The sequence below is a fragment of the Bradyrhizobium vignae genome (assembly GCF_004114425.1).
GTDB lineage: Bacteria > Pseudomonadota > Alphaproteobacteria > Rhizobiales > Xanthobacteraceae > Bradyrhizobium > Bradyrhizobium vignae.
Window position 1 is genome coordinate 1 of record NZ_RDQF01000030.1, and the last position, 54556, is coordinate 54556.

General features: G+C 63.1%; 57 protein-coding genes, 1 tRNA gene and 2 pseudogenes (1 of these 60 cut by a window edge). 33 read left to right on the top strand and 27 right to left on the bottom strand.

Features of this window, described 5'->3' with window-relative positions; translation table 11 throughout:
• Nucleotides 1-710 (bottom strand): AI-2E family transporter (locus tag EAV90_RS23475; protein WP_129144810.1); only part of this gene is annotated, 710 nt, incomplete at its 3' end.
• Between the two features lie 265 nt (nucleotides 711-975).
• Between EAV90_RS23475 and EAV90_RS23480 the strand changes: the two genes are divergently transcribed.
• Both EAV90_RS23480 and EAV90_RS23485 read left to right on the top strand, forming a co-directional pair.
• On the top strand, nucleotides 976-1272 hold the full coding sequence (locus tag EAV90_RS23480; protein ID WP_129144811.1) for a hypothetical protein: 297 nt from the start codon (nucleotides 976-978) through the stop codon (nucleotides 1270-1272).
• A gap of 91 nt (nucleotides 1273-1363) precedes the next feature.
• On the top strand, nucleotides 1364-1831 hold the full coding sequence (locus EAV90_RS23485) for a hypothetical protein (RefSeq protein ID WP_129144812.1): 468 nt from the start codon (nucleotides 1364-1366) through the stop codon (nucleotides 1829-1831).
• A 236-nt stretch (nucleotides 1832-2067) separates the two neighbouring features.
• On the opposite strand, the gene EAV90_RS23490 is transcribed toward EAV90_RS23485, so the two are convergent.
• A complete protein-coding gene (locus tag EAV90_RS23490) occupies nucleotides 2068-2259 on the bottom strand; it encodes a hypothetical protein (RefSeq protein ID WP_129144813.1) in 192 nt (63 codons plus the stop codon).
• 164 nt (nucleotides 2260-2423) lie between these two features.
• Here EAV90_RS23490 and EAV90_RS23495 point away from each other — a divergent pair, with 164 nt between their 5' ends.
• The 3 genes from EAV90_RS23495 (at nucleotide 2424) to EAV90_RS39635 (ending at nucleotide 3660) form a co-directional block, all read left to right on the top strand.
• Nucleotides 2424-2780: a PRC-barrel domain-containing protein gene (locus EAV90_RS23495; RefSeq protein ID WP_129144860.1), complete on the top strand. Its 357-nt coding sequence runs from the start codon at nucleotides 2424-2426 to the stop codon at nucleotides 2778-2780.
• A 28-nt stretch (nucleotides 2781-2808) separates the two neighbouring features.
• Nucleotides 2809-3051 carry a response regulator gene (locus EAV90_RS23500; RefSeq protein WP_283810502.1) on the top strand — a complete coding sequence of 81 codons (243 nt, stop codon included), beginning with the start codon at nucleotides 2809-2811 and terminating at the stop codon, nucleotides 3049-3051.
• 447 nt (nucleotides 3052-3498) lie between these two features.
• Nucleotides 3499-3660, top strand: coding sequence for a hypothetical protein (locus tag EAV90_RS39635; protein WP_164937073.1), 162 nt, complete (start codon nucleotides 3499-3501; stop codon nucleotides 3658-3660).
• 1 nt (nucleotide 3661) lies between these two features.
• On the opposite strand, the gene EAV90_RS40745 is transcribed toward EAV90_RS39635, so the two are convergent.
• The gene (locus EAV90_RS40745; protein WP_129144814.1) at nucleotides 3662-3856 is read right to left on the bottom strand and encodes a hypothetical protein; all 195 of its coding nucleotides are present in this window, start codon (nucleotides 3854-3856) and stop codon (nucleotides 3662-3664) included.
• 277 nt (nucleotides 3857-4133) lie between these two features.
• Nucleotides 4134-4298: a hypothetical protein gene (locus tag EAV90_RS39640; protein WP_164937074.1), complete on the bottom strand. Its 165-nt coding sequence runs from the start codon at nucleotides 4296-4298 to the stop codon at nucleotides 4134-4136.
• On the opposite strand from EAV90_RS39640, the gene EAV90_RS23515 reads away from it, so the two are divergent.
• Nucleotides 4297-4464: a hypothetical protein gene (locus EAV90_RS23515; RefSeq protein WP_164937075.1), complete on the top strand. Its 168-nt coding sequence runs from the start codon at nucleotides 4297-4299 to the stop codon at nucleotides 4462-4464. The two genes, EAV90_RS39640 and EAV90_RS23515, sit on opposite strands and share 2 nt — an antisense overlap.
• Before the next feature lie 461 nt (nucleotides 4465-4925).
• Nucleotides 4926-5093 carry a hypothetical protein gene (locus EAV90_RS39645; RefSeq protein WP_164937076.1) on the top strand — a complete coding sequence of 56 codons (168 nt, stop codon included), beginning with the start codon at nucleotides 4926-4928 and terminating at the stop codon, nucleotides 5091-5093.
• 10 nt (nucleotides 5094-5103) lie between these two features.
• On the opposite strand, the gene EAV90_RS23520 is transcribed toward EAV90_RS39645, so the two are convergent.
• Nucleotides 5104-5352 carry a hypothetical protein gene (locus tag EAV90_RS23520; protein WP_129144816.1) on the bottom strand — a complete coding sequence of 83 codons (249 nt, stop codon included), beginning with the start codon at nucleotides 5350-5352 and terminating at the stop codon, nucleotides 5104-5106.
• Nucleotides 5345-5572, bottom strand: a complete 228-nt coding sequence (locus EAV90_RS23525; RefSeq protein ID WP_129144861.1) for a hypothetical protein — start codon at nucleotides 5570-5572, stop codon at nucleotides 5345-5347. The genes EAV90_RS23520 and EAV90_RS23525 overlap by 8 nt, the downstream gene beginning before the upstream one ends.
• Nucleotides 5573-5662: 90 nt before the next feature.
• On the opposite strand from EAV90_RS23525, the gene EAV90_RS23530 reads away from it, so the two are divergent.
• From EAV90_RS23530 to EAV90_RS23560, 5 genes and pseudogenes are all read left to right on the top strand, one after another.
• Nucleotides 5663-5878, top strand: coding sequence for a hypothetical protein (locus EAV90_RS23530; RefSeq protein WP_129144817.1), 216 nt, complete (start codon nucleotides 5663-5665; stop codon nucleotides 5876-5878).
• A gap of 76 nt (nucleotides 5879-5954) precedes the next feature.
• On the top strand, nucleotides 5955-6881 hold the full coding sequence (ku, locus tag EAV90_RS23535; RefSeq protein ID WP_129144818.1) for a non-homologous end joining protein Ku: 927 nt from the start codon (nucleotides 5955-5957) through the stop codon (nucleotides 6879-6881).
• Nucleotides 6882-7781: 900 nt separating this feature from the next.
• On the top strand, nucleotides 7782-8168 hold the full coding sequence (locus EAV90_RS23545) for a RidA family protein (RefSeq protein WP_208738534.1): 387 nt from the start codon (nucleotides 7782-7784) through the stop codon (nucleotides 8166-8168).
• Nucleotides 8169-8333: 165 nt separating this feature from the next.
• A pseudogene (locus EAV90_RS23550) lies at nucleotides 8334-9329 on the top strand (IS110 family RNA-guided transposase); the annotation flags it as partial.
• A 1214-nt stretch (nucleotides 9330-10543) separates the two neighbouring features.
• Nucleotides 10544-11467, top strand: a complete 924-nt coding sequence (locus tag EAV90_RS23560; protein WP_129144821.1) for an outer membrane protein — start codon at nucleotides 10544-10546, stop codon at nucleotides 11465-11467.
• A gap of 112 nt (nucleotides 11468-11579) precedes the next feature.
• Here the strand turns inward: EAV90_RS23560 and EAV90_RS40750 are convergent.
• From EAV90_RS40750 to EAV90_RS23600, 5 genes and pseudogenes are all read right to left on the bottom strand, one after another.
• Nucleotides 11580-11837: pseudogene (locus tag EAV90_RS40750) on the bottom strand (hypothetical protein); the annotation flags it as partial.
• A gap of 130 nt (nucleotides 11838-11967) precedes the next feature.
• Nucleotides 11968-12237 carry a hypothetical protein gene (locus tag EAV90_RS23570; protein WP_129144863.1) on the bottom strand — a complete coding sequence of 90 codons (270 nt, stop codon included), beginning with the start codon at nucleotides 12235-12237 and terminating at the stop codon, nucleotides 11968-11970.
• Nucleotides 12238-12522: 285 nt separating this feature from the next.
• Nucleotides 12523-13110 carry a hypothetical protein gene (locus tag EAV90_RS23580; RefSeq protein WP_129144822.1) on the bottom strand — a complete coding sequence of 196 codons (588 nt, stop codon included), beginning with the start codon at nucleotides 13108-13110 and terminating at the stop codon, nucleotides 12523-12525.
• 2566 nt (nucleotides 13111-15676) lie between these two features.
• Nucleotides 15677-15865 carry a hypothetical protein gene (locus EAV90_RS23595; RefSeq protein ID WP_129144824.1) on the bottom strand — a complete coding sequence of 63 codons (189 nt, stop codon included), beginning with the start codon at nucleotides 15863-15865 and terminating at the stop codon, nucleotides 15677-15679.
• 35 nt (nucleotides 15866-15900) lie between these two features.
• Complete coding sequence (locus tag EAV90_RS23600) at nucleotides 15901-16452, bottom strand: hypothetical protein (RefSeq protein ID WP_208738536.1); 552 nt, start codon at nucleotides 16450-16452, stop codon at nucleotides 15901-15903.
• Nucleotides 16453-16858: 406 nt separating this feature from the next.
• Between EAV90_RS23600 and EAV90_RS23605 the strand changes: the two genes are divergently transcribed.
• Nucleotides 16859-17362 (top strand): thermonuclease family protein, encoded by a 504-nt coding sequence (locus EAV90_RS23605; RefSeq protein ID WP_129144825.1) that lies wholly within the window; start codon nucleotides 16859-16861, stop codon nucleotides 17360-17362.
• Nucleotides 17363-17373: 11 nt separating this feature from the next.
• The gene (locus EAV90_RS23610) at nucleotides 17374-17991 is read left to right on the top strand and encodes a hypothetical protein (RefSeq protein WP_129144826.1); all 618 of its coding nucleotides are present in this window, start codon (nucleotides 17374-17376) and stop codon (nucleotides 17989-17991) included.
• Between the two features lie 561 nt (nucleotides 17992-18552).
• Here the strand turns inward: EAV90_RS23610 and EAV90_RS23615 are convergent.
• A complete protein-coding gene (locus tag EAV90_RS23615) occupies nucleotides 18553-19938 on the bottom strand; it encodes a tyrosine-type recombinase/integrase (RefSeq protein ID WP_129144827.1) in 1386 nt (461 codons plus the stop codon).
• Between the two features lie 236 nt (nucleotides 19939-20174).
• Nucleotides 20175-20396 (bottom strand): RNA-binding protein, encoded by a 222-nt coding sequence (locus tag EAV90_RS23620; protein ID WP_129144828.1) that lies wholly within the window; start codon nucleotides 20394-20396, stop codon nucleotides 20175-20177.
• A gap of 205 nt (nucleotides 20397-20601) precedes the next feature.
• Here EAV90_RS23620 and EAV90_RS39650 point away from each other — a divergent pair, with 205 nt between their 5' ends.
• Nucleotides 20602-20916 carry a hypothetical protein gene (locus EAV90_RS39650; RefSeq protein WP_164937078.1) on the top strand — a complete coding sequence of 105 codons (315 nt, stop codon included), beginning with the start codon at nucleotides 20602-20604 and terminating at the stop codon, nucleotides 20914-20916.
• 250 nt (nucleotides 20917-21166) lie between these two features.
• Nucleotides 21167-21361 (top strand): hypothetical protein, encoded by a 195-nt coding sequence (locus EAV90_RS23630; RefSeq protein ID WP_129144830.1) that lies wholly within the window; start codon nucleotides 21167-21169, stop codon nucleotides 21359-21361.
• A 10-nt stretch (nucleotides 21362-21371) separates the two neighbouring features.
• On the opposite strand, the gene EAV90_RS23635 is transcribed toward EAV90_RS23630, so the two are convergent.
• Nucleotides 21372-22544 carry an OpgC domain-containing protein gene (locus EAV90_RS23635; protein WP_122403330.1) on the bottom strand — a complete coding sequence of 391 codons (1173 nt, stop codon included), beginning with the start codon at nucleotides 22542-22544 and terminating at the stop codon, nucleotides 21372-21374.
• A gap of 255 nt (nucleotides 22545-22799) precedes the next feature.
• Between EAV90_RS23635 and EAV90_RS23640 the strand changes: the two genes are divergently transcribed.
• The 3 genes from EAV90_RS23640 (at nucleotide 22800) to EAV90_RS23650 (ending at nucleotide 24271) form a co-directional block, all read left to right on the top strand.
• The gene (locus EAV90_RS23640) at nucleotides 22800-23105 is read left to right on the top strand and encodes an ETC complex I subunit (protein ID WP_129144831.1); all 306 of its coding nucleotides are present in this window, start codon (nucleotides 22800-22802) and stop codon (nucleotides 23103-23105) included.
• Between the two features lie 154 nt (nucleotides 23106-23259).
• On the top strand, nucleotides 23260-23754 hold the full coding sequence (locus EAV90_RS23645; protein ID WP_122403328.1) for an Lrp/AsnC family transcriptional regulator: 495 nt from the start codon (nucleotides 23260-23262) through the stop codon (nucleotides 23752-23754).
• A gap of 220 nt (nucleotides 23755-23974) precedes the next feature.
• Entirely contained in the window at nucleotides 23975-24271 is a 297-nt protein-coding gene (locus EAV90_RS23650; protein ID WP_122403327.1) for a DUF3551 domain-containing protein, read from the top strand.
• 88 nt (nucleotides 24272-24359) lie between these two features.
• Here the strand turns inward: EAV90_RS23650 and EAV90_RS23655 are convergent, their stop codons facing one another.
• The gene (locus EAV90_RS23655) at nucleotides 24360-25388 is read right to left on the bottom strand and encodes an AraC family transcriptional regulator (RefSeq protein WP_129144832.1); all 1029 of its coding nucleotides are present in this window, start codon (nucleotides 25386-25388) and stop codon (nucleotides 24360-24362) included.
• Nucleotides 25389-25500: 112 nt separating this feature from the next.
• On the opposite strand from EAV90_RS23655, the gene EAV90_RS23660 reads away from it, so the two are divergent.
• The 4 genes from EAV90_RS23660 to EAV90_RS23675 are packed head-to-tail and all read left to right on the top strand — an operon-like array spanning nucleotide 25501 to nucleotide 31233.
• Complete coding sequence (locus EAV90_RS23660; RefSeq protein WP_164937079.1) at nucleotides 25501-26673, top strand: isovaleryl-CoA dehydrogenase; 1173 nt, start codon at nucleotides 25501-25503, stop codon at nucleotides 26671-26673.
• Nucleotides 26674-26695: 22 nt separating this feature from the next.
• Nucleotides 26696-28300, top strand: a complete 1605-nt coding sequence (locus EAV90_RS23665) for a carboxyl transferase domain-containing protein (protein ID WP_129144833.1) — start codon at nucleotides 26696-26698, stop codon at nucleotides 28298-28300.
• Nucleotides 28301-28304: 4 nt separating this feature from the next.
• A complete protein-coding gene (locus EAV90_RS23670) occupies nucleotides 28305-30320 on the top strand; it encodes an acetyl/propionyl/methylcrotonyl-CoA carboxylase subunit alpha (protein ID WP_164937080.1) in 2016 nt (671 codons plus the stop codon).
• A gap of 1 nt (nucleotide 30321) precedes the next feature.
• Nucleotides 30322-31233 (top strand): hydroxymethylglutaryl-CoA lyase, encoded by a 912-nt coding sequence (locus tag EAV90_RS23675; protein ID WP_129144835.1) that lies wholly within the window; start codon nucleotides 30322-30324, stop codon nucleotides 31231-31233.
• A gap of 143 nt (nucleotides 31234-31376) precedes the next feature.
• On the opposite strand, the gene EAV90_RS23680 is transcribed toward EAV90_RS23675, so the two are convergent.
• The 4 genes from EAV90_RS23680 to EAV90_RS23695 all read right to left on the bottom strand — a co-directional run bounded on the left by EAV90_RS23680 (nucleotide 31377) and on the right by EAV90_RS23695 (nucleotide 35259).
• Entirely contained in the window at nucleotides 31377-32303 is a 927-nt protein-coding gene (locus tag EAV90_RS23680; protein WP_129144836.1) for a dihydrodipicolinate synthase family protein, read from the bottom strand.
• Nucleotides 32304-32378: 75 nt separating this feature from the next.
• Nucleotides 32379-33362 carry a TRAP transporter substrate-binding protein gene (locus tag EAV90_RS23685; protein ID WP_122403321.1) on the bottom strand — a complete coding sequence of 328 codons (984 nt, stop codon included), beginning with the start codon at nucleotides 33360-33362 and terminating at the stop codon, nucleotides 32379-32381.
• Nucleotides 33363-33385: 23 nt separating this feature from the next.
• Nucleotides 33386-34651 (bottom strand): TRAP transporter large permease, encoded by a 1266-nt coding sequence (locus EAV90_RS23690; protein WP_122403320.1) that lies wholly within the window; start codon nucleotides 34649-34651, stop codon nucleotides 33386-33388.
• Nucleotides 34651-35259 (bottom strand): TRAP transporter small permease, encoded by a 609-nt coding sequence (locus EAV90_RS23695; protein WP_122406682.1) that lies wholly within the window; start codon nucleotides 35257-35259, stop codon nucleotides 34651-34653. The genes EAV90_RS23690 and EAV90_RS23695 overlap by 1 nt, the downstream gene beginning before the upstream one ends.
• A 234-nt stretch (nucleotides 35260-35493) precedes the next feature.
• Between EAV90_RS23695 and EAV90_RS23700 the strand changes: the two genes are divergently transcribed.
• Nucleotides 35494-36177 (top strand): GntR family transcriptional regulator, encoded by a 684-nt coding sequence (locus EAV90_RS23700; protein WP_129144837.1) that lies wholly within the window; start codon nucleotides 35494-35496, stop codon nucleotides 36175-36177.
• Between the two features lie 144 nt (nucleotides 36178-36321).
• Here EAV90_RS23700 and EAV90_RS23705 read toward each other — a convergent pair whose 3' ends face one another.
• The 3 genes from EAV90_RS23705 to EAV90_RS23715 are packed head-to-tail and all read right to left on the bottom strand — an operon-like array spanning nucleotide 36322 to nucleotide 39250.
• Nucleotides 36322-37680 carry a TRAP transporter large permease gene (locus EAV90_RS23705; protein ID WP_129144838.1) on the bottom strand — a complete coding sequence of 453 codons (1359 nt, stop codon included), beginning with the start codon at nucleotides 37678-37680 and terminating at the stop codon, nucleotides 36322-36324.
• A complete protein-coding gene (locus tag EAV90_RS23710; protein WP_129144839.1) occupies nucleotides 37677-38231 on the bottom strand; it encodes a TRAP transporter small permease in 555 nt (184 codons plus the stop codon). The genes EAV90_RS23705 and EAV90_RS23710 overlap by 4 nt, the downstream gene beginning before the upstream one ends.
• Complete coding sequence (locus EAV90_RS23715; protein ID WP_129144840.1) at nucleotides 38228-39250, bottom strand: TRAP transporter substrate-binding protein; 1023 nt, start codon at nucleotides 39248-39250, stop codon at nucleotides 38228-38230. The genes EAV90_RS23710 and EAV90_RS23715 overlap by 4 nt, the downstream gene beginning before the upstream one ends.
• Nucleotides 39251-39559: 309 nt before the next feature.
• On the opposite strand from EAV90_RS23715, the gene EAV90_RS23720 reads away from it, so the two are divergent.
• Nucleotides 39560-39805, top strand: coding sequence for a pentapeptide MXKDX repeat protein (locus tag EAV90_RS23720; protein WP_036027965.1), 246 nt, complete (start codon nucleotides 39560-39562; stop codon nucleotides 39803-39805).
• 127 nt (nucleotides 39806-39932) lie between these two features.
• On the opposite strand, the gene EAV90_RS23725 is transcribed toward EAV90_RS23720, so the two are convergent.
• The gene (locus tag EAV90_RS23725; RefSeq protein WP_122403315.1) at nucleotides 39933-40280 is read right to left on the bottom strand and encodes a DUF6481 family protein; all 348 of its coding nucleotides are present in this window, start codon (nucleotides 40278-40280) and stop codon (nucleotides 39933-39935) included.
• A gap of 264 nt (nucleotides 40281-40544) precedes the next feature.
• Here EAV90_RS23725 and EAV90_RS23730 point away from each other — a divergent pair, with 264 nt between their 5' ends.
• From EAV90_RS23730 to EAV90_RS23740, 3 genes are all read left to right on the top strand, one after another.
• Nucleotides 40545-40781, top strand: coding sequence for a hypothetical protein (locus EAV90_RS23730; RefSeq protein ID WP_122403314.1), 237 nt, complete (start codon nucleotides 40545-40547; stop codon nucleotides 40779-40781).
• A gap of 75 nt (nucleotides 40782-40856) precedes the next feature.
• The gene (locus EAV90_RS23735; RefSeq protein ID WP_129144841.1) at nucleotides 40857-41093 is read left to right on the top strand and encodes a hypothetical protein; all 237 of its coding nucleotides are present in this window, start codon (nucleotides 40857-40859) and stop codon (nucleotides 41091-41093) included.
• 172 nt (nucleotides 41094-41265) lie between these two features.
• Nucleotides 41266-42030 carry a hypothetical protein gene (locus EAV90_RS23740; RefSeq protein WP_129144842.1) on the top strand — a complete coding sequence of 255 codons (765 nt, stop codon included), beginning with the start codon at nucleotides 41266-41268 and terminating at the stop codon, nucleotides 42028-42030.
• 299 nt (nucleotides 42031-42329) lie between these two features.
• Here the strand turns inward: EAV90_RS23740 and EAV90_RS39655 are convergent, their stop codons facing one another.
• Nucleotides 42330-42491 carry a hypothetical protein gene (locus EAV90_RS39655; protein WP_164937081.1) on the bottom strand — a complete coding sequence of 54 codons (162 nt, stop codon included), beginning with the start codon at nucleotides 42489-42491 and terminating at the stop codon, nucleotides 42330-42332.
• A gap of 216 nt (nucleotides 42492-42707) precedes the next feature.
• On the opposite strand from EAV90_RS39655, the gene EAV90_RS23745 reads away from it, so the two are divergent.
• The gene (locus EAV90_RS23745) at nucleotides 42708-42851 is read left to right on the top strand and encodes a hypothetical protein (protein WP_244607654.1); all 144 of its coding nucleotides are present in this window, start codon (nucleotides 42708-42710) and stop codon (nucleotides 42849-42851) included.
• A gap of 323 nt (nucleotides 42852-43174) precedes the next feature.
• On the opposite strand, the gene EAV90_RS23750 is transcribed toward EAV90_RS23745, so the two are convergent.
• Nucleotides 43175-43402: a DUF2171 domain-containing protein gene (locus EAV90_RS23750; RefSeq protein ID WP_027574503.1), complete on the bottom strand. Its 228-nt coding sequence runs from the start codon at nucleotides 43400-43402 to the stop codon at nucleotides 43175-43177.
• 112 nt (nucleotides 43403-43514) lie between these two features.
• On the opposite strand from EAV90_RS23750, the gene EAV90_RS23755 reads away from it, so the two are divergent.
• Nucleotides 43515-44801: a PLP-dependent aminotransferase family protein gene (locus EAV90_RS23755; RefSeq protein ID WP_129144843.1), complete on the top strand. Its 1287-nt coding sequence runs from the start codon at nucleotides 43515-43517 to the stop codon at nucleotides 44799-44801.
• Nucleotides 44802-44835: 34 nt separating this feature from the next.
• Here EAV90_RS23755 and EAV90_RS23760 read toward each other — a convergent pair whose 3' ends face one another.
• The gene (locus EAV90_RS23760; protein ID WP_129144844.1) at nucleotides 44836-45078 is read right to left on the bottom strand and encodes a hypothetical protein; all 243 of its coding nucleotides are present in this window, start codon (nucleotides 45076-45078) and stop codon (nucleotides 44836-44838) included.
• Nucleotides 45079-45195: 117 nt separating this feature from the next.
• A tRNA-Arg gene (locus tag EAV90_RS23765) sits at nucleotides 45196-45272 on the bottom strand.
• 404 nt (nucleotides 45273-45676) lie between these two features.
• On the opposite strand from EAV90_RS23765, the gene EAV90_RS23770 reads away from it, so the two are divergent.
• From EAV90_RS23770 to EAV90_RS23780, 3 genes are all read left to right on the top strand, one after another.
• Entirely contained in the window at nucleotides 45677-50881 is a 5205-nt protein-coding gene (locus EAV90_RS23770) for an alpha-2-macroglobulin family protein (RefSeq protein ID WP_129144845.1), read from the top strand.
• 111 nt (nucleotides 50882-50992) lie between these two features.
• A complete protein-coding gene (pbpC, locus tag EAV90_RS23775; protein WP_129144865.1) occupies nucleotides 50993-53104 on the top strand; it encodes a penicillin-binding protein 1C in 2112 nt (703 codons plus the stop codon).
• A gap of 50 nt (nucleotides 53105-53154) precedes the next feature.
• Nucleotides 53155-54556: the 5' portion of an ArnT family glycosyltransferase gene (locus EAV90_RS23780; RefSeq protein WP_129144846.1), read on the top strand. 341 nt of this gene lie beyond the right edge of the window; only the first 1402 of its 1743 coding nucleotides appear in the window; the start codon lies at nucleotides 53155-53157; its stop codon lies off the right edge, out of view.

Below are 54556 nucleotides of genomic sequence, written 5' to 3' on the forward strand. Positions count from 1 at the left end.
ACCCGGGAGGCGGCATCGTTGAGGGCCTGCGTGCTCTTCTGAAGATCACCGGCTCCTGCCAATTTAATGAATCGATCGCGCAGGTCTTCCCGCTCAAGCAGCACAAAGATCACGAAAATGACCACGAGCCCGGAAGTCGCGAGCGGTGCCAGCAACGGACCTATGACAGAGCGAATGAGCTCCAACGGTCTCGGCTGGGGCGGCTCCAGCCGCACCGTGACAGGTTCCCGAGTCCCGGTACCTGCGCCAAGCCCGGACGAGGCGGGCTCGGACTTTTTCTCCTCGCCCGAGATCTCTCTGCCAAGATCCTGCATCGTCGTGGTGACGGTGTCGACGACTCCACCGCCTGGGGCCGAGCTCTGCAACGAGTGGATCTTCTCGGTGATGGTGGTCTGATAATTTGGGAGGTTGGTCGCGAGCTGGACAAGTTGCCGTCCGACGACCAAGGCGATTCCCGCAACCACGATAAAAGCAAGGGAAACGGCGATTAGGACCGCTGCGATGCGAGGTACTTTCCAGCGTCTTAGCCAATTGACCAGGGGTGTGAGAACGAAGCTCAGCAGGATAGCAAGTGCAAAAGGAACGAAGATTTCCCGGCCGAGATAGAGCGCTCCAATGGCCAGGACGATGCCACCGGCAGTCAGCATGGGCGAAGACGCGACGCGCGAGGCCGGTGTGCCTTGCGGCGCCGCCGGAGCCAGCTCAGCCATAGGGGCGAGCCTTTCAATAGGGTTTCGGCCAATCAACCCCAGATCAGCGGGTTTGATCCATCCCGAACATTTCCAGGTTTCTGGGATCTGCCCGCCGACGCGCTCGGCTCGTAGTCCAGACGGTGGTTTGGCGCGTCGCGCTCGGCCTTCTCGGATCAGGGCGAGCGATGTCAGTCGGGCAGCTAGGAACGCACGACGCAACCGCACGTTCGGACTCCAGGTAGTCGCGATCCGCGATTCCGAAACTCACAGTGGAGGACTCAAAATGAGGTCCATTGCGAGCGCTCTCGTGTTCGCCTTGGCGATGTCGGCTTCGGCTGCATTTGCCCAGACGACCAAACCGGATGTCTCATCCGCGCCGAGCGCGCAGAACTCGGGCACTGGCATCGCCGGTCAGCCTGGCAACAAGAATGGCCCGGCGGCAAAACCGGGAGAGACCGTCGGCTCCAGCTCCACGCTCAACCAGCAGAATCCGACCGTCCAGCAGCAGGACACGTCCAACATCAAGGGGCTGCCCGGAAACAAGAGCGGTTCGCCGGCCAAGAAGCCGGATCAGCAGTGACGTTGTCGTTGGCGATCGATAGCCATGATGATCGAAGCCGAGACATGATCGAAGCCGAGACGGGTCTTCATGACTCCTGGGAGGAGACGCGATGCAATGGGTGGTGTCGGCGCTCGTTCTCGGACTTGCCGTCTCGAGCTCCATGGTCTCGGCTCAACGGGTGAGATGGACGACCTATTCCATCCCGCAGACGGGTACCTCGGTGGATTTCCCGGCCTCGATCTTTACCGAAGAAGCCGGCCGGCCGGATGGCTACGGACAGCGATTTCGGACGGCTGACGGCCGAGCCGACCTTACGATACAGGCCGCACCCAACCTCTCGAACGATTCACCCGCTGCATTTCTCGCAAAGAAGCATCCGCCCGCGCGCATTCAGTACAAGCGAACGACTCGTCGGTTCTTTGCGGTGTCCAGCTACAAGGGCGACAAGGTCTGGTACAACCGGTGCAACTTCTCGAGCGGATTGATTCACTGCGTCCTGATCAACTACCCGGCGAGCGAAGAGCGCGAGTGGGACGACATCGTAACGCGCATCAGTCTCTCGCTGAGGGGCAGATAATGCGGGTGTGGGGTGGGCCGGGCGGGCGCCTAGGCGCGTGACTTCGAGAACACGGAAGTCCGGAGAGGCCGCCGCCTTTGGCTATCCTCGCGAGCGGTAGTTCTGAATAGCGGGTCGTGAGACCTTTGGCTATCCGCGAGGGGCCGTAGTTCAACAGCGGGCGACGGTTCCTGCAGTTCAATGGGGTGGCAAGGTTATCGTTCCTCCGATTTGCCCGCGGCTCGCCGATCTGTGGTTCACGCGGTAGCCGCCGCTCGCCCGGCGTCGGTGATGCGATACTCGGTATCTCCGGATGGAAGCGGTTCGGTTTCCACGAGACGCAGCTCCACGAGTCGCGCCACGATTTCATGGTCGAACGTCGGCGGGCTAACCCAGGATTCGCCGAGGAGCTTCCTCAGAAAATCGCGCTCCAGATCGGTCAGCTCCATGCTCTAACTCCGCTCGCCGACTTCGTCCGGCACATTGCGGCGCGTCATCCGATCCGGCCGCTTAATCCCTGCCAAATCAACATTCCGCCGCGGATTGTGCCAGGAACGGAGGCATCGTCGCACTGTTGATTTCCGAGGACAACATCCAGGAGGTCAACACGGCCATGGAAGATCGCGAGACGTTCAATCTGATCGGCAGCGACAAGGTGGAGGGTACGAACGTGTACGGGGCCGACGGGGAAAAGGTCGGCTATATCGAGCGCGTCATGATCGACAAGATCAGCGGCAAGGTGTCGTATGCCGTGCTCAGCTTCGGCGGCCTGCTCGGCATCGGCGATGATCATTATCCGCTGCCCTGGCAGGCGCTGAAATACGACACGGATCTCGGTGGCTACGTCACCGGCATCACCCAGGACCAGCTCCGCGGCGCCCCAAGATACGCCGACGAGAGCAGTTGGAATTGGAGCGACCCCGCGACCACGCGCTCGGTGAATGCCTATTACGGCGTGCCGGTCGCTTGAGGCTTGAAAGTGGATAATACCGTGTGTTCTGGTCGTCGAGGATAAAGCGCTGATCTGCAGCTTCATCGAGGACGCCCTGCTCGACGGCGGTTTCGAGGCCTGCTCGGTCCATTCGGGAGAGGCAGCTATGTCTACGTTTCGCGACGGCCGCGAGGGGTGTAGGGCGCTGCTCACGGACGTCAACCTGGATGACGGCATCAGCGGATGGGAGCTGGCGCGTCAGATCAGGGAAATCACGCCTGACTTTCCCGTGGTCCGCTGTGGTGCCTAGCCGACGGCCGCGAGCCTGCAGCGGACGTCATCCGCACAGGCGGATGTCCGGTTCAGGTGTCCAAGGTGCCACGGTGACGGGGCTGGCCGGTTGCGGCGTCCGTTCGTGCCGCGCGACCTGCCCCGGGTCTCTTGATGCGGCCTGAGATGAAGATCCGCTCCCACTGCGAGAGTCACATCGTCGAACTCGAGGACGGCTCGCGCTGGCAGATCTTTCCGGGCGATCTCGACCTGACGCTCGACTGGAAGCCCGAGACCGAACTGACGGTGGTCGAAGCAGAGGACGAGGTTGCCACGCACGAACTGCTCGGTGGCAGCGGCAGGGTGCGGGTGAGGCCCGCGGGGAGAGCTGGCCAGCGAGGGACATCAAGGACGCTTGAAGGACGGCTGACGAACGCGGCTGCGGAGGAGGCCGCGACCCCCTTGCAGGATGCGGGCTGGAATTGCGATGGAAGACGAGAGGACCCGATTGCTCGCAGAAGCCCGGAGGTGTCGGCGCCTGGCTGCCTCGATCACCGATCCGGAGGTGATCCAGCGGCTCACGGCCCTGGCGGAAGACTACGAACGCCGCGCCAATGCTGCGCCGGACCCGAATGAGGGGAAGGACTGAGTCAGGCCTCTCCCGGGCCCGAGAAGAGTGCCGTCGGTGGCGTCGCGCGAGGTGCAGGCGCCCGTCCGTGCGTCGATCCGCTGCTCCTGAGATCGTACCGTTTTGCCAGGTCGAGCAGGCGCCGCTTGGTGAACGGATCCGCTTTCTCCGCCAGGTCCCGCGCCCGCTGCGCGAAGCCTCTGTAGAACTCTTCCACGACGCCACCCCCGCAACATCACTGAAAACCCGATTTCAGTGCGGAGCGCGCTTCGCGTCAAGTGGTCTGACGCATCCGGAGCGACGAGGGGCGACATGGGCGGCGACACTGGGCGAAGCGTCCGCCGGCAAACGTGCCGTTGCTTTCGGGGGCTCGGAGCGACCGAACTGATGACATTCCGAATTCTCGGGAACAAAGGTCTGTCGTGAGAGTCGTTCGGGTGTGCTGAACATCGCGCTTGTGCACTGCCATGCGTTATGTGGCCTATGCAGTCGATCTATGCGGCGTCGTCCATGCGGTCTATGAGCTGGAGTGCGGCGCCGATGACGACGCACGGTGTCGAGCCGCGAAACTCCTCGGAGCACATCCGCTCATAGAGGTCTGGAGCGGCGCTCGGTGCCTCGGTCGATTGACCGCCGATGCGCCCGGGGAAGAGGATCATGCGTCCGCGCCCGATCAACGGCGTAGCGCCTGACAAAACCGAGGACGACATGGCGCGCGAGCAGCTCGGCCCGCGGGGCGTTCCTGGGGCTCCCGATCCTGCCCGCATGGTACCGCAAGTCGAGAAGAACACGCCCAAGCACATTGACCCCGGTCATACCGCTTGATGCGGCCGTGGCCGCCTTCCGCGATAACTGCTCGGTCCTCGTCGAACCGCGTTGCGCCGCGCGCCTGGCGAATTGTCTTGAGCGAGCGCTCCGTCCGGAACTAAGCTCGGTGCGGCGGGGAAATCGGATGTCGGTATCGCAGCAGGTGCGGAAGTTGTGCCCGGTCTGCGGGATGGCGATGAAGGTTGTCCCGGACCGGACGGGGCGCGGCGGCGACCGATACGTCTGTCCCGCTTGCGACGACGATCCGCTGCACGATCCCGCCGCCCGGAAGTGGGTGGACAGTCCGTTGCATCCGCCGGCGAAGTAGCGCCCGAAGAGCGCCAGTCTCCCGTCCAACGTCCATGCCTGAGGGCGCGTGCAAGCCGCCGTGGGCCCTCCGTTGCCGGGACAGGGCTGGCGAGATCGACGCCAGCCCACCAAATCCTCGACAGGTGCTGCTGGGAACGTGGGGAGGTGCGATGTCGACCGTCGCGAAGTTGCTGGCGCGGAAGGAACGGCTCTTGGCGCAGCTCGAGAGCGATCCTGGGCCGAACGAGCGCGAGGAGATCGAAAGATTGCTGGCGCAGATCGAGACCGCGCTGAGCTTGCTCGCGCCGGAAGACGGCGCGGGCCCGAGCGACGCGTGATCCTCGTCGGTCACAGCGCGCTGAGATCGTCGGGCACCTCGCCGAACTTCCGGATGACCTTGGCGTCGCCGAAGTCTCCGCTCGACGGGTATCCGGTCCGCGAAAACGCGACGACACCCACGTGGCCTGGCTTTCTGGACAGCGCCTCGGCCCGCATCACCGCGGCGTTGGCGCTCAGGCACTCCGTCGCCTCGCCAGCGGCCATGCCGTCGTCGGAGAAAACGAACGGTAGAGCGAAGTTGTAAGTCACATCAGCCATCTGCCCCATCCTTGCGTTCTCGCGCTCCTGGGAGCCGTCCACGGGCGTAGCCGGTCGACACCTTCGACCGAAGCTCGTCGAGCTGGGCCTCGAAGTCGTTCGCCACGATCAGGGCCTTGACTGCTTCCCTGGCGTCGCCCCCGCAGGCCGCGATGGCCTGGTCGGCGGCGAACTCCAGGTCGCCTTCGGCGGGCGCGATAGGTTCGGTAGCGGCGGACATCATTCATGTTCCCTGTGTTCCATGTTTAAGTCAATTAGGTCGCCTCGGCTTTAATGTCGGACCGGCTCGCCCTGGGTGTAGGCTGCGCCGATGGACCAGATGATGGCGCGCCGACACCTTGTGGAAGCGGAGCGCCACGTTGCGCTGAGCGAGGGGCACGTCGCCGGGCAGCTCGCAATCGTGGAAGGGCTGGAACGGGCCGGACATCCGGCCCGGCTGGCCAATAATGTGCTCGACACGTTCCGGATGCTGTTGGCCACGCACATCGACCACCGCGACCTGATCCGCCGTGAAATTGAACGCTAGAAAGGCGCGGGATGTCGGAACCATGGTCTCCCGTTCATCTTGAATCCAGGCCGTCTCGAACCGGAGTTCTGCGTACATGGCCCCCCGAGCCAACTGGAAAGGGTTTCTGAGACTCTCGCTCGTCACGTCCCCAGTGGCGCTCTACCCGGCGACGTCGGAGAGCGAGAAGATCTCATTCAACCAGCTCAACCGGGCCACGGGGCACCGCATCAAGTACCTGAAGGTCGACGCGGACACCGGGGACGAGGTACCCAACGAGGATATCGTCAAGGGTTACGAGCTCGAGAAGGGTCAGTATATCGAGGTGACCAAGGACGAGCTTGAGGAGATTGCGCTCGAATCCACGCGCACTATCGAGATCGATGAGTTCGTCGACAAAGCGGATATTGATCCCCGCTACCTGATCCGGCCGTACTACGTGAGGCCGGACGGGAAGGTGGGCCATGATGCGTTTGCTGTGATCCGGGAGACAATCCGGGAAATGAATAAGGTTGCGATTGGACGCGTGGTGCTCACCAACCGCGAACACATCATTGCGCTTGAGCCGCTAGACAAGGGGCTCGTGGGCACGCTGTTGCGATATCCCTACGAGGTCCGCAGCGAGCAGGAGTATTTCGATGAGATCCAAGACGTGAAGGTCACCAAGGACATGCTCGACCTCGCCCGGCACATCGTCAATCAAAAGGCCGGAGCGTTCGAGCCCGAGCAGTTCGAGGATCACTACGAAGCTGCATTGATCGACCTCATCAACAAGAAACGAGCCGGGAAGCCGATCACGCCGAAGGAGCGTCCAGCAGCGACCAACGTCGTCGACTTGATGGAGGCGCTGCGGCGATCGGTCGGCAAGGAGGCCGCGCCGGCGAAGGCGGCTAAGCCTGCCAAGAAGCCGCGAAAGGCGGCGGCCGACCAAAAGGAGATGCTGATGCCGATCGCCGGAAGGAGGCCGGCGAAAGAGACGGTCAACAAGAAACCGACGGCAGGAACGCGCCGGAAGTCGGCGTAGTTTGAAGCTTTGAGAGGGTAGGAACCAGGAGGAAGGAGGCCGGTTGCTCTGTCATTAACCAGAGGAGAACGTCCATGGACATGAGGGAAGCCTCGGCAATGACGGAAGCCTCGGGACTTATCAACGAGCAGGGCGGTATCGAGCAGACTTCAGCCCAGAGGTCGGACTCCCGGCCGGAAACGAGAGGAAGCGCTCAATCGCCGCATTCACCTTCCTTGGATTCCGCCATGCGCTGGGCGGACCAGCTGCGCGAGGTGACCACCAAGGCGCCGCTGCGATCGCTCTTTGTTGCCTTTCTACTCGGAGCCTGGCTCGCACGCCGGCGATAGGACGCGAGCTTGTGCGCGCTTTGGCGAGGAAGCTTCAGACATTTCAGAACTTGCTGGGCGCTGGAAGGAGAGAGAAATGAAGCTTCAAACGATCGCGGTCATCATCCTGCCGAGCGCCATTTCGCCTCCTATGGCGCAAAGCTCCGGAGGTAGCTCCGGCGGTTCGTCATCCGCTGGCGGCACGAGTGCCACTGGTTCGAGCGGCGCAGGTGGCTCGACACTCTCGAATGGGACCACGCTCAGCGGGACAGGAGGCTCGCCTGGCCCCAACACGTCCAATTCCAAAAACCACGGAACCACGGGTGCGCGCTACCGCTCCTGATCAGGGCGGAGGATCTCGACCGACGTACAATACGCCAGCGGCAAATGCGGCCGCCAGCAGCTTAGAAACATCAACATGGGCATCCTGAAGAAGTAACGACGATCGAGGCACGGCTGGGGTTGGGCAGGCGTATGTCTGCTTGGGCCCATCGCCGAGACTGCTTCGGCTAGGATGGGCCATCGTTCGTGACCAGACTGCGACATCGATGAGAACGCCTACTGTATGCTCTTCAGTCTAATGGAGGCCGGCTTGGTAAGAAAACACATTTCGTCGGGATCGTATCTTGAGCCTGAGATCGGCTTCAGCCGCGCGGTACGAGTCGGTCAATTCGTCGCCGTTTCTGGGACTGCGCCGATCTTAGCGACGGGTGGCACTGCGGCACTAGGCGATGTTCATGCGCAAACGTTCCGCTGTCTTGAAATCATTGACAAGGCTGTCACTGAAGCGGGCGCGACAATGGCGAACATCATTCGGACGCGGATCATGCTAACAAATATCGGCCGTTGGCGCGATGCTGCTCGCGCGCATGGTGAGTTCTTTCGTGACATTCGACCAGCATGCACGTTTGTTCAGGTGTCTGGCTTCATTGATCCCGATTGGCTCGTCGAGGTCGAGGCGGATTGCGTGGTGGAATAGGCAAGGGCTGGCGTAGCTTGGGAAATTCGCTCTTGGTCCAGATCGGCCAATTGAGGAGCTGGGCTCGACTTCTGCTCGTGATGCTGTGGACGGCTCCTCCACCGGCACGAGAGTGCCAAGGAGTGGGTGCCGTTTTGAGGCTCCCACGATTCGGAGGAGCAGCCTATGCAGTCAATTTCGACGATTGGCCTTGATATTGCGAAGTCGGTCTTCCAAGTGCACGGCGTTGATGCAGCCGGCCAGGTGGTCGTACGCCGTCAGTTGAGGCGCCGCCACGTCTTGGCGTTTTCCAGAATTTGCCGCCATGCCTGGTGGGGATCGAAGCCTGCGCATCATCGCACCATTGGTCCCGTGAACTGCAGGCGTTGGGGCATACGGTGCGATTGATGCCTCCGGCCTATGTGAAGCCCTACGTCAACCGGCAGAAGAACGACGCTACGGACGCGGAGGCGATCTGTGAAGCGGTGACGAGGCCCAACATGCGGTTCGTGCCAACCAAGACAGTCGAGCAACAGAGCTGTCTGATGCTTCACCGAGCGCGCCACCTCTTCATCCGCCAGCAGACCGCGATCATCAACTCGATCCGCGCCTATCTTGCCGAGTTTCGGGATTGTCGCACCTGTTGGGCGGCGAGGCGTCGAGCAACTGCTGGAAGTCGTCGCCGATAAAGCCGAAGACCGAGTCCCGGAGGTCGCCCGGATGTGCCTTGCTGCTCTTGGCGGTCAATTGCGCGCGCTGAAGGCCCAGATCCTGGAGTTCGACCGCCGCATCATCGCCTGGCATCGATCAAACACGACGAGCAAGCGGCTGGACGCGATCCCTGGCGTCGGCCCGGCGCTGGCAACAGCGTTGGTCGCAAGCGTTGCCGATGCCAACGCATTCCGATCGGGACGGGACTTCTCGGCCTGGGTTGGTCTCGTGCCAAAGCAGAGCTCGAGCGGGGGCAAAGACAAGCTTGGCAGCATCAGCAAGCAGGGCGATCGCTATTTGCGTAGCCTGTTCACGGCTGGCGCGCTCGCTGTGATCCGCTACGCCAAGATCCATGGCACCGATCATCGGCCATGGCTCACGCGCTTGTTGGCCCGGCGGCCCACCAAGATCGCGGCCATCGCGCTTGCCAACAAGCTCGCCAGGATGGCCTGGGCGATGAGATGGCGAGGAACGAACGCTACCAGGAGCCGGCCGCGCTGGCGGCCTAAACGAGATCGCGTCGAGCATATCCGGCGTGACGTAACGGTTGGGAAGGAAGAACAGCACGTAATGCAGTGCCGGTCGATCCGGCGATCAGGACAACCCACATGGGCCATGGCATCTCGAATGCGTGCTTTCGACCGGGACCTGATCCGCGGAGGGCATTATGGCCAGCGGTCACGTGTACCGCGCGAAAAGGCCGAACACATGGCTGCTCCGACCAATCCTGCAGCGTGAAGATTCTTCTTGCCATTCGCTCGGGCGTCTTGATGTCGGCAATGAGGGGTAAGCCGGACGCGGGCCTGATCGCGCAGAACCAACGCGATTGATCCGCACCGGACCTCGTCAAGATTTCAATGCCCGCGGCGGCGGGTCTCCGATACGACACAGGATATAGTTACATTTCTTGTTTGAACTGCTTAACTCTCTAATCAACTAAAAAAACATTTCGAAAAAATCATAGGAGCCGCAATGTCCTCTCCAGAAGAAGATGATCGGCGCGAGTTTTTAAGATCCTGCGGCAGGTTCGCCTGCGTAACACCTCCGAAGATCACAGCCTTGCTTTCGACCTCACTTACTAGCAGCGCAATTACCACCTCCGAAGGCCGGGGTCGTGTATGCCTAATAACCGGCGAACTTGCTTCGGCAGGACGATCGGATCAATGCATTGCTGAAGCAAAGCGATACCGCGACAAGGCTGCCGAGGCAGAACAACTGGCTGAACTCGCGGTAACGGCGGCCCGTCGCCGAACACTGACCATCATCGCTCGCACTTATCTCCGGACGGCGGCGCAGCTGGAGAGCGTGGCGGAAGCGGAGCGATTCCTGACAGCTTCGTGCTCGCGATAGCCTCGGATGGCACTTCTTGGCGCTGCCATATTGTTTGGCGAAAGGACGGTCAGATCGGCGTAGCTTTCGACGAGTAACGTCGCATCAGCTAGAGACCCTTATCCTTTCGAATGTCGCCTTGTGGCCCGAAAATGCAGGTCAAGGCAGCATCTCTGGTGTCGGCTCATCGTGGTAAATCGGAAGGAAGCTGCCGTGCCGAAAGCGGCGCTCATGACCCTGAGCGGACGTTGCTACGGGGCAACACCGGCCGGAAATCTGGGAGTGCGCCGGCTCTTGGAAAGATTCCGAATTGCAATCGCCGCGAATGGCAATGAGAATCTCTTGGGGGTGGTCAGATGAGTAACCGACTTATTTCCATTATTATTTGCGGGAGCGTTTTAATCGTAGCAAAAAGCGCCCCTGTCTTTGCCGCTGATATGGCCGTCAAAGCTCTTCCGTCAGCGCCGCCGCCTGCTAAGTGGGATTGGTCCGGGTTCTATATCGGTGTGGGCGGCAGCTATAACTGGACCCGTTTCGACCAATCGCTGCAGGGTATATCCGGCCTCATCAGTGTATTTGATGCGGGGGTGCTAACCGCCCAAGGGCAAGAGGGTGGCCCCTTTTTCGACTACAATCGAAACAAATCCGGTTTCGCCCCCGATGTTCAGTTCGGCTATATGCATCCGTTTGCCGGGGGCGACTGGCTAGCTGGGCTCAAGTTCAATTATAAATACGCAAACGTCGACTCGAAGCAGAACGTGAGCATTCCGCAAAATGGGACCGGCACCGTGGTAAGCGGACCGAACGCCGGAACCTCTGGACCTATCACTGGGTTCTTGGCGATCAGCCCAGCCGAAATCAATCTCAAGCATCAGTTTTCGCTTATCGGCACCATCGGCCGGGCATTCGGCAATTTTACGCTATACGCCGGTGGCGGTCCGGCCCTGTTCGGCGTGGAATCCAATTTTATCAATGGGATTCCCTTTGCCACCCAGTCGTTGAGAGGAACGTTCCCCACCAGCCTGCCGATCACCGTATTTAATCAGAATTGGGTGTGGGGCGGCGCGGCGCAAATTGGTACTACCTATTCCTTTGCCGGCGGCTGGTTCTTAGATTTTGCCTACACCTATGCGCGTTCCACGAGCTTCACCATCTCCGACACGGTCGCTGTGTTCAACCAGAATGGGACGTTGTCGACCTCTGGGTCTGCTGTCTTGAACGCCCAAGAGCGGGTCACCAATCAATCCGTGACGCTAACGCTCAATTATCAATTCCACTGATCTGATAACGGCGACCTCAGCTTGGCCCAAAAGCGACTTGCGTACTTGCGGTCTTCGCGTCGGCTCTTGAAAGCAAAGCGGAAGTGCGTCTAGCCAGCCGCGTCAGATCTGCCGGCTGACATTCGGGGCAGGTATCACCGATCTCGTCCAGGATCTCGGCTACCGCCATGGCAGCCGCCTCCGGCGAAACCCCGGCTGGAGGATCTTGCCGAGCGATCTCGAAGGCGCGCTGACGAGCATGTGGATCAGTGCGGTCCCGCATCCATCCGTGCTCTTCGCATTCGTGGATGGCACCGGCCTCCAACAACACAGATCGGGCCCAGCCCTCGACCGTGCGGTAGGCAGGGCGTCGCTCCCGGAACACCAACATCGCGAACTCCACGGTCTCGGAGAAGGAATCACGGTCCAAGGCCGTCGTTCCGGCGCTTAGCACAGAGCAGGGATTAGCAAATGTAGAGGGCAGACCTTGTCCACCGATTCCGGGACAGGTCTGTGGACAGCTATCGTTCGGATTTCAAGAGGTGCCACGGAAGCACGAGCACTACATTAATCTCGCGATCGAGGATCTTCGAGGCGATGATCGAAATGTGCAACGCGAACTCGTCCTCCATCTCAGCTGCGGCATCCTCGTCTCGTGCATAGACGTAGAGGATATCGACGTCCACTTGGTCGAACCGGACAGCTCGGAAGAGCCGATCGAAACGGTCTGCGCCCACGATAAGGGCCATACGAGCAGCTATCGCCTGATCTTGGACGTCAGTGACCATCATAGCGGACGCGCCTCGTAGTGACTCGAAGTCATTTTGCGCGGAGCGCAAGCGGCGAAACTCAGAAGAGCAATCGTCTGACCCGCTGCTCGAGCTCAGGCATCGGGTGTATCGCCTTAGATAACTTTCGATGTCACTCAACGCTGAATTGTACGAGGAAATCGCGCTACTTCAGTCAGCGTTGGCTGGCTTAGCAGACGCGCAAATCACGAGCCCTGCTGCGACGATGATCGAGAGAGCTTGCAGCCGCCGCTCAGAATGCGCGTTTCGCCGGAAGACGTTCATACGCTAAACTCCCGGCGGCCCCTGAGCGACGTCAATGACATGGCGGTCAGGCCCAACGGTGATCACTATTGTGTAGCTCTTTTGAGCTCCGCCCTGATCGGTCGGCGGCGCCAGGTGCAGTTGGCCTCCGTACCATTCGCCGGGCAGAAGTGTATTGTCCTTGATCACCGCTTGCTCGAGCACAGCCATATTGCGCTGGCCCGTTTCTATTGTGGCGGAGATCATCGCTTCGTTCTGCGCAGCAGCGTTGCCCTGAGCGATTGCCGCCGCGGTCGGGCTGTAGAACGTGCCCGTTCGTCCGCTCGGCGTGGTGTAGCTGCCGTATCCGGCGCGGGAGGCGCTGTATGCGTTCGCGCCGGCCGCCACTCCCGTGAGGAGAGCAGCCGCAACCTGCCGGTTCTTTTCCTCCTGCACCAGCATCTCGTAGGTGACGATCTTCATTTCGAAGTCCGAGCCGGCGGCGTGCTGGATTGCCTCCACTTGCCCGACCCGAAACTCGACAGGCTGCCGGCTCATGTTGTTGATGCCCACCACGAATACGGGCCGGCCGTTCGCTTGTAGCTGCCGCGCTGCCGGCCGAACGAGGACCAAGGAGCTCTTCTGTCGAGAGACGAGGGCGGGCTGTCCGTCCCTCATGAGCGCTTGTTGCTGTGGATTGGACGCTTTGAATGAAACCGTCTCGCCTGCCGTCATGCAGCCGGCTAGGGCGGCGCAGGCCGCTACAATCACCAAAGTGCGCATGTTGAAATGCCCCATCGAAAGGAGCTATGCAAGCGCAACTTGCGCGCGAGAGCAAGAGCAGTTGGAGCGCGTTCCGCCGCACCCCACCATCAAAAGGACTAAGAGTCACCGGTCTTTGCGAGTGGGCTCGGCTGCGGCAGCTTCCAACCAAAGGTCGCCATGAGCTGACGCGAGTGGCCTTGCACGGGCCCCTTGATTTCCGAAGCCAGCTGGATGAGCTTGCTGTGGGGAGGGCCTCATGAAGAAGGGCTTTATCGTCGTTTTGGCGGCGGTTGCAGTGGGAGGCTAGCGGTTGGGTACACGAAAGTTCAAAGGCGGGTGATCACCAAAGGATGCGAAATAGGTTTCAAAAAGGAGCCCCTCTGCTTGTATGGGACGGCGCGAGTAGCACCACGTCAGTGCGAGCCGGTGCATTGGAAATAAATTAGGAAGCATTGCGTGGCGCCGGAGTCGTAGCCCAGCTCAATGTTGTCCTCGCCTCTTCGGAAGTAGCGAGTTCACCAGCGCATGCACTCTGCTGCCAATAGCAAACGTCCTTCCCTCGGCGCCAATGTAGAGGGTGCCGCTAAGATCTTTGCCGCACAAGCGGTCCAACGGGGAAGGCTCACCATTATCGCCGAGAGCTACGAGACAGTACACGCCGGGTAAGTTCTGGCAGAGCCGTTTAGCATTAAGCGAATGATGCCTTTTCCATCGGCCTGGAATGTGCTCGTTCCAATGCACTTGCATTCCGGATCGGTGACAGACGAGAAGCCCGGCGATCTCATACCATGCGTCATCAGCATCAATCACGCTCATTCGGCTCTGCGCTCCGTCCCCGACCGACCAGACCGCGGATGTTGGCGGACGATGGGCCGGGTTATTTTTTCAGAATGAGGCCCATTTCCCCCGCCTTATGTATCCGGCGTGCCGGCCGAGCGCTGCCGCAATCTCCGAGACCACACGGCGACGTGCCAGCCATCCCAGCCGCTTCCGCTCAGCCTTAGTCCATTCCTTTGGCTTCCGCGATCTCATTTCGAAATAATTGAATGAGCTCGCTACGCGCGATACTGGAAATTTACGGTGTCGGCGAGCGACTAAAGGGTGCCGAGCGCCTGTCTAGACGGAAATTAGTGCGGGCGAGCGTCAATGGGGTCTCTGGTTGTTCTCAGCCTAGCCTTGCCGCAACACAGCCGACCACCGCGCTATGTGTTCCATGCGGCTCGAATAATTAACCGGCTAATGGGTGCGTCGCTCGGGTTTCTCGCTCGTCATCTTCCTACACGGCCCCAAACCGATTTCGGGACATTCCGCGACCAGAGGGGGACGCAAGGAAGCGCCTGCAGACTCAGGCCCTCGCGTCCAAGTCACTTCTTCTCTGGGAATTCCCTTGTGTAGGTCGCTGAGCCGAGATTCGAATTGCCAGCCCCAAATGCAGTGACGGTAACTTGATAAGAATGGCTGCCACTTGGCGGGCTTGGCGGCGAGTAGTTGTTCAGTGCTCCACAAGCTATCGTAGACTGCCCTTTGTACGGTACCGTTCCCCCACCGTGATTGTAGCTGGGGACCTGAAGATCAATCATGTGAAACTGCAGGGTTGTCGTCCCCTTTGGCACACCGCTCAATGCAAACACTGGAGAACTGAGGCCGCACCATCGAAAGCTCATCGAGAATGCCGATGCATTCGCAGTGCTCAAAATGAAGATGGCGGTCGCATAAACACTCAGCCGAACACGCATCATGTCTCCTCCAGAGTTCGCGATCATCAAAGTAGATTCGGTTCGACGCTGCAACTGAGCTAAACGGAGGAGCGAGCGCAAGGCAAGTCCCCTGGTAAACCGCTTCGGTTAATGGAGAACCCTCGCGGCCTCAGCGAGCCGGACCCTCTTTCTCAGCTGCTCGAGCTCTTGAAGCATTTTCACAAGATCGGGCGGGGAATGGGCCCGCTCCGAATTTCGGGTCGCTTGTGCCATCGCTCTACGCCTCCATGCCTCGCTGACGACGAGCCACATCAAGGCGCACACGGGCAAATTTTCCCCTGCCCAGAGAATTGCATTTTTAGCAAATGAGCTGGGGTATGTCCGTGGTCTGAAACCCGGACCGAGATATTACCGCACTACGGCTGTCACGGTGGCGGGACCCAGACTCTCGCTGCTCTTGCGGTAGAGGAAGGCCTCCCCACCAACCGGCCAAGCTGACGCACCGCCCGGGACAGATACCGCCTCGGGGGCTCAAAAAAGCCGACGCAGCCGCCTATTGCGGCTGTTCCGAGGATGCGTTCGACACATGGGTCAAGAAAGGCTTGGTGCCGGGGGCGATCCCCGGCACTCAGCGTTGGGATCGCAAGGCGATTGATTGGTATCTCGACCGGGCGTCTGGTCTTGCTACCGAGAGCGCGTCAAGCGATCCGCTGGCAGACTGGCAGGCTTCACGCGGCTTAAGCAGAGCTGCGAGGAGGCTTTAGCGCCTCCACTCCGCGCGCAATCCGGCCAAGCAAGCCGATGACGAGAATCATGAACGCACCGACAATCACGACGCCTACAGCCTGGCCGTAACCAGCCAGCGTCGCGACTAAACCCACAGCTCCCCAAAAGACGAGCAGAATCCCAAAAGCGAATTTCTTCACAGGCTATCTACGCTACCTCTGTTACAATCAAGTCGCTATCTTGCATCTTGAAGGCCTTTCAGGCGACGTGCGATTCCGTCTTTAAGCTCTCGCATATTCCGGAAGTGAATTACCGGATAGTCTTTGACGTCAAAATGAAGTTTCGTTCCGGCGCGAGCAATGTAGATCGGCGTTTTCCCGATGCCATGTGCAAATCCAGCTTCCCAAAAGACATTTGGTCTTTCGAGCGTCAGGTCGACGAAGACATACTCCGCCTTACGAATAGACTCCAGTATGCGGTCGGTGATGCGGTCATTAGATTCGACGTCGTCAACCCGTTCCGCGGCGATGCCGAAATCTTTCGAAGCCTCTTTAATCGCTTCTAGAACGTCAACGAGCTGATGGTCGTTCTCGTCGATTGCCATCGCGACAAACGCATAACCCTTCTGAATTTCGGCGACCACCTGTGCTACTTCTCTGGCCTTTTTGGGAGAAGGACTGAGCAGTTCGGCAATGGTAAGATCAATCATGTCGCCAATAATTGGAACCAAGCTCAATAGATACGGTCGGTCGTACATCAAGTCGAAAGGGTTTGCATTGCGCATCATCAATCCCCCCACGGCAGGGGGCGGACTGATCGTTATCAATTTGAGGCAACCAGCCTCTGTAACCTCTCGCTCGACCGCTGGTCTATTCAAGTTCAGCCATTCGCGCGTTTCGTCATTGGGCTTGTCATGCCAAGCTCGAAGCCTGGCTTTAAACGTTCTTGCCTACCTCACCAACTATTTCATGGCCGCTATCGAAGGATCCAAGGAATATTTCTACGAGTATCCCTTCATTCGCGAGACGCCTCGAACCGGCAGGATGAAGCGTATCAACAGACTGTTTCACGTTCTCTCGTTTCTTACCGCACTCGGATCACTTACCCTCTTCATCGTCGGAATGTGGGTTACCAGCGATAAGGTTACAAAGCTGATAGAGAGCAGGTCCATAACCAGGACCATGGGCGGCTAGATGGTGCTGCCGGCAGGTTCGATACTATTGCTTTTGACAGGTAGTGCGTTTGCGAATGGCATTATTGGACAGGCCAGCATCATTGACGGCGACACGCTCGAAATCCACGGCACCCATATTCGCTTGTGGGGCATCGATGCGCCCGAAAGCTCGCAGCTCTGCCGGGGCGAGGACAGCTTGCCTTATCGTTGCGGAGCCAAGGCCGCGAATGAGCTGGACAGGTTTATCGTGGGAAGGCCGATTAGCTGTGAGCCTGTCAGTACTGACAGGTACGGGCGGACAGTCGCAGCGTGCTCAGTGAGCGACGTTGATCTTGCGGAATGGCTCGTCCGTAACGGACTCGCGTTGGATTGGCCGAAGTACTCGAAAGGCAGATACGAACGCGCGCAGCACAATGCCGAACAGGCTGAACGTGGCATTTGGGCGGGGCGCTATGTCGCGCCTTGGCTGTATCGGGCTTGCATAAACCGGGGAGGGCAGCCGGTTGGGTGCTCGGACGAATAGGGGAACACGATATGTTCGATTTTTTTAGACGGAAATCACCAGGCGAGCCGACATCCGACGCGTTAAGGCCGTGGGTCGCCATGGAAAGAAGCACCGTTTCGCTCGTTAGAGATTTCGCTAAGCTCGGCACTCTCGACATGTTTGCCGGTGCGACCTTCGCTCTCCATCAAGATGCTTTGCAGGCTTACTCAGTTGACCTGCGCGGGAATATATTCCCGGTGATAGCGCTAGACAAGGCGAAGCCTCATCACCTCGGAAGCTTCCCAGAACGATTCGAGCTACTGCTCAAAGCACTGCACGACATAGACAATCATAACTTGGACTACATTAGTTCGGAGAAACCTGAAGGCTGCACGGATGATGAGCACCGCGCCAATTTGCTAATCGCGCGCATGAAATCCGAAGCATCACGCGTTTGGTTGTTGACTATCATGTCGAAGACTGAGGGGTTTTCAGAGCTGAGGCTCGGAGCCAAGATCGTTTGGACAATCCTTCAAACCGTGCGGGTCGAAGATTTGACTGAACGGGCTAAGGATTTTACAGGTTTCTATTTCAACGACGTGCGGACTGCGTCACCCGCCCTAGACCACTGGCCTAAGAGCCTCGATTTCCTCGACGTGAAGTTCTGATTCCTCGCAAATGAACAGGGTGCTTTCATAGGCTGTGAGCCTGGAAGTAATTTCGCTACTGCGGAGCAAATGACGTGTTTGGCTTCTTCAAGAAAAAGCATGCTATCGACATTTGCGGTCGCCTTGTTGCTTGAGGTCCTTTCGTCCTTCTGCAATAGCGCAGACGGCAGGAGGCTTAAGCCCGCGCGAGCTTGAACTCGCGCGCAAGGCGGTCGACCCACATGGCAGGAGCCCCGGAGGTGTTCTATCTTCCAGCGCCAAGCGCAGGCATTGAAAGCTCTGACTCTCTACCGCAGACCAAGACGCCATCGCCAAGCGAACGTGGCGAGCGGCTTCAACTGTGGTGAGAAATTGAGACATGGCATGTTCCTTGGATGAGGGCGGTTGCCGCGGTTCAAGCCGTCTATCCAAGGAACGAGAGAAACAACGCGCTGCCCGAAGCGCGACACCTTGGCTTGAACACTAAAATGCTATCCCAGATTGTCAGGAAGTCAACGGCAACACGCAATAGCCTGCTGCCGTCGTTATCTGCGGCACCTGAATTGCTGCGCCCCGCTGGATTTAGCTGGCTACAGCGATTTGCTGCTCCTCGATGGGGACGACATTTTCACGATCAAAGACGATTTCAGGCCTAGAAAAATTGGGTTTGACGCCCACGATCTTGCGGAGCTCGGCCTCAAGGATTTCCGTAACCCGTCGCTTCTCCGGCAGCATGTCGTACTTGTCGTAGGTGGCCGTGACATCGCCCTCCAGGTGGTCAAGCAGCGCCTTAACGTCCTCGCGTTTGGCGCCCCCGCGGCGTGCGATCGTTGCGGCAGTGCGCCTGAGATCGTGCGGTGTGAAGTGGGCTAGGCCGAGATGCTCTCGGATGCCCTTGCGCGCCGGTCGTTTGCCTTTGCCCGGCCGGCCGTTCAAGGCTGCGGACAACGAGTCTCGGGTGATCGGCAATAGTGGTTGCTGCTGTGGTTCTGTACGGGTGCTGTTTGCTCCTTCATCGATGCCCGTCTCCGCCTGGGTCGACCAGGAACAGAAAAGGGCCCCTTGATCGTCCCGCGTGATTGCCTCTCGGATGATGGCGACCGCCAATGCATTCAACGGGACAATCACTTCCCGACGCTTCTTTACCCGATGTTTTGGGATGTGGTACTGCGGATCCTCGCCTGTGAATCCAACCAGTTCCGGAATGAGCAAGCCCGCAGACTGGCCAGGCCGGACCATGGTGGCCAAGATGAAGCGGAGGGCGAGGGCGACCGCACGTCCGGCCGGCAACTCCGGATCATCCAGGCCCCACCACAAGGTCCGGATCTCCTCATCATTGAGGACGCGTTCACGGGCAGTTTCTTGGTAGCGCCGGCGCATGTCGGCTACCGGGTTGATCGATACATGCTTCCGCCCCGGCTCCTTAGCCCAGGAAAATAGGGTGTGCAGGATCGATTGCGTCCGGTTAGCGCCGACTGGCGCGGTGGCGCCGATCTCCTCGAGCAATTCGGCGACGTCGTCATCAGTGATTTCGGAGGCGATTCGGCGCTTCCACTTGGCCCGGGGCTTCTTTAGGTAGCCCTCATCGTTCTTCCAGCTCGATTTCCGCACCTTGGCATATTGGTCAAGGTAGAGCTGGGCGAGCTCGTCGAAAGTCAACCGGTCGCGCTTGGGCCGATTCGCTCGCTTCTCCGCGGCGGGGTCAGCGCCATTGGCAATGTTCCCCAGCAGGATCTTGGCTTGGGTGCGAGCTGCCTCTGGCGCCAGCTTGCCGACTGCAGCCACGGTGTAGCGCCGGACCGGCGCCGTACGGCCGGTTCCCGCCCGGTAGACAATAATGAACGACTTGGCCCCGGTGGGGCGGACGCGCACCCCAAACCCGGGAAGCTTCGCGTCCCATACCGTGTATTCGGACGCCTGCTTTTCCAGGCCGTCAACCAGGCTCTTCGTGATGGTTTGACCGCTCATTTGCCCTCCGGGAAGCACGGGGGAAGCACCGCGGTGCCAATCACAGCAGGCGCCTGATACCGGATGGTTATGGCGCGGCCGGTTTTCCTCGCGACGTTAGGGCGCGTGAGGGGGGCTGAGGGTAGGTGAGGGAATAGCTGGTATGTTTTGGGTACTGCAGGTCGTTGGTTCGAATCCAGCTGCCCCGACCAGTCCCGAGGTTGAGCGCCACGTCCGTTCCTCGGAGGCGCACATCCTCAAGACAGCATCCAACCGACGATGCGCCAGGCGATCCAGGCGAGAGCGCAGATCCACCCCAGCATCACCAATCCGGCCACGCCTATCCCGCAGATGGCGAACAGGGAGCTTCCAGCCTCCGGCGTGTTGGTCACATTCTCCTGGATCTCGATCTGACCCACCGCCTCGCTCCCACTTGTGGGTTGCCGGTGATGGATCTCTGCTAGTTCGCGAAAATTCACGGCCGCGCTCCGGCTCGAGTGGATTTGGGCATGCGGGAAAAAGTGGCAACTCGTATCTCGGGGATAGGTTGCGAGGTGAGGGCCAGAAAGGCGCCCGCCCGGGATTTTTCACGTCCTGCCGTCCGCTTCGCGCGGCATCAGCAAAGCCTCATCGAACCTTTGCGCGTCGCCATAGACATATCTGCATTGGGGATTTCAGCGCCCAATGTCTAAACGGACGCCGCCAAGCGATGATATTCCGCTTGCGCGGCGTTGCGCTTTTTCCGGCCGCGCTGGTCAGCTCGACGCGTGCCAGCCGGGCGGAAACGGGACGAAGGACCAGACCGCCTGGTTGTCGTTGGCGGCTTGCGGCGGCTCCTGTGACGGCGTTCTCACGATCGGCGCGGGCGCCATTCGCAACGCGAGGCGCAGGCGTGCACATTGCAATTTCATTGTCGTTGTTCCCCGCAAATCAACTTTTTTTGCAAACGTCCGATTGCTGGCAAAGCCCGACGTCAGCTCGAAAATCACCGTGCGCTGAAATAGCGCGCTCGTTCTCAAATCACGTATATTCTAGAAAAGCCGGCGCCGGCTTTCAACCGATCGCGCCGATCCATCCCAAGAAGTAAGGTTGATCGGTTAGGTTAAAGGCGAGCGGCTGTTGCGGCCGCTCGGGTGGCTGTTATCAGCTCGGACCCGGCTCGCGATGGGCTGCCCTTCTGTGCGACCACAGATCACGGTTCGTCGCAGCGCGCGTATCGGTTGAGTTCTGCGCCAGCGAGTTCTGTGCCATGTCTTTTGATCTTGACCTCAAGACCGTCGACCCGCAGTCGAGCTGGACGGAGATCTGGCATCTCTGGACCGTGATCGTGCCGCGCCGCTCCATCAATGGGCAGTTCGTTGTCGGCAAGGTCTGGCGCCGCCACGACGGCCGCGAATGGATCTACAAGAAATTCACGGAGTTCGACGGCGAAGAGGCGGCGTAGCGGCCTCCTCTCAGGCCGCCTTCGCCTCTGCGGCCGGCTTGGCCGGTGGCGGCTTCAGCGGCTTGTCCTGCTTCTTCGACCACGAGATGTAATAGGCCACCGTCGTCATGATCGCGATGCCGGCGATGCTGACGAAAATCTGCGCGAGCAGCGAGCCCGAACTCATCGACAGCTCGAAATGGCCGACGAAGGACAGGAACACGCCGACGCAGAACACGGCGAGCGACTGCTGGCCGCACACGATCAAGGGGTCGAACACCCTCCACTCCAGTCCCGGCCACTCCTTCGGCACGAAGCGGATCACCAGGATCACGATCACCACGAAATGGAGGAAGCGGTACGGTGCAAGATTGGTCTTGTCGTTGGGGTTGAAGGCCGCGAACAGCCATTCCGGGAGCATGCCGCCAAGAGCGGGGAAGCGGCCGGCCATGGTCATGACCAGCGCGAACAAGAGATAGCCTAGGCAGGCCCACAGGGTGATTGGCGAATTGATCAGCGCCATCGAGCGCCGGGCCCCGCCCATCGCGCACCAGGCGCCGAACACGAACAGCACCTGCCAGCAATAGGGGTTGAAGTACCACTGGCCGGCCGGATAGGCGTTCAGATTCCAGCCGAAATGGCGCGCGGCGAGCCACAGCACGATCGACAGCGCCATCGTCAGGTCGGGCTTGCGCAGCATGAACCACAGCACCGGCGGAAACAGGCCCATCAGCACGATGTAGAGCGGCAGCACGTCGAGATTGAGCGGCTTGAAGCGCAGGAACAGGCCCTGGCGCAGCGTCTCGGTGGCATTGTCGACGAGGCCGGCGACGTTGAACTCGTTGATCATCTCGGAATCGCCGAAGCGCAGCGCGAGATAGCTGATCGAGGCGATGTAGATCACGAACAGGATGATGTGGGCGACATAAAGCTGCCAGACCCGCTTGGTCAGCCGCGTGGCGCCGACGACGAAGCCGCGCTCCAGCATCATCCGCGCGTAGACGAAGGAGGCGGTATAGCCGGAGATGAAGACGAACAGATCGGCCGCGTCGGAAAAGCCGTAGTTGCGGGTCGTGATCCAGTTCACGACATTGTCGGGGATATGGTCGAGAAAGATCGCCCAGTTCGCGACACCGCGAAACAGGTCGAGCCTGAGATCACGGCCCTTTTCAGGGAGCGTGGCGTTGATGTTCAGGAAGGCCATGCGACGGGAGCTTTCGAAGGGGACGGATACGCTGGTGTCGGCGAGGCGGTGCCGCCGGGCGGGATGCCGGCGCCGGAGGCGGGTACGCAATTGTCACGGTGCAGCATAATGACTATACCGTTGGTGAGGGTGCCGGGGAGCCGGAATCACCGATCAGTTCCCGATCGGTGTCTCTATACTATCCCCGAGATTTCCACCAACTGCCACCGTGACGCATCGAAATCGAACGAAAAGACGAAGAGGCCCGGACCAGCCATGACCGCACGCATTTTCAAGCCCGCCAAGAACGCGATGCAATCCGGCCGGTCGAAGACGAAGGAATGGCAGCTCGACTACGAGCCGGAGCAGCCGCGCTCGGTCGAGCCGCTGATGGGTTGGACCTCGTCGAGCGACATGAAGCAGCAGATCACGCTGCGCTTCCACTCCAAGGAGGAGGCTATCGCCTATTGCGAGCGCAAAGGCATCGCCTACCAGGTGGTCGAGCCGCAGGAGTCGATCCGCCGGCCGGTTGCCTATGCCGACAATTTCTCGTTCCGTCGCGGCGAGCCCTGGACGCATTGAGGGGCGGGCGGCCGCCGGCGGGACAAGCCCGCCTTGATGGCGGAGAGGCATTCCGCCCGTACGTGACAACGTCACATCGGTGGCCAGCACCCCTTGGCATCAATTCCGCTGCGTGCTTCGCTGGGGCCATGACGAGCTCATGGCGAGGCGGGGTATGGCGGGGCGTGACCAGCTCGACGGCGTCGATCTGAAGATACTATCCGAACTGCAGCAGGACGGGCGGGTGCGCAACAACGAGCTGGCACTGCGGGTCGGCGTGTCGGCGCCGAACTGCCTGCGGCGGCTGAAATCGCTGTTCAGCCGGGGCGTCATCCGGGCGGTGCGCGCCGTCATCGACGAGCGGTTGCTCGGCTATGAGGTGGTGTCGTTCGTCTCGATCCAGCTCGGCAGTCAGGCCCAGCCGGTGCTGGAGACGTTCGAGAGCTCGATCGCCGCGATCCCGCGCATCCAGCAGTGCTGGCGGATTTCGGGCGACACCGACTATCTCTTGAAATGCGTCGCGCCCAGCGTCGAGAGCATGCGCCAGCAGCTCCTGCATTTCGCCGCGATGCCGAACGTGAAGAACGTCCGCAGCTTCCCCGTGCTGGGCGTCGCGAAGGATGTGCCGCTGCCGTTGCAGGAGGTCGCGGTGGCGGCGCCGGCGGGATAGGGATCTCGAGACATCCGTACGGACCGCTCGGCATTTCACGCAATCCGAATTATTGTGCATGAGTTAGTCACCTAACTGTGACATGTGATTTGCGAAGCCCTGCAATGCGCTGAGCCGTGATTGTCGGGTCCCTGGGCCGGCCTAGATCCAAGGCGTGAACCTCCGCGTGCCTGGCATGCCGAGGACTTTTTTGTGGGACCCTGAAGCAGGAAAAGACACCATGACATCGATTTCGAGGGCGTTCGTCGCATCGGCCGCGACGCTGTTTGCATCTGCGTTTCTCATGATGACCGCCCCCGCAGCACAGGCCGAAGAATACTGCATCACCAACGGTGCCCAGGCGGCGCATGGCTGCGGCTATCCGACGATGGAAGCATGCCGGGCAGCGGCTGGCGGCATCGGCGGCATCTGCTCGCAGAGCGGCGCCTCCAAGACCTCGAACGACGCGTTCGCCTTGCAGCCGAAGCAGACGCAGTCGCGCAAGCTTCGGTCGGGTGGGCAGACCAATTCGAACTGACGCCTGAAATCTTGTCGAGCCCTGAAATGTCGCGGCCTCCGAGGCATCGCGGGGGCCGCGACTTTTTGACGTCGCGCGCCTGCGCGCCTCACCGATACCGGCCGCGAAACTCGCGCGGGCTTGTGCCGGTCCAGCTGCGGAAGGCGCGCGAAAAACTCTTCTCGTTGCGGAAGCCGGCGATTTCCGCGATGCGTTTGATGGGGGTGCGGCCGCGCATCAGCTCCTGTTTTGCCAGTTCGAATTTTGCTTCTTCCTTGAGGTCGCGCAGCGAGGTGGACTCCTCGCGCAGGCGGCGATGCATGGTGCGGGTGGAGAGCGCGAGCTCGCTCGCCACGTCCTCGGCGCCGAGGACCCGTCCACGCGCATTGCGCAGCACGCGGCGGACACGCTCGACCAGCAGCCGGTCCCGCCGGTAGGGCAGCACGGTCAGCCTGAGCGCGCCCTCGAGCATGTTGTCGAGATCGGTGGCGCTGCGCGCGAGCGGCAGCGATAGATAGTGCTTGTCGAAGACGATGCGGGCATGGGCCGCGTCGAAGCGGACGTTCCTGCAAAAGATGGTCGGATAGACCGAGACGTGGCCGGGCTCGGGGTAGGGGAATTCAGCCGCGCGGAGCGCGATCTGGGAGTCGACGGCCCAACACGAGAAGCCGAGCACGTAGCGGAACAGGGTGACCAGGCAGAACTCGCGCAACGGCCCGAGGTCGCGCAGCTCACGGATCGAAACGATTGCGGTCTCTTCGCCAACCTCGAGATCGAGCAGCACGTCATCGGTGACCAGGCGGTGATGCCTGCACCAGCGCTTCAGCGCGACCTCCAGCGTCGGCGCGGTGATGGAGGCGCGGCACAGCATGCCATAGGTGCCCCAGGGCAGCCGGCGGGAAAACCAGCCGAGCGCCTCGTCGTCGAGCTCGCGCATGGCGTGGCCTGCCAGCGCCTCGAACTGGGCCGCGGTGACCCTCCCATCCGGAGAATTGAGAAGGTCCGGCGGGACTTGACCCCGGCTCAGCGCCTCCGCGGGATCGCGGCCGTATCGTTCATAGGCGGCGACCACGCCGCGGACGAAGGCGGCGGGAGTCACAGCGCGGCGCGGGACCGCGGTGGCGGCTTGAAAAGGCATCGGAATTCCCTCAGGAAAATCCTCGCCAAGTTTGGCGGAAAATGCAACCTTTTCGACTGCAAGAGGGCCCGGACCGGGCTAGGTTCGGACCCCAAAACACGGAGGAATCGCCTTGAACATTCCGAGCATCGATTTCGATCTAGGCGAAGACATCAGCCTGCTGCGCGACACGGTTCGCTCCTTCGTGGAGGCGGAGATCACCCCGCGCGCCGCGGAGATCGAGAAAGCCAACCTGTTCCCAGCAGACCTCTGGAAGCGCCTTGGCGACCTTGGCCTGCTCGGCATGACCGCGCCGGAGCAATATGGCGGGTCCAACATGGGCTACCTCGCCCATATTGTCGCCATGGAGGAGATTTCGCGCGGCTCGGCTGCCGTGGGGCTGTCCTACGGCGCCCATTCCAATCTCTGCGTCAACCAGATCCGTCGCAATGGCAACGACGCGCAGCGGCAGCGCTATCTGCCCAAGCTGATTTCCGGCGAGTATGTCGGCGCGCTCGCGATGTCCGAGCCCGGTGCCGGCTCCGACGTCGTCTCGATGAAGCTGCGCGCCGACAAGCGCGGCGACCGCTACGTGCTCAACGGCTCGAAGATGTGGATCACCAATGGCGGCGACGCCGACGTGCTCGTCGTCTATGCGAAGACCGATCCGGAGGCGGGCCCGCGCGGCATGACGGCCTTCCTGATCGAGAAGGGCTTCAAAGGCTTCACCCACGGTCAGCATCTCGACAAGCTCGGCATGCGCGGCTCCAACACCTATCCCCTGTTCTTCGACGAATGCGAGGTGCCAGAGGAGAACGTGCTCGGCAAGGTGGGCGAGGGCGTCAAGGTGCTGATGTCCGGCCTCGACTATGAGCGCGCGGTGCTCTCGGGCGGCCCGCTCGGGATCATGGCGGCCTGCATGGATGCCGTCGTGCCCTACATGCACGAGCGCAAGCAGTTCGGCCAGCCGATCGGCGACTTCCAGCTGATGCAGGGCAAGCTCGCCGACATGTATTCGACATGGCAGGCCACGCGCGCCTATGTCTATGCGGTGGGGCGCGCCTGCGACCGCGCCGACCACGCGCGCACCCTGCGCAAGGATGCGGCGGCGGCGATCCTCTATTCGGCGGAGAAGGCGACGTGGATGGCGGGCGAGGCGATCCAGGCGCTCGGCGGGGTCGGCTACACCAGCGAATTCCCCGTGGGGCGTCTCTGGCGCGACGCGAAACTCTACGAGATCGGCGCCGGTACGTCCGAGGTGCGCCGCATGCTGATCGGCCGCGAGCTGATGGCCGAGACGGCTTAACGTTCACCTCATTGGAATCATCATGCCGCTCCATTCCAGCATCGATCCGTCTTCGTCAGACTTTGCACGTAACGCCGAAGCCATGCGCGCGCTCGTCGCGGATTTGCGCGAGAAGCTGAGCCAGGTCGCCGGCGGCGGTGGTGAGGCCTCGCGCAACCGCCACACCGCGCGGGGCAAGATGTTGGCGCGCCAGCGCGTCGATCTCTTGGTCGATCCCGGCACCTCGTTCCTGGAGCTGTCGCCGCTCGCGGCCTACGGCCTCTATGGCGGCGACGTGCATTCGGCGAGCGTCATCACGGGGGTCGGGCGCATTTCAGGGCGCGAATGCGTGATCGTCGCCAACGATGCCACCATCAAGGGCGGCACCTACTATCCGATGACGGTGAAGAAGCATCTGCGCGCCCAGGATGTCGCGCGACAGAACAATCTTCCCTGCGTCTACATGGTCGATTCCGGCGGCGCCTTCCTGCCGCTCCAGGACGAGATCTTCCCGGACGAGCGGCATTTCGGCCGCATCTTCTACAACCAGGCGCAGATGTCCTCGCAGGGCATTCCGCAGATCGCGATCGTCATGGGCTCCTGCACTGCCGGCGGCGCCTATGTTCCCGCGATGTCGGACGAGAGCATCATCGTGCGCAATCAGGGCACCATCTTCCTCGGCGGCCCGCCGCTGGTGAAGGCCGCGACCGGCGAGGTCGTCAGCGCGGAGGAGCTCGGTGGCGCAGACGTGCATTCGCGGCAATCGGGCGTGACCGATCATTACGCTCAGAACGATGCCCATGCGATCGGCATCGCCCGGCGCATCGTCGGCACGCTCAAGCCTTCCGCGCGGCCGAACCTCAACATGCACCCGCCGCGTGAGCCGCTGTTTGCCGCTGAAGAGATTTATGGCGTGGTGCCCGTGGATGGCAGAAAGCCATTCGATGTGCGCGACATCATCGCCCGCATCGTCGACGGCTCCGAGTTCGACGAGTTCAAGAAACTCTACGGCACGACGCTGGTGTGCGGCTTCGCCCATATCTGGGGGTTTCCTGTCGGCATCATCGCCAACAACGGCATCCTGTTCAGCGAGAGCTCGCTGAAGGGCGCGCATTTCATCGAGCTGTGCTGCCAGCGCGGCATTCCGCTGGTGTTCCTGCAGAACATCACGGGCTTCATGGTCGGCAAGAAATACGAGGCTGGCGGCATCGCACGTGACGGCGCCAAGCTGGTCACGGCAGTTGCGACCGCCTCGGTGCCGAAATTCACCGTCGTGATCGGCGGCTCCTACGGCGCCGGCAATTACGGCATGTGCGGCCGCGCCTACTCGCCGCGCTTCCTCTGGATGTGGCCGAACGCGCGCATCTCGGTGATGGGCGGCGAGCAGGCCTCGATGGTGCTGAGCCAGGTGCGGCGCGACAACATCGAGGCCAAGGGCGATAGCTGGTCCAGGGAAGAGGAAGATAAATTCCGCGAGCCCATCCGCGCGCAATATGAGAGCCAGGGGCACCCGTATTACGCGACCGCGCGTCTGTGGGACGACGGCGTCATCGACCCGGCCGACACGCGCCTCGTGCTCGGGCTCGGCCTCTCGGCGTCGTCGAATGCGCCGATCGAGCCGACGAAATTCGGCCTGTTCAGGATGTGATGTGATGGACCGCTCGAAGCTCTACCGGCCATTTCGCACGCTCCTGATCGCCAATCGCGGCGAGATCGCCTGCCGCGTCATCCGCACCGCACGCGCCATGGGCCTGCGCACGGTCGCGGTCTATTCCGAGGCCGACCGCGACGCGATGCATGTCGCGCTCGCCGACGAAGCCGTGCTGCTCGGGCCGGCACGCGCGCGCGACAGCTACCTCAACGTCGAGCGGCTGATCGAGGCCGCGCGCAAGACCGGCGCGGAAGCTGTGCATCCCGGCTACGGCTTCCTGTCGGAGAATGCCGAGTTTGCGCGGGCCTGCCTCGATGCGGGGCTCGTCTTCGTCGGCCCGACCGCCGGGATGATGACGGCAATGGGCTCGAAGTCCGGTTCCAAGGAGCTGATGGAGAAGGCCGGCGTGCCGCTGGTGCCTGGCTATCATGGTGAGGCCCAGGACGAGGCGACGCTGTCGAAGGCGGCCGAGAAGATCGGCTTTCCCGTCCTGGTGAAGGCCTCCGCCGGCGGTGGCGGCCGCGGCATGCGGATCGTGCGTTCGGCGGCCGAGCTCGGGGTTGCGATCGTCAGCGCCAAGCGCGAGGCCCTGGCCGCGTTCGGCGATGATCGCATGCTGATCGAAAAGTATGTCGACAATCCTCGGCATATCGAGGTGCAAGTGATCGGCGACAGCCACGGCAATCTCTTGTCGCTGTTCGAGCGCGAATGCACGTTGCAGCGCCGGCACCAGAAGGTGATCGAGGAGGCGCCGTCGCCGACGCTCAACGCCGCGCAACGCGAAACGGTCTGCGCCGCCGCCCGAAAGGCGGCGGGCGCGGTCAACTATGTCGGCGCCGGCACCATCGAGTTCGTCTCCGACGGCAAGGACGTGTTCTTCATCGAGATGAACACGCGTCTGCAGGTCGAGCATCCCGTGACCGAGCTGATCACCGGGATCGACCTCGTCGAATGGCAGCTGCGGGTCGCCTTCGGCGAGGCGCTGCCGCTCAAGCAAGACGAGATCCGGCTCAACGGCCATGCGGTCGAAGCGCGCGTCTACGCCGAGAACCCGACCAAGAACTTCATGCCGTCGGTCGGCAGGATCTCGACCTGGCGGCTGCCGGCGGAGACCGGGGGCTTGCGCATCGACGCCGGCTATCGCGAAGGCGATGCGGTCTCGCCGTACTATGACGCCATGCTGGCCAAGATGATCGCCTGGGGACCGACGCGGGACGTGGCGATCGAGCGGCTGAACCGCGGGCTGGAAGAGACCGACGTTCGCGGCATCGTCACCAACATCCCGTTCCTGTCGGCACTGATGACGCATCCGAAGGTGTGGACGAATGCGGTCGACACCGGCTTCATCGAGCGCGAGCTGGCGGTGTTGACGCAGGCTGCGCCGGCGCCCGGAGAGCTCGAGCTCTGCGCCGCGGTGGCCGCTGTCGTCAACGAGGAGCAGCAGGCCGCGCGTGCGCAGGCAAATTCACCCTGGCAGACCTTCGGCTGGCAGCCGGTCGGCCGACGCCAGCGCAGCTTTGCCTTCCGTGTCGGGCATGGTGTTGGTCATGGGCCGGAGCAGAAGATCTCGCTGAACTACGGCAGTGGCCCCTCGACGCTGCTGATCGGCGAACGCGAGCTCGCCTTCACGATCGCGGCGAAGGACGGTGGCTTCGATCTCACGCTCGACGGCGTCAAATCGTCCGTCGCTGCCGTGATCGACGGCCATGAATTGTATCTGCGCACCCGTAACGGCCGGTTCGACCTGCACTGGGTCGATCCGTTCGGCGGCGAGAGCGAGGAGCATGTCGGCGAAGACAAGATCGCGGCACCCTTGCCGGGCACGGTCGTCGCCGTGCTCGCCGAGGAAGGCGCCAAGCTCGACAAGGGCGCGCCGATCCTGACCCTCGAAGTGATGAAGATGGAGCAGACGCTGCGGGCGCCCTATGCGGGTGTGCTGAAGTCCATCAAGTGCAAGGTCGGCGATATCGTGCAGGAGGGCGTGGAGCTCGCCGTGGTCGAGCCGGCAGGAGACTGACATGAGCGATTCCGTCCGCATCATCGAGATGGGGCCGCGCGACGGCCTCCAGAACGAGAAGACATCAGTCAGTGTCGAGGCCCGCATAGCCTTCATCGAGGCGCTGGTTGCGGCCGGCCTCGATACGGTCGAGGTCGGCGCCTTCGTCTCGCCCAAGGCGATCCCGCAGATGGCAAGCTCGGATGCCGTGCTGCGCGGCGTCGCGCATGTGAAGGGCGCCGAATTCCACGTGCTGGTGCCGAACGAGAAGGGCTATGACGCCGCACGTGCCGCGGGCGCGAAAGTCGTCTCCGTGTTCGCGGCGGCCTCGGAAGGCTTCTCGCGCGCCAACATCAACTGTACGATTGCGGAGTCCATCGGGCGGTTCAAGCCTGTGCTGGCGCGCGCCAAGGCGGACGGCGTCAAGGTGCGCGGCTATATCTCCTGCGTGCTGGGCTGTCCGTTCGACGGCGAGATCGAGCCAAAGGCGGTCGCCGACCTCGCGAGCACGCTGTTCGAGCTCGGCTGCTACGAGATCTCGCTCGGCGACACCATCGGCGTCGGTACGCCCAGCAAGGCAAAAGAGATGCTGCGCGCGGTCAGCGCCAACATTCCCGTCGGCAAGCTCGCGATGCATTTCCACGACACCTACGGGCAGGCGCTCGCCAATCTCTATGCCGGGATGGAGGAGGGCGTCCGCGTCATCGACGCTGCCGCCGGCGGCCTCGGCGGCTGTCCCTATGCGCCGGGCGCGACGGGCAACGTCGCGACCGAGGATGTCGTCTACATGCTCGAGGGCATGGGCATCAGGACCGGCGTCGATATGGACCGGCTGCTGGCGGCGACCAACGCGATGAGCGGCGTGCTCGGCAAGCCGCCCGTAAGCCGCGTGGCGTCCGCGCTGAATGCGAAGAAGAGGCGAGCCGTCTCCTAGTTCTCCGTCATTGCGAGCCAACGGGTCCGCGCGAGCGCGGCCCGATGACAGGCTCCGCGAGGCAATCCAGAATCCCTCCGCGGAGCAACCCTGGATTGCTTCGTCGCAAGCGCTCCTCGCAATGACGACTGAGAGAGCTTTCGTCAGGCCGCCTTCAGCCCGACATCCGGCAGGCGCGGACGGTTCTTGAGCGCCTTGGCCATCATGGTCTCGACCTCGGCCTTCTCGTGCGGCAGCAGCGCCAGGCGCGGCGGGCGGGTCAGCGCGGTGCCACGGCCCATGATGTGCTCGCACAGCTTGATGCACTGGACGAGGTCCGGGCGGGCATCGAGATGCAGGAGCGGCATGAACCATTCGTAGAGCGGCATCGCCTCGGCAAAGCGGCCGGCCTTGGCGAGACGGAACAGCGTCTCGCCCTCGCGCGGGAACGCGTTCGACATGCCGGAGACCCAGCCCACGGCGCCCATCGCGACGCTCTCGACGATGACGTCGTCGAGGCCCGCGAACAGCACGAAGCGGTCGCCGACCATGTTGCGGGTGTCGATGAAGCGGCGCGTGTCGCCGGAGGAATCCTTGAAGCAGACGACGGTTTCGACGTCGGCGAGCGAGGCCAGGATGTCCGGCGTGACGTCGTTCTTGTAGATCGGCGGATTGTTGTAGAGCATCACCGGCAGGTCAGTCGCGCTGGCCACGGCGCGGAAATGCGCGGCGGTCTCGTGCGGCTTGGAGGAGTAGACCAGGGCCGGCATCACCATCACGCCGTCGATGCCGACACGTGCGGCTTCCTTGGCGGTCTCGACTGCGAAGGCCGTGGTGAATTCGGCGATGCCGCACAGCACGGGCACGCGACCGGCCGCGACCGACTTCGCCGCCTCCATGATCGCGACCTTCTCCTTGCGCTCCAGCGAGGTGTTCTCGCCGACCGAGCCGCAGACGATCAGGCCGGAGACGCCGTCGCGGATCAGGCCGTCCATGACCTTGGCGGTCGCCTCGATATTGAGCGACAGGTCGTCGTTGAATTGCGTGGTAACGGCCGGGAAGACCCCTTCCCAGTAGATGCGTGGGCTCATTGTTTGGCTCCGATTGAAATTGTGCCGGCGGATCATTCGATCCGCCGGGCATTGACGTGAGGGAGGTGGACGAGGTCAGAGCGTCGCGCCGACCTTGCGCAGCTCGGCGAGCACGGGGGCTTTCGGCAGCCAGATCTTGTCGAACTCGGCGATGACGGCCTCGGTGTCCTTGGCGTCGACCTGGCGGATCGGGATCGGCGCGTTCTTGAAGCTCTCGATCAGCGCCGGCTCGTTGCCGGCGAGCTCGTCGATCTGCGCATCAAGCGTCGTCTTGATCGTCTTGGTGATCAGCTCGCGGTCGGCGGCGGGGAGCGATTGCCAGACGCGGCCGGAGACGACGGCGGCCATCGGCATGAAGACGGCATTCATCTGCAGGATCACCTTCGACACCTTGTCGAAACGCTGATTCCAGGAGAACTCGAGATCGGCTTCGAGGCCGTCGACCTGGCCGTTGGCCATGGCGTCGAACACTTGCGGCGTCGGGATCGGCGTCGGTGCTGCGCCCAGCGAGGAGTAGAAATCGCGATAGACCGGCGTTGGATTGATGCGCAGCTTCATGCCCTTGATGTCGGCGAGCGAATTCAGGTCCTTGGAGGAGAACACGGCGCGCATGCCGGTGATGCCCCAGCCGAGCCCGATGGTCCCGGTCTCCTGCGGCAGCACGTCGAACAGCTTCACCGCCGCCGGATGGCGCACGAACTTTGCGACCGAAGGCGTCGAGCGGACGATGTAGGGCGCATTGATCGCGGCGATGTGCGGCACGCGCGAGCCGAGCTCGGCGGCCTGGATGAAGCCCATGTCGAGCGCGCCGGACTGCAATTGCTGCATCATCGCGGTCTCGTTGCCGAGCTGGCCGGAGTGGAACACGGTCACGGTCAGACGGCCGTTGGTCGCGGCCTTGAGATCCTCGCCGAATTTGAGCGCGGCCTTGTTCCAGGAATGCCCGTTCGGCGTGATCAGGCCGAGGCGGAATTCCTTGGCCTGGGCGAGCGCCAGCGATGGCGCGAACACCGAGGCGGCGGCACTGGCGGCGAGAAAGCGGCGGCGTGAAAGCGGCATGGTCGGGCTCCTTTCGGATGGGCCTATTTGACGAGGATCAGCGAGAGCGAGGGATAGAGCGAGAGCAGCACCAGCAGGAGGCAGGAGATGACGAAGAAGGGCAGCGTCACCATGAACATCTTGCCGGGCTTGGCGCCGGTGACGGCGGCCGCGACGAAGAAGCAGAGCCCGACCGGCGGCGACAGCAGGCCGAGCACGAGGTTGATCACCACCACGACGCCGAACTGCCGGGGGTCGATGTGATAGATCTCGGTTGCGACCGGCAGCAGGATCGGCACCGTCATGATCAGGCCGGGAATGCCGTCGATGACCGTGCCGATGATCAGCAGGATGACGTTGCAGATCAGCATGAAGCTGATCGGGCCCTTGGCGGCGGACTGGATCCACCCGGCGGTCTCCTGCGGCACCTTGCCGAAGATCAGCACCCAGGAGAACACGGCGGCGGCAGCGACCAGGAACAGCACGATCGCCGAATAGATCGCGCTGCGCAGCATCATCTGCGGCAGCTGGGAGAACTTGAACTCCCTGGTCCAGTATTTTCCAACGAGCGCTGCGGCGACCGCGCCGACGGCTGCAGACTCCGTGGCGTTGGCGAGGCCGCCGAGAATGGTGCCGACGATGACGATCGGGATCAGCAGCGTCGGCGAGGTCCGCAGGATCGTCATGACGCGCTGGCGTGGCGTCTGATAGTCCGCGCGGGGGTAGTTGTACATGTACCCCATCAGCGCGATGACGAGGCAGAACATCACCGTGAGAATGACGCCCGGCACGATGCCGGCGATCAGCATGTCGCTGACCGAGACTTGCGCCAGCACGCTGTAGACCACGAACATCACCGAGGGCGGGATGATCGGGCCGAGCATCCCGCCATAGGCGGTGAGGCCCGCCGCGAAGGTCTTGTCGTAGCCCTTCTTCTCCATCTCCGGCACCATGATCTGGGCCATGATCGCGACCTGCGCGGTTGCGGAGCCCAGGATGGAGGAGATGAACATGTTGGCGAGGATGTTGACGTAGGCGAGCCCGCCCTTGAGCGAGCCGACGAAGGCCATCGCCATGTCGACGATGCGCCTCGTGATGCCGCCGCCGTTCATGATCTCGCCGATCAGGATGAACAGCGGAATGGCGATCAGGCCATAACTGTCGACGCCGCCGAACAGCTGGAGCGGATAGGACTGGAACAGCACCGGGTTGCCCGACGCTGCGATGTAGACCAGGCCGGCGAGGCACAGGCAGAGCCCGATCGGCACGCCGACCAGCATGAACGCCATGAAGGCTGCTGACGTGATCATCAGTTGACCCCATCCAGCTCGGAGAGCTGGAAGCCCTTTGGGGGCGTACGCGGGACCAGCTCGAGATCTTCCAGCAGATTGGCGAGGCCGTGAATGGTCATCGACACCGCGAAGATCGGCAGCGTCAGATACAGCACCCAGGTCGGCCAGTTCAGCGTCTGGGTGTGCTCGGTGTAGAGGAAGTTGAATGTCGCGGCCGCGAGCTTGCGCCCATCGAAGCCGGCGCGGGCAAGCCCGACCGGATCCATCCAGAGCACGCAGGTCACGATCAGAGCGAGGCCGAACACGACGACGAGGCCGGTCGAGGTCACCTTGGCGACCTTCTGGTGCTGCGGCGAAAGACGCTCCGTCAGCATCGTCACCGCGAAATCGAGCCGCAGCCGCGTCATCGCGGACGCGCCGATGAAGGTCAGCCAGACCACGCAATAGACCGCGGATTCATCAATCCAGTAGATGGGAAAGTGCGAGTAGCGGGTGACGACGTTCACCAGGATCAATCCGGTGAGCAGGTACATCAGGCCCATCAGCGCCAGACGCTCGAAGGCGAGCAAGGCGCTCGACATCCGGACGATCGTCCGCCGGAGGCTGAGCGCGCGCGTGGCCGGCATGGTCTGCTCGATCATGAAAGAGGCCCCAACCCCCGAAAGATTTGTCGTGCGATCGCCGAATGTATAATTTATACATTTTGGGAGTCAAACGGAGTTTGCGGTCATTTTGACGGCAGGGCGCGCTCATGCTGGGCACTTCTCTTTTGTGGAGTGCTTGGCTTTTGCCGGACGTCTCAACATGCAAGACAGGGACCGCGTCGACCGAACGAGTCGAGAAGGACAACAGACGATCAGATGAGACAGCCTCTGAAGCATCGCACCTTGTCGGCTGCGATCGTCGACCAACTCCGGCAGGCGATCCTCGACGGCACCTATCCGGCCGGATCGCAACTGCGCCAGGACGCGCTCGGCGAGGCCTATGGCGTCAGCCGCATTCCCGTCCGCGAGGCGCTATTCCAGCTCGAGGCGGAAGGCCTGGTGCGGATCGTTCCGCAGAAGGGCGCCATCGTCTCGGAGCTGTCGCTGGACGAGATCAACGACGTCTTCGACCTGCGCCGAATCCTGGAGCCGCGATTGCTCGCACAGTCGGCGCCGCGTTTCACCGCGGAGGATTTCGAGGGGCTCGACGACATCCATAGGCGGTTCGAGAAGGCGATCAAGGCGAGGAACGTCAGCGAGTGGGGCCAGCTCAACGCCGACTTCCACATGGCGCTCTACGTGCACGCACCGCAGCCGCGCACGCGCGCAATCGTGCTGTCGCTGCTCCAGACCAGCGACCGTTACACGCGTCTGCAACTCTCCAACACCAAGGCGATGGGCATTGCCGAAAAGGAGCACGCCCAGCTGATCGCGCTCTGCCGCGCGCAAAAGGTCGAGGAGGCGTGCCGGTTTCTGGAGCGGCACATCGAAGCCGTCCGTAAGGATCTGTTGCAGGTCGTGGCGAACGCACCGCGCTCGCGGCGGAAGGAGAATTCGTAGGGCGGGTCAGCCTTGCAGATGCGAGAAGCGCAGAACTTGTAGAGTGGGCAAAGGCGCGTAGTGCCGTGCCCACCATCTCTCCGTGATCGCCGACAGGTGGTGGGCACGCTTCGCTTTGCCCCCCTGCCGCAGTTGTAATCGTCGCTACCTGCTCCCGTCCGGTCCCATCACGAGGTCCGGCAGCCAGGTCGAAATGCCCGGCACGAAGCACAGCAGCAGCACCGCGAGCATCATCAAGAGCACGAAGGGCAGCGTGCCCCAGATCACCTCGCGCAGGGGAATGTCCGGTGCGACGTTGCGGATGACGAAGATGTTGAGGCCGACGGGCGGGTGGATCAGGCCCATCTCCATCACGATGGTCATGACCACGCCGAACCAGATGATGTCGAAATTGGCGGCGCGGAGCGGCGGCAGGATGATCGGCGCGGTCATCAGGATGATCGACACCGGCGGCAGGAAGAAGCCGAGCACGACGACCATGACGAGGATCGCGAACAGCAGCTCCCATCGCGGCAGATGCATCGCGACGATGGATTCGGCGACCGATTGCGAGATGTGCAGGTAGCTCATCACGTAGGAATAGAGCAGCGACATGCCGATGATCATCATCAGCATGGTCGATTCCCGGATCGTCGATTTCATGATCGGAGCGAGATCACTCGGCCGCCACACGCTGTAGATCGCCGCAATCAGCGCCAGCGCGAGCAGGCCGCCGAGGCCCGCGGTCTCCGACGGCGTGGCGTAGCCGCCATAGAGCGCGATCATGACGCCGGTGAGCAGCAGCACGAAGGGGATCACGCGCGGCAGCACGCTGAAGCGTTCGGCCAGCGTGTACTCGTCGCGCGTCAGGATCGCACCTTCGGGCCCGCCGTTCTTGTAGATCGCTTCAGCCGCCTTGTATTCCCGGCGGAATCGGATCACGGCATAGGCGCCGAACAGGGTGACCAGCAAGAGGCCGGGACCGATGCCGGCGAGGAACAGACGCCCCAGCGACTTTTCCGCGGCAACCGCAAACAGGATCATGGTGATGGACGGCGGCAGCAGGATGCCGAGCGTGCCGCCGGCGGCGATGATGCCTGCGGCAAAGCTGCCGGAATAGCCGCGCTTGCGCATCTCGGGGATACCGGCCGAACCGATCGCCGAGCAGGTCGCTGGGCTCGAGCCCGCCATCGCCGCGAACAGCGCGCAGGCGAAGACGTTGGCGACGCCGAGGCCGCCGGGGACGCGATGCAGCCAGGCATGCAGCGCCGAATAGAGATCCTGGCCAGCGCGCGACTTGCCGATCGCGGCGCCCTTCAGGATGAAGAGCGGAATCGACAGCAGCGTGATCGAGGCCATTTCCTCGTACACGTTCTGGGTCACCGTATCGAGCGAGGCCGAGGGCATGTAGATGCCCATGAACACGACCGCGACCGCGCCGAGCGCGAACGCAATCGGCATGCCCGAGAACATCACGAGCAGCGTCGCGATGCCGTAGGCAAGGCCGATACCGAAAACGCTCATGGCCGCTTGGCTCCGGTGAAGGGCAGCGCAAGCTGCACGAGGATCTGGATGCAGAGCAGGCTCATGCCGAGCGCCATCAGCGCATAGGGGATCGCGAGCGGCGGCGACCACATCGAATTCGAGACCTGGCCGTCGACATAGGCTTCATGGGCCAGTGTCCAGGATTTCCAGGCGAAGAAGGCGCAGAACAGGAACGTCGCGGCGTCGACGAGCCAGAGCCGGACCTTGTTGGCGAGCGGCGAGAGCAGGCCGACGAAGGCTTCGATGCCGATATGGCCGCGGTTCTGCTGCACATAGGCGGCCGTCATGAAGGTGGCGCCGACCAGCAGGAACACGGCGGCCTCGTCCTGCCAGTAATTGGCGGCCTTGAACAGCGCGCGGCTGAGCACGCTGTAGCTCAGGATGGCGCAGGCGGCGACCAGCGCAATCGCGGCGAACACGACGATGATGCTGTTGAGGACGGCGAGACCGCGATCGATCGCCGCCGCAGGGCCGGTCCCCGCGGCAACGCTCGCCCGGTCGTCACGATCCGGAAGCGGACCGTGGCTCATGCCGCGACGTCGACGGCGAGCTTGAGCAGGTTTGCGGCGGTCGCGGTCTTGGCGCTGTAGTCCTTCCACGCGGTGTCGCGGGCGATGTCGCGCCACTTGCCGACGGTCGCGGCATCGAGCGCCGAGACCTTGGCGCCGGCCTTCTCGTACACCTTGGCGACCTCGACGTCGTCGTCCTGCGCGCCCTTGCGGCCGAAGGCTTCGAGCTCTGTGCCGACCGCGAGCAAGATATCTTGATGGTTCTTCGGCAGCTTGTCGAAGATCGCCTTCGACATCATCAGCGGCTCGAGCATGAACCAGTAGGAGGTGCCGGCGCCTGACGTCAGCGACTTCGCGACCTCTTCGAGGCGGAACGAGATCAGGCTGGTCGAGGAGGTGATGCCGGCATCGCACGCGCCGGTCTGCATCGCCGCGTAGATTTCGTTCGAGGGTACCGACAGCACCGAGGCGCCGGCGGTCTGCAGCACCATGTCCATCTCGCGCGAGCCGCCGCGCACTTTCATGCCCTTGGCATCCTCGGGCGCGACGATCGGCTTGGAGCGGCTGGCAACGCCGCCGGCCTGCCAGACCCAGGTAAGCAGGATGATGCCTTTGTCGGCGAGGAAATCGGTCAGTGCCTTGCCGACGGGCTCCTTCTTCCAGCGCAGGCCCTGATCGTAGGTGGTCACCAGGCCCGGCATCAGGCCGATATTGGTTTCCGGCAACTCGCCGCCGGCATAAGGCATCGGATAGAGCGAGATGTCGAGCGCGCCCTTGCGCATCGCGGAGAACTGCGCGTTGGTCTTGATCAGCGAGGAGTTCGGATAAATTTCCGCGGCGATGTCGCCATTGCTGCGCTTGGCAACTTCAGCAGCGAACATGCGACAGAGCCGGTCGCGGAAATCGCCTTTGTCGATGGTGCCGCCCGGGAATTGATGCGAGATCTTCAGCGTAGTGGCGGCCTGCGCGGTTCCGGTGCCGAAGCGCAGGATGGCGGGTGCGGCGACGGCGGTCGCGATCAGATGGCGGCGCGTAATCATGGTGTGATCCCCTTGGACTGTTCTTGTTGGTGTGATTTGGATCGGGTCTTGTGAGACCGGCGTTCAGGCTCATCCTAGCCGGTCTTTCAGCCGATATTCTCTCATCTGATAGTTCGAGACCGAATGCCCCGGCAAGTGCCGGCCGTGCTGCGCTGCACACTTCCTGGTCCCGCGCGCGAAAGTACGACGGATAGCGGAGGGCTCGCCAAAATTTATCGGCGGCGGCGTAACAACGCCGACTGGCGATCCGTCGAGATCAAATAGCGGCGTCCGTCGCTGACAAACACCATCTCGAAGGGAAGATGAACCATGACCATTCGCACCCGCATCGTGCTCGGCGTCTCGGCTGCCGCTCTTTCGCTTGGCCTCGCGTTTGCTCCGGCCGCCTTTGCTCAGGACAAGATGGGCAAGGATGACGGCATGATGAAAAAAGACACGATGTCCAAGGACGGCATGATGAAGAAGGACACCATGTCCAAGGACGACGGCATGAAGAAGGATCACATGTCGAAGGACGGCATGAAGAAAGACGACGGAATGATGAAGAAGAATTGATCCTGCCGCGTCGTCGCGCAGCGCCCGCCTTGAGCGGCCCGCGCACGCGCGAATTCCGGCGGCGGTCTTTAAGACCGCCTCCGGAACGGCGCTTCAGTTCAAGTTCAATTGAACGTGACGAGTGAACTTACTTGCGCTTGGCCTTGCGGGCGGCGTAGCGCGCATCGCGCTTGGCCTTTTGCTCGGCTTCGAGGGCAGCCTGTCTCTCGGCGGCTTCCTGGGCCTCGCGCGCGATCCGCGCGGCTTCGGCGGCCTTGGTCTCTTCCTCGAGACGCTTCTGCTCGGCCTTTGCCGCCTCGCGCGCGGCTTTCGCCTCGGCGCGTTTGGCCGCGAGGGCCTCGCGTTCAGCACGGCGTGCGACCACCGCCGGATCGTCAGGTCCCGGTTGCGATTTGAATTTGTTCAAAAGATTTTTGCGGGCTTCCTGTGCCGCCTTTTGCCGGTCTGCGAAGCCGGGTTCCCTGAATCCACTCATCGACGAGCCTTGTCTTCCTCGCTTTCGATCCTACATCGGTGCCTGTTGGTACGTCGGCTGGGCATAGCAGGCGCCACGCGACGCAGAAGCGTGTACATCGGCGCGCGTCGCGAAGCCACCCATAATCGCAGCCGATCAGGTCAACGAAAAATCGCCCCCCGACGATCTCTCGTAGCCCGGAAAAACTGCTGAATTGTGATGTCCCTCATAAGGGAGCACACGGGCGAGGCCTAGCGTCCGCCCGATACGAGACGGAGCACGGGCATGACGATCTCAAGACCAAGCCTGAAGGCGCTCGCAATTGGCTTCGCCCTGGCGAGCGTGGCCGGCGCCGCGCTGCTGCTCGCTCGTCCGCAGCCCATCGAGAGTGCGGTGCTGGGAGCGGATTGGGAATGCACCCGGACCGCATTCGTGCTCACGAGCTGCGCACCGCGGCTTCAGGAGGCAATTCCGGCGGTCGAAACCTCGCGCAAGGATGCGATCCGGCAGACCCGGGGCTGAATTGGACCGGCTGATCGGGTGTGACGCGACGCCGCAGCGGTGATAAAGCTGGCTCGCCAGCGCGACCAGACGGCCATGTCGAAGCCAGAGTCCAGATCCGAACCCGGCGAGCAGCCCAATTCTCGATCGAAGCGCCAGCCCGAGCGCCAGTCCGGCGGCGACCGCCGCGGCGCGATCGCCGGCTTGATCATTGCGATCGTGATCCTCGGGGTTGGCTGGTGGCTTGCCCGGAATCTTACCGCAGCCAGCAAGATGCAGGATTGCCTGATGTCCGGGCGAACCAACTGCAATGTGATCGAGCCGGCTCGCTAGGCGCCCGTCAGCGTGGCCCGCAGGGCCGAAAAAATGCCCTGATCTTAATCATTTGTAACGGGACTTAGCCGATCAAGCAGGGCAGTTGTTTCGGCCGGCATCAGCCCGGCGCGCGGCGATTCGTCGATCGCGCCAGGGACCGCGGCCACGAGAGAGCAGGGGGCGAGCACGCATGAGTGCGTCCAAACGCATGAAGATCATCATTCCCGTGATTTCGGCCATGTCGTTGTTCGCGCTGTCGGCGCAGGCGCAAGAGGCGAGACCGCCGAAAGAGGCGGGCCCACCGCCGGCTGCACCGGGTGCTGGCGCGCCGCCGCAGACCAATCAGACTATGCGCAAGGTCCCTCCACCCCAGCAGGCGACTCGACCCGTGCAGCCGGGTAGTCAGCCCCATGCGGGTCCTGGCCCGCGCAATGCCGACGGCCCATCGCCGCGACGTCAGGCGCGCGGTCCTGCCCCGGTGCGGGACTGGGGTGGACACACCTATCGTGGCAATCTCGCCTGGGATGGTGGACGCTGGCGCCACGAAGTCCGCAACGGCCGCTCCGGCTGGTGGTGGGACGTTGGCGGCGTCTGGTATTATTATCCGGAGCGAATGGCTGGTCCGCCTGCCTACATCTCGGAGGACTATATCGACGACGTGCCGGTGGCCTATGCCCCGCCTCCGGTCGCCTATGCGCCGCCACCTCCGCCCCCGCCACCAGCTGATCCCGGCGCCAGCGCGCTTGGCGGCGCGATCGTCGGCGGCCTGCTGGGCGGTCTGATCTCGGGCAATGCAACAGGGGCTGCCGCAGGCGCGGTTCTCGGCGGCGCGACGGGCGCAATCGCCGGTGCCACCGCTGCATCCCAGCCCGGCTACTACTGGGCGCAGGGCACCTGCTATTACCGCTATCCGAACGGCCAATATGTGCAGGCCGATCCCCGCGCGTGTTACTGACTTTTCCAGGCGGGATTGGAGTACGGAGGCGGGCCTAGGCCCGCCTCTTTTCTTTGCACACCGGCGATTGCTTCAAATTAGCGCTGGCGCTCGTTGCCGCCGCACGCAAGCCTGAAAGAAAAATATCGGGATGATTCGCGGAGGACGTGGGACATGCTGGATGCGATCCAGATCAGCATGGCGTTGTGGGCCATGATCGTTTGCGGCGGGATCAAACTCTCGCAGGTGTTATCTTGTCTGTTCTAGCGCAGGATCCACCTTGCGCCGCTCGCTCGCGGAGACGCTTATCGCCTCGCGCGTCAGGACACGAGCCAGCTGAAGAACGCGATCGTGGCCCAGACCAGACCGCCGATCCAGGCGAGCATCACGATGGCGATGGTCACGAGATAGGCGATGCCGAGCAGATCGGACCTCTGTCGTTGCGTCGGGACGACGATCTCGGCTGCTGCTTTGCGCGTCATGACCTGACTCCACCATGGAGCGTTGAAGCTCTGCTTAGCGGAGATGTCCTGTGCAGGCTGTGATGCAGTTCACAGATACCTCGAACGATGCCTGTGCGACGCGGAGGTCACCCCGCAATCATACGGGCGAAATTGCCATGCGCTTGTCCAGATCGGCCATCTAAAATCGGTCGCATGTGTACCAGCTACGACCCACGGCATGAAGCCGAAGCCGCAATGAAGCTGGCTGCGGCGTCTGAAGGTGCCGATCGGCAACGACTGATCCAGCTGGCACTGGCATGGCATCAACTCGTCCGCGACCCGCCCGAGGAGCAAGCGGACCCGCCGGATGCCGCCGGGCGCACCCGCACCAGCGGGTAGGCCGCTCCCCACGAGAAAAACCCCGTGCTCGGGGGCCAAGCACGGGGTTCTTCAAAGCCGACCGGGGCTGGCGAGTCGGCACCACTCAAGTCGGCTATCCAACGCTCTGATCGCGCGTTCGTTCCGTATCGATCCGCGGCGCTGAAATCCTGCTCGGCTAGCGGGAGCTTCCCTTGCCCGTGCTCGTGAGTGCATGACCGATCCGGCTGAACCGGTCATTAACGAATGCTCGGCCCTCGATTTTGCGATCGCGATTCGTGCCTTGCGAACGAAGCGGAGTCGGACCGTGAACAAACAACAGCCCCCGAAGGGGGTCGGTGTTTTCAGGCGGCTTCCGTCTTCGGTACAGCGTCGGCATTCACCGACAGTTTGACGACGTCCCCCTCGACGGCACCGACATATTTGGTGTCGATGTAGTGATGATGGTCCTTGTGACCTTCCGGGCTGTCCTTGCGCGTCAGCTTGATGCGGTTGCCCTCGACGCGATCGACGGTGCCGACATGGGCGCCGTCCTTGCCGATGATTTTCATGTGCTCTCTGATGTCGGCCATGCTGTCCTCCTTGCATGGATTCAACAGCGAGGGTGCGTGTTCGTTGCAACGGGCGTGTTGGACCCAACGCGCTTTCCGCACGTTGACGCTCGTCGGATCTGTCAAGAAGCGCATGGAGACCATTCGAGCCTATTTGGAACGAAAGCACGAGGAACTCAGGCTCTTGAACGACTGCCTGAGAAGCCGGCTCGATTTAGCGCGTCCGTGTTCCGTCGACGACGTCGTCAGATCCAAGTTCCAGATCACTGCGGCGCTGAGGGCGGAGCACGAATTGCATGAGTGGAAGGCGACGGAGACAGCGTGGTCGCATACGGCCGATCTCGCCAGCGGGCCGTTCGAGTTCAGTTACGACTACCAGAGGGCCGATCTTACGGTACGCGGTCCTTCGTTCTACGAGTTCGAGGGCGGCCGCGCGAGCACGGCGATCTACACCGCCTCGGGCATGGCCGCGATCTCCGCCGTACTGCTCGCCTCCGCGCGGTTCGTGGAGAAGGCCGATATCCTCGTGCTTCCGGGCGCCTACGGCGAGACGCTGGAGCTGATCCGGGCCTTCGTCCCTCATTTGCGGCTCGAGGCTTTGAAGCTGCCGCTCGGCGATGCGTTTGCACCAATAAGTTCGCCGCGTATACTTCTGTTGGATTCCTGCTCCTTCGCCGGCGCCTTCGACGCGGTGCTGCGCTGTGACGGATCTAGCCTCGATCTCCTGATTTTCGATACGACATGCTTCGCCGGCAGGTCAGGCCGCATCCGGCGTGTCCAGAGGTGGGCCCGCCGATACGGAATTCCGCTGGTGTTGGTGAGAAGCCACAACAAGCTCGATTCGCTCGGAGCGGAATATGGCCGGCTCGGCTCGGCCGTTTTCGTGCATTGGAATGCGCATCAGCCGCGGGCAGGGGGCGTTGAATGGAAACGTCTCGCGTCCGAAACCCGAAACGCGGTGCGGCTGCTCGGCGGCGCGGCGTTGCCGGCCCACTTCCCACCCTTCGCCGGCAGTGCGGCGTATTGGGCGCTCACGAAGCGGCGCGTTGCGGCAATCCTGCGCAACGGCCGCAGCACGGCTCGACATTTTGCTGCGAAGCTTCCGGCGCGCTCGGCCGAGCTTCACTTCACCCACGGTCTATACGTGACCCTCCATGGAAGGCGCGTGCTCGACGAGGCGGCAGCGCGGCAGGCTGCCGAGGACATGAGCAGCGCATTGCACCGGGAGGGCTTTCCCATCCGCCACGCCGGCAGCTTCGGCTTCGATTTCGCAGCGACCGAGTGGTTTCACGACGCGACCACGAATCAGTACAGCGTCCGGGTGGCCGTCCCGGATCTTCCGACGGAGCTTTGGAATGATCTGGCCGCAGCGATTGCCGTGTGGTGGCGGACGCATCGGGCGGCAGGTGATGAAGGGTGAATTTTGTTGGTAGCCCGAAAGGAGGACGCATCAATCAGTCGACCGCCAGGCAATGCTCCAGGCGTGATTTCTCGTGGCCGCGGCGCGCCCAATCCTGAACGGCAAAGGCAAGGTGATGCTGCCCCATTGCGGTGCCAATGATCGAAGCCTCGGCCACCTTGACCGGCCTCGTGACCACATTGGTGTTCACCACGCCCGCGTCGATTGCCAAATACGACATCGCAACGATCGCGACCGCAGATGCGATCGCCATTCTCGTCAACTCGGATTGCTGCATTAAGAAACCTGTCGGGCGCATCTCGCCCGGCGCTTACATAGGGCTGATCGGCGCCGTTCAAAGGCCGGCGTATGGTTAACCCACGCGTTCGTGAAGGGACGTTGACTGTCAATGGACTGGCGATCCCGGCAGGACTCGAACCTGCAACCCGCGGAGTAGAAATCCGCTACTCTATCCAGTTGAGCTACGGGACCGTCTTGAGCCGGCCGGTTTGGGCGGCTGGCCGTTCATCTAGTATGCCAATATGAAAAATTGGGTCTTTCGCCAAGCCTGAACCGAACCGTTTTCCTCATTGCCGCGACAAAGCGGAACGGTGGGGTGTCAGGGTGCCGGGTTGAGCGGCAGTGGACTGGACGATGGATCACATCGCCGGGACCGCTGAATAGCTTCCGGGACACGGCCGCCGGTCGACTGGTCGGGTAGTGCTGCGCCATCAGGACGGCGTGCGCGGCGGTATCTTGATCGGTCTCCTCTGGGCTTGCCTTTTCATGGCGAATGCGACGATTTGCACCTTTGGTTCCATCGCCTTGAGTCCGTCACCTTTCCGCGCATTTCTTGCGACAAGCGGCGTTCGTCCGCGATTTCCGGGAGTCCATCCATGATCGGTCTTGTTCGCGCCGTCACAATCTGCGCCGCGCTGGCGCTCGGCCTTAACGCGGCGCAGGCCGCCGACAAGGCCTTCAAGCGCGACGATCTCGCCGATTCCGCAATCAAGCTCGAGGCGCAGATCAAGAGCGAGGCGGGGCCGGTCGCCAAGACCAACGCGACGCTGCGCACGGATGCTGACGCGGCCTTCAGGCGCAATGATTACCGCACCGGACTGTCGGTGCTCGGCCAGATTGCGGCCACGACCCCCGATGATGCCGGCAACTGGCTGCGGCTCGCCAAGGTGATCTTCCAGATCTGGCCGAAGAATTCGAGCGAGCAGACCTTCCTGCTGGAGCGCGCTTCGACCGCGGCCTACATCGCTTACATGCGCGCCGGCAATCCGGGCGAGGAGGCGGACGCGCTCGCCGTCCTCGGCAAGTCGCTGGCCGAACGCAAGCTGTGGCGGCCGGCGCTGGATTCGCTGCGGCTGTCGCTCGACCTGCGCGAGGTCGCCGATGTCCGCGGGCAGTACGAGAAGATGCGCGACGAGCACGGCTTCCGGCTGCTCGACTATACCGTGGACTCGGACTCGGCGAGCCCGCGTGCCTGCTTCCAGTTCTCTGAAGAGCTCGCCAAGCGCACCGACTTCGCGCCGTTCCTGGCGCTGGCGGGGCAGGACAAGCCGGCGCTGTCGGCCGAGGGCAAGCAGCTCTGCGTCGATGGGCTGAAGCACGGCGAACGCTACAACATCAACCTGCGCGCCGGCTTGCCCTCCACGGTGAAGGAGGGCCTGCCGAAATCGGCCGAGTTCAACATCTATGTGCGCGATCGCAAGCCCTTCGTGCGCTTCACCAGCCGCGCCTATGTGCTGCCGCGGACCGGCCAGCGCGGCATTCCCGTGGTCAGCGTCAACACGCCCGCGGTCAACATCAACGTCTTCCGGATCGGCGACCGCAACCTGATCAACACGGTGGTCGACAGCGATTTCCAGAAGACGCTGACCAAGTACCAGCTCAGCGATCTCGGCGACGAGCGCGGCGTCAAGGTCTGGTCCGGCGAGCTTTCGACCGCTATGACGCTGAACCAGGACGTCACCACCGCGTTCCCGGTCGACCAGGCGCTCGGCGAGCTCCAGCCCGGCGTCTACGTGATGACTGCCGCGGCCAAGAGCCCCGGTTCGGACGACGACTACCAGCTCGCGACGCAATGGTTCATCGTCTCCGACCTCGGGGTGTCGGCCTATTCCGGCAATGACGGCATCCATGTCTTCGTCAACTCGCTGGCTTCGACCGATCCGGTCGGCAAGGCCGAGGTGCGGCTGGTCGCCCGCAACAACGAGATCCTGGCGACGCGCAAAACCGACGATTCCGGTCACGTGCTGTTCGAGGCGGGCCTCGCGCGCGGCGAGGGCGGCCTGTCGCCGGCGATGCTGACGGTCACCGGCGAGAAGGCGGACTATGCCTTCCTGAGCCTGAAGACCTCCGCCTTTGATCTGTCCGACCGCGGCGTCTCGGGGCGCGCTGTTCCGGCGGGAGCCGACGCCTTCGTCTATGCCGAGCGCGGCGTCTACCGCTCCAGCGAAACCGTCTATCTGACCGCGCTGTTGCGCGATGGCCAGGGCAATGCCGTCACCGGCGGGCCGATGACGCTGGTGGTCGAGCGCCCCGACGGCGTCGAATTCCGCCGCGCCTCGCTGGCGGACCAGGGCGCCGGAGGCCGTACGCTCGCCGTGCCGCTCAATTCGGCCGTTCCGACCGGGACGTGGCGCGTGCGCGCCTTCACCGATCCGAAGGGCTCCTCCGTCGGCGAGACCACCTTCATGGTCGAGGACTACGTGCCCGATAGAATCGAATTCGACTTGTCCGCCAAGGACAAAGTGATCAAGGCCAACGCTCCAGTGGAGCTGAAGGCCGACGGTCATTTCCTCTATGGCGCGCCGGCCTCGGGCCTTGCGCTCGAAGGCGACATGCTGATCGCGCCTGCGAGCGAACGCCCGGGCTTTGCCGGCTACCAGTTCGGCGTCGCCGACGAGGAGACCACCTCGAATGAGCGCACGCCGCTGGAAAATCTCCCCGAGGCCGATGCCAACGGCGTCGCCACCTTCCCGGTCACGCTGGACAAGCAGCCGACCTCGACGCGGCCGCAGGAGGCGCAGATCTTCGTCCGCATGGTCGAGACCGGCGGCCGCGCCGTCGAGCGCAAGATCGTGCTGCCGGTCGCGCCAGCCGCGGCGCAGATCGGCATCAAGCCGCTGTTCGGAGACAAGAACGTCGCCGAGGGGGACAAGGCCGAGTTCGATGTCGTGTTCGTCTCGCCTGAGGGCAAGACGCTGCGCCGCGACGGCCTGCGCTACGAGCTCCTGAAGATGGAGTCGCGCTACCAATGGTATCGCCAGAACAATTACTGGGAGTACGAGCCCGTCAAATCGACCTCGCGCGTCGCCGACGGCGACGTCACGATCCCTGCCGACAACCCGGCGCGGATCTCGCTCACGCCGCAACCCGGCCGCTACCGGCTTGATGTGAAGTCGAACGACGCTGACGGCCCGGTGACCTCGGTGCAGTTCGATGTCGGCTGGTATTCCGACGGCAGCGCCGATACGCCGGACCTGCTGGAGACCTCGATCGACAAGCCGCAATACGCCTCCGGCGACACCATGACGGTGTCGGTCAATGTGCGCAGTGCCGGCAAGCTCACCATCAACGTGCTCGGCGACCGTCTGCTGACGACGCAAACCATCGACGTCAAGGAGGGCACCGCCCAGGTCAAGCTTCCGGTCGGCAAGGACTGGGGCACCGGAGCCTATGTGGTGGCGACGCTGCGCCGTCCGCTCGATGCCGCCGCCCAGCGCATGCCGGGCCGGGCGATCGGTCTGAAATGGTTCGGTATCGACAAGCAGACCCGCACGCTGCAGGTGAAGCTGACGCCGCCGGCGCTGATCCGGCCGAACTCCACGCTGAAGATCCCGGTCAAGCTCGAGGGTCTCAATCCGGGCGAGGACGCCAAAATCGTCATCGCCGCGGTCGATGTCGGCATTCTCAATCTCACCAATTACAAGCCGCCGGCGCCGGATGATTACTATCTCGGCCAGCGCCGTCTGAGCGCCGAGATCCGCGATCTCTACGGGCAGCTCATCGACGGCATGTCGGGCACGCGCGGCCAGATCAAGTCCGGCGGCGATGCCGGTGCGGGAGAGCTCCAGGGCTCACCGCCCACGCAGAAGCCGCTCGCGCTCTATTCCGGCATCGTCACGGTCGCTGCCGACGGCACTGCGGAAGTGAGCTTCGACATTCCGGAGTTTGCCGGCACCGCGCGCGTGATGGCCGTGGCATGGACCGCGACCAAGCTCGGCCGCGCCAACACCGATGTCGTGATCCGCGATCCCGTGGTGCTGACGACGACGCTCCCGCGCTTCCTGCTCAACGGCGACCACGGCACGGTCAATCTGGAGATCGACAATGTTGAGGGCCAGGCCGGCGACTACGTCATCGACGTGAAGACCGGCGGCCCGGTGAAGATGACCGGCAATCCCGCCACCGCGGTCAGGCTCGCCGCCAAGCAGCGCAACTCCTTCGCGCTCGCGCTCGATGCGACCGCGGCGGGGCAGGCGACGCTCGACGTCGACATCAAGGGGCCGAATGGCCTGGCGCTGGCGCGGCACTACGCGTTCGACGTCAAGGCAGCGACGCAGGTGCTGGCGCGGCGTTCGATCCGCACGCTGGCGAAGGGCGAGAGCCTGACGCTGACCTCGGACATGTTCAGTGATCTCGTGCCGGGCACCGGCAGCGTCTCGGTCTCGGCGAGCCTGTCGACCGCGCTCGATGCGGCGACGATCCTGAAAGCGCTCGACCGCTATCCCTATGGCTGCTCGGAACAGATCACCAGCCGGGCCATGCCGCTGCTCTATGTCAACGAGCTCGCGGCCGGCGCGCACCTCGCCATGGACACCGAGGTCGACCAGCGCATCCGCGACGCCATCGAACGTCTGTTGGCGCGTCAGGGCTCGAACGGCTCGTTTGGACTGTGGTCCGCGGGCGGCGACGATGCCTGGCTCGACGCGTACGTGACGGACTTCCTCACCCGGGCCCGCGAAAAGGGCTTTGCGGTGCCTGATGTGCTGTTCAAGAACGCGCTCGATCGGATCCGCAACTCCGTCGTCAACGCCAACGAGCCGGAAAAGGACGGTGGGCGCGATCTCGCCTACGGCCTCTACGTGCTCGCGCGTAACGGCGCAGCGCCGATCGGCGATCTCCGCTATCTCGCCGACACCAAGCTCGCCAACCTCGCAACGCCGATTGCGAAGTCGCAGCTTGCGGCGGCGCTCGCTCTGGTCGGCGACCGCAACCGCGCCGAACGGGTCTATGGCGCCGCGCTCGACAGCCTCGCGCCAAAGCCCGTGCTCGAGTTCGGCCGCACCGACTATGGCTCGCAGCTTCGCGATGCCGCAGCTTTGGTCTCGCTCGCCAGCGAAGGCAACGCGCCGAGGACGACGCTAACCCAGGCAGTGTCGCGGGTCGAGACCGCGCGTGGACTCACGCCCTACACCTCTACGCAGGAGAATGCGTGGCTGGTGCTGGCGGCGCGGGCGCTGGCCAAGGAGAACCTGTCCATCGAGGTGGACGGCCAGCCGGTCAAAACTGCGCTCTATCGCAGCTACAAGGCGGACGCGCTGAGCGGCAAGCCGCTGAAGATCACCAACACCGGCGACGCACCGGTGCAGGCGGTGGTCTCGGTGTCGGGCTCTCCGGTCACTCCGGAGCCGGCGGCGTCCAACGGCTTCAAGATCGAGCGCAGCTACTTCACGCTCGACGGCAAGCCCGCCGACGTCAGCAAGGTCAAGCAGAACCAGCGCTTCGCGGTGGTGCTGAAGATCACCGAGGCCAAGCCCGAATACGGTCACATCATGGTGTCCGACTATCTGCCGGCGGGTCTGGAGATCGACAACCCGAAGCTGGTGTCCTCCGGCGACAGCGGCACGCTGGACTGGATCGAGGATGGCGAGGAGCCCGAAGACACCGAGTTCCGTGACGACCGCTTCACTGCGGCCGTGGACCGGGCCTCGGATTCCAAGTCGGTCTTCACCGTCGCCTACCTCGTGCGCGCGGTCTCGCCCGGCAAATACGTGCTGCCGCAAGCCTATGTCGAGGACATGTACAATCCCTCGCGCTATGGTCGCACCGGTACGGGCACCGTCGAGGTGCGGGCGGCGAAGTGAGCCGGGCTCGAATCTGAGTTGAAGTGAATGAGCGCAGCGGAGCCACATCATCAGTCGTCATGCCCGGGCTTGACCCGGGCATCCGCGGCCGCACAGGCGGTGGATGACGGCGTGGATGGCCGGGTCAAGCCCGGCCATGACGAGCGGAGAGCGCAACTCGCCTTTCGCCTCCTCTCCGCCGCCGCTCTCACCCTCATCCTCGCCATCACCGGCTTCGTCGCCTGGGTCTACTCCCTCGGTCCTCTCCCGCTCGAGGAAGCACGCCAGGTCTCCACCACCATCGTCGACCGCAACGGCAAGCTGCTGCGCGCCTATGCCATGGCGGACGGGCGCTGGCGGTTGCCGGTCGATGCCAGGACCAACGTCGATCCGACTTATCTCAAGCTGCTGTTCGCCTATGAGGACCAGCGCTTCTATGCCCATGACGGCATCGATCCGTTGGCGCTGGGGCGCGCGGCGTTGCAGCTCGGGACGCGCGGCCACATCGTCTCGGGCGGCTCGACCATCACCATGCAGCTCGCGCGGCTGATGGAGCCGCGGCGGCAACGTTCGCTCTACGCAAAACTGCGGCAGATGGTGCGTGCGATCGAAATCGAGCGCGGCATGAGCAAGGAGCAGATCCTCGATCTCTATCTGGCGCTCGCACCCTATGGCGGCAATCTCGAAGGCATCCGCGCGGCGTCCATCGCCTATCTCGGCAAGGAGCCGAAGCGCCTGTCGCTGGCGGAAGCCGCAATGCTGGTCGCACTGCCGCAATCGCCGGAGACGCGCCGGCTCGACCGCTACCCTGATGCGGCGCGCAAGGCGCGCGATCGCGTGCTCGACCGCATGGTCGAGGAGCACGTGATCAGTGCCGACGACGCCAAGCAGGCCAAGGCGGTGCCCGTGCCGAAACTGCGCAAGCCGATGCCGATCCTGGCGCCGCACGCCTCCGACACCGCGCTTTCGACAGTCAAGGACAAGCCGGTCATCAAGCTGACGCTCGATGCGAACTTGCAGAAGGTACTGGAGCCGCTGGCGCGCGACCGCGCCGTTGCGCTTGGGCCGAACATCTCGGTCGGCATCATCGTGGTGGACAATGAGAGCGGCGACGTGCTCGCCCGCGTCGGCTCGGCCGATTATTTCGACGAGAGCCGGGCAGGGCAGGTCGACATGACCCGCGCCATCCGCTCGCCGGGCTCGACGCTGAAACCCTTCATCTATGGGCTCGCCTTCGAGGATGGCTTCGTCCATCCGGAGAGCCTGATCGACGATCGGCCGGTCCGCTTCGGCTCCTACGCGCCGGAAAATTTCGACATGACGTTCCAGGGCACGGTGCCGGTGAGGAAGGCGCTGCAATTGTCGCTGAACGTGCCCGCCATCGTGCTGCTCGACCGCGTCGGCTCGAGCCGGCTGGCCTCGCGGCTGCGCCAGGCCGGCGGCAATCTGGTTCTGCCCAAGGACGAGACGCCAGGGCTCGCCATGGGTCTCGGCGGCGTTGGCGTCACGCTCCAGGACCTCGCCCAGCTCTATGCGGGCTTTGCCCGTCTCGGCACCACCAAGCCACTGCGGGAGATCATGGCCGACAAGGATGACCGTGAGCCGCTCCGGCTGCTGGATCAGGTCGCGGCCTGGCAGGTCGGCAACGTGCTGCTGGGAACGCCACCGCCGGAGAACGCCGCCCACAACCGGATCGCGTTCAAGACCGGGACCTCTTACGGCTATCGCGACGCCTGGTCGGTCGGCTTCGACGGCCGTATGACCATCGGCGTCTGGGTCGGCCGTCCGGACGGCGCGCCGGTTCCCGGGCTGATCGGACGTGTCGCCGCCGCACCCATCCTGTTCGACGCCTTTGCCCGCAGCGGCAAGACGCTCGCGCCGTTGCCGAAGGCTCCTCGGGGAACCCTGGTGGCCGGCAACGCCAAGCTGCCGCTGCCCCTGAAGCGGTTCCGCCCGGTCGGGGAACTGGTGCGCAACGGAGGCGAGCAGGCGCTGCACATTCAGTTTCCGCTCAACGGCTCGCGGATCGACGTCGATCGATCGGGGGGCCGGGAAAGCGCAGCCATGCCGGTCAAAGTCGCCGGCGGCGTGCTGCCCATGACCGTCATGGTTAACGGCACTGCGCTTGGCGAGATTGACGGCCGCCGTCAGCGGCTGATCGATCCGCCCGGTCCGGGCTTTGCCCGGCTCACCGTGATCGACGCCACGGGCGCCGCGGACACAGTCGTCATTCGAATTCAATGACCCTTCCTTAAGCGGTTGTGGCGATGGCGGTTTCAGCGTAAGCGGAACCAATGGCCGAGACCTACCCAAGCCCCCGTTTTGGAGCCCCGCGCGAGTCGAAATCGCCCGCAAATCCGGGCAGCGGGCTCGTGCGCATGCTCGACATCGTCACGGCCAGCCATGCGCGCGCGGTCGGCTTCCTGGTGCTCTGCGCGCTGCTGCTGTTCCTGCCCGGCTTCTTCACCATCCCGCCGATCGATCGCGACGAAGCGCGCTTCGCCCAGGCCACCAAGCAGATGGTCGAGAGCGGCGACTATGTCGATATCCGCTTCCAGGAGGACGTCCGCTACAAGAAGCCGGTCGGCATCTACTGGTTGCAATCGGCGACCGTCGAAGCCGCGTCGATGCTCAAGCTGCCGAAGGCCGAATTGCGCATCTGGGTCTACCGGCTGCCCTCCCTGATGGGTGCGATCGGCGCCGTTCTCATGACCTATTGGGCCGCCCTCGGCTTCGTCACGCGACGCGCCGCGGTGCTGGCGGCGCTGATGATGTGCGCGTCCGTGCTGCTCGGCGTCGAAGCTCGCCTCGCCAAGACCGATGCCATGCTGCTGTTCTGCGTCGTCGCCGCGATGGGCGCGATGGCGCGGGCCTATTTGTCCTGGCAGCGCGCCGAGGACGAGACGCATCCGCCCTGGAGCTGGCCCGCGATCTTCTGGAGCGCGCTCGCGGTCGGCATCCTGATAAAAGGTCCGCTGATCCTGATGTTCGCGGGCCTCACCATCGTCGCGCTTGCGATCCAGGACCGCGACGCCTCCTGGCTGTGGAAGCTGCGCCCGCTCTGGGGCCTGATGTGGATGCTGGTGCTGGTGCTGCCCTGGTTCGTCGCGATCTTCTGGCGCGCGGGCGATGCCTTCTTCGCCGATTCCGTCGGTGGCGACATGCTGAGCAAGTTAGGGGCCCAGGAATCCCACGGTGCGCCGCCGGGACTCTACCTGGCGCTGTTCTGGATCACGTTCTGGCCGGGCGCGCCGCTTGCCGCGATGGCGGCGCCGGCGGTGTGGCGGGCGCGGCGTGAGCCCGGCGCGCAGTTTCTGCTGGCCTGGCTGATCCCGTCCTGGATCGTATTCGAGGCGGTGTTGACCAAGCTGCCGCATTACGTGCTGCCGCTGTATCCGGCGATCGCGATCCTTACCGCAGGCGCATTGGAGCGGCGCGTGCTGTCACGCTCCTGGCTGACGCGCGGTTCGGCGTGGTGGTTCGCGATCCCCGCCGCCGCCTCGATCATCGCGGTCGTGGGCGCGGTGATGCTGACGCGGCAGCCGGCCTTCGTGGCCTGGCCGTTCATCGCGGCCGCGCTGATTTTCGGCCTGTTCGCCTGGTGGCTCTACGACAACAATCGCGCCGAGCGCTCGCTGCTCAACGCGCTGGTCGCAGCCCTGATGCTGGCGGTGACGGTCTACGGCATCGTGCTGC

What these genes read in the sequence shown, in the direction of transcription:
- EAV90_RS23480 (WP_129144811.1), top strand. Translation starts at nt 976, where the DNA reads ATGAGGTCCATTGCGAGCGCTCTCGTGTTCGCCTTGGCGATGTCGGCT.
- EAV90_RS23485 (WP_129144812.1), top strand. Translation starts at nt 1,364, where the DNA reads ATGCAATGGGTGGTGTCGGCGCTCGTTCTCGGACTTGCCGTCTCGAGC.
- EAV90_RS23490 (WP_129144813.1), bottom strand. Translation starts at nt 2,259, where the DNA reads ATGGAGCTGACCGATCTGGAGCGCGATTTTCTGAGGAAGCTCCTCGGC.
- EAV90_RS23495 (WP_129144860.1), top strand. Translation starts at nt 2,424, where the DNA reads ATGGAAGATCGCGAGACGTTCAATCTGATCGGCAGCGACAAGGTGGAG.
- EAV90_RS39635 (WP_164937073.1), top strand. Translation starts at nt 3,499, where the DNA reads ATGGAAGACGAGAGGACCCGATTGCTCGCAGAAGCCCGGAGGTGTCGG.
- EAV90_RS23515 (WP_164937075.1), top strand. Translation starts at nt 4,297, where the DNA reads ATGCGTCCGCGCCCGATCAACGGCGTAGCGCCTGACAAAACCGAGGAC.
- EAV90_RS39640 (WP_164937074.1), bottom strand. Translation starts at nt 4,298, where the DNA reads ATGATCCTCTTCCCCGGGCGCATCGGCGGTCAATCGACCGAGGCACCG.
- EAV90_RS39645 (WP_164937076.1), top strand. Translation starts at nt 4,926, where the DNA reads ATGTCGACCGTCGCGAAGTTGCTGGCGCGGAAGGAACGGCTCTTGGCG.
- EAV90_RS23520 (WP_129144816.1), bottom strand. Translation starts at nt 5,352, where the DNA reads ATGGCTGATGTGACTTACAACTTCGCTCTACCGTTCGTTTTCTCCGAC.
- EAV90_RS23525 (WP_129144861.1), bottom strand. Translation starts at nt 5,572, where the DNA reads ATGTCCGCCGCTACCGAACCTATCGCGCCCGCCGAAGGCGACCTGGAG.
- EAV90_RS23530 (WP_129144817.1), top strand. Translation starts at nt 5,663, where the DNA reads ATGGACCAGATGATGGCGCGCCGACACCTTGTGGAAGCGGAGCGCCAC.
- ku (WP_129144818.1), top strand. Translation starts at nt 5,955, where the DNA reads ATGGCCCCCCGAGCCAACTGGAAAGGGTTTCTGAGACTCTCGCTCGTC.
- EAV90_RS23560 (WP_129144821.1), top strand. Translation starts at nt 10,544, where the DNA reads ATGAGTAACCGACTTATTTCCATTATTATTTGCGGGAGCGTTTTAATC.
- EAV90_RS23570 (WP_129144863.1), bottom strand. Translation starts at nt 12,237, where the DNA reads ATGATGGTCACTGACGTCCAAGATCAGGCGATAGCTGCTCGTATGGCC.
- EAV90_RS23600 (WP_208738536.1), bottom strand. Translation starts at nt 16,452, where the DNA reads ATGATGCGCAATGCAAACCCTTTCGACTTGATGTACGACCGACCGTAT.
- EAV90_RS23605 (WP_129144825.1), top strand. Translation starts at nt 16,859, where the DNA reads ATGGTGCTGCCGGCAGGTTCGATACTATTGCTTTTGACAGGTAGTGCG.
- EAV90_RS23610 (WP_129144826.1), top strand. Translation starts at nt 17,374, where the DNA reads ATGTTCGATTTTTTTAGACGGAAATCACCAGGCGAGCCGACATCCGAC.
- EAV90_RS23615 (WP_129144827.1), bottom strand. Translation starts at nt 19,938, where the DNA reads ATGAGCGGTCAAACCATCACGAAGAGCCTGGTTGACGGCCTGGAAAAG.
- EAV90_RS39650 (WP_164937078.1), top strand. Translation starts at nt 20,602, where the DNA reads ATGTCTAAACGGACGCCGCCAAGCGATGATATTCCGCTTGCGCGGCGT.
- EAV90_RS23630 (WP_129144830.1), top strand. Translation starts at nt 21,167, where the DNA reads ATGTCTTTTGATCTTGACCTCAAGACCGTCGACCCGCAGTCGAGCTGG.
- EAV90_RS23635 (WP_122403330.1), bottom strand. Translation starts at nt 22,544, where the DNA reads ATGGCCTTCCTGAACATCAACGCCACGCTCCCTGAAAAGGGCCGTGAT.
- EAV90_RS23640 (WP_129144831.1), top strand. Translation starts at nt 22,800, where the DNA reads ATGACCGCACGCATTTTCAAGCCCGCCAAGAACGCGATGCAATCCGGC.
- EAV90_RS23645 (WP_122403328.1), top strand. Translation starts at nt 23,260, where the DNA reads ATGGCGGGGCGTGACCAGCTCGACGGCGTCGATCTGAAGATACTATCC.
- EAV90_RS23650 (WP_122403327.1), top strand. Translation starts at nt 23,975, where the DNA reads ATGACATCGATTTCGAGGGCGTTCGTCGCATCGGCCGCGACGCTGTTT.
- EAV90_RS23655 (WP_129144832.1), bottom strand. Translation starts at nt 25,388, where the DNA reads ATGCCTTTTCAAGCCGCCACCGCGGTCCCGCGCCGCGCTGTGACTCCC.
- EAV90_RS23665 (WP_129144833.1), top strand. Translation starts at nt 26,696, where the DNA reads ATGCCGCTCCATTCCAGCATCGATCCGTCTTCGTCAGACTTTGCACGT.
- EAV90_RS23670 (WP_164937080.1), top strand. Translation starts at nt 28,305, where the DNA reads ATGGACCGCTCGAAGCTCTACCGGCCATTTCGCACGCTCCTGATCGCC.
- EAV90_RS23675 (WP_129144835.1), top strand. Translation starts at nt 30,322, where the DNA reads ATGAGCGATTCCGTCCGCATCATCGAGATGGGGCCGCGCGACGGCCTC.
- EAV90_RS23680 (WP_129144836.1), bottom strand. Translation starts at nt 32,303, where the DNA reads ATGAGCCCACGCATCTACTGGGAAGGGGTCTTCCCGGCCGTTACCACG.
- EAV90_RS23685 (WP_122403321.1), bottom strand. Translation starts at nt 33,362, where the DNA reads ATGCCGCTTTCACGCCGCCGCTTTCTCGCCGCCAGTGCCGCCGCCTCG.
- EAV90_RS23690 (WP_122403320.1), bottom strand. Translation starts at nt 34,651, where the DNA reads ATGATCACGTCAGCAGCCTTCATGGCGTTCATGCTGGTCGGCGTGCCG.
- EAV90_RS23695 (WP_122406682.1), bottom strand. Translation starts at nt 35,259, where the DNA reads ATGCCGGCCACGCGCGCGCTCAGCCTCCGGCGGACGATCGTCCGGATG.
- EAV90_RS23700 (WP_129144837.1), top strand. Translation starts at nt 35,494, where the DNA reads ATGAGACAGCCTCTGAAGCATCGCACCTTGTCGGCTGCGATCGTCGAC.
- EAV90_RS23705 (WP_129144838.1), bottom strand. Translation starts at nt 37,680, where the DNA reads ATGAGCGTTTTCGGTATCGGCCTTGCCTACGGCATCGCGACGCTGCTC.
- EAV90_RS23710 (WP_129144839.1), bottom strand. Translation starts at nt 38,231, where the DNA reads ATGAGCCACGGTCCGCTTCCGGATCGTGACGACCGGGCGAGCGTTGCC.
- EAV90_RS23715 (WP_129144840.1), bottom strand. Translation starts at nt 39,250, where the DNA reads ATGATTACGCGCCGCCATCTGATCGCGACCGCCGTCGCCGCACCCGCC.
- EAV90_RS23720 (WP_036027965.1), top strand. Translation starts at nt 39,560, where the DNA reads ATGACCATTCGCACCCGCATCGTGCTCGGCGTCTCGGCTGCCGCTCTT.
- EAV90_RS23725 (WP_122403315.1), bottom strand. Translation starts at nt 40,280, where the DNA reads ATGAGTGGATTCAGGGAACCCGGCTTCGCAGACCGGCAAAAGGCGGCA.
- EAV90_RS23730 (WP_122403314.1), top strand. Translation starts at nt 40,545, where the DNA reads ATGACGATCTCAAGACCAAGCCTGAAGGCGCTCGCAATTGGCTTCGCC.
- EAV90_RS23735 (WP_129144841.1), top strand. Translation starts at nt 40,857, where the DNA reads ATGTCGAAGCCAGAGTCCAGATCCGAACCCGGCGAGCAGCCCAATTCT.
- EAV90_RS23740 (WP_129144842.1), top strand. Translation starts at nt 41,266, where the DNA reads ATGAGTGCGTCCAAACGCATGAAGATCATCATTCCCGTGATTTCGGCC.
- EAV90_RS39655 (WP_164937081.1), bottom strand. Translation starts at nt 42,491, where the DNA reads ATGACGCGCAAAGCAGCAGCCGAGATCGTCGTCCCGACGCAACGACAG.
- EAV90_RS23745 (WP_244607654.1), top strand. Translation starts at nt 42,708, where the DNA reads ATGAAGCTGGCTGCGGCGTCTGAAGGTGCCGATCGGCAACGACTGATC.
- EAV90_RS23750 (WP_027574503.1), bottom strand. Translation starts at nt 43,402, where the DNA reads ATGGCCGACATCAGAGAGCACATGAAAATCATCGGCAAGGACGGCGCC.
- EAV90_RS23755 (WP_129144843.1), top strand. Translation starts at nt 43,515, where the DNA reads ATGGAGACCATTCGAGCCTATTTGGAACGAAAGCACGAGGAACTCAGG.
- EAV90_RS23760 (WP_129144844.1), bottom strand. Translation starts at nt 45,078, where the DNA reads ATGCAGCAATCCGAGTTGACGAGAATGGCGATCGCATCTGCGGTCGCG.
- EAV90_RS23770 (WP_129144845.1), top strand. Translation starts at nt 45,677, where the DNA reads ATGATCGGTCTTGTTCGCGCCGTCACAATCTGCGCCGCGCTGGCGCTC.